The sequence below is a fragment of the Mesorhizobium sp. M0500 genome (assembly GCF_040321165.1).
In the GTDB taxonomy this organism is placed as follows: Bacteria; Pseudomonadota; Alphaproteobacteria; order Rhizobiales; family Rhizobiaceae; genus Mesorhizobium.
Map to the genome: position 1 here is coordinate 111257 of NZ_JAMYRB010000002.1, position 54235 is coordinate 165491.

General features: G+C 62.1%; 59 protein-coding genes, 1 tRNA gene and 1 pseudogene (2 of these 61 cut by a window edge). 24 read left to right on the plus strand and 37 right to left on the minus strand.

Features of this window, described 5'->3' with window-relative positions:
* The 4 genes from NKI70_RS04260 to NKI70_RS04275 form a co-directional block, all read left to right on the plus strand.
* Positions 1 to 816: the end of an NAD-dependent epimerase/dehydratase family protein gene (locus NKI70_RS04260; protein WP_352574856.1), read on the plus strand. The gene continues 1716 nt to the left of window position 1, outside the view; the window shows 816 of its 2532 coding nt (coding positions 1717–2532); the start codon falls outside the window, past its left edge; its stop codon occupies positions 814 to 816.
* 181 nt (positions 817 to 997) lie between these two features.
* Positions 998 to 2026, plus strand: coding sequence for an ABC transporter substrate-binding protein (locus NKI70_RS04265; protein ID WP_352570620.1), 1029 nt, complete (start codon positions 998 to 1000; stop codon positions 2024 to 2026).
* Between the two features lie 3 nt (positions 2027 to 2029).
* The gene (locus NKI70_RS04270) at positions 2030 to 4318 is read left to right on the plus strand and encodes an ABC transporter permease (protein ID WP_352574854.1); all 2289 of its coding nucleotides are present in this window, start codon (positions 2030 to 2032) and stop codon (positions 4316 to 4318) included.
* Positions 4318 to 5394: an ABC transporter ATP-binding protein gene (locus NKI70_RS04275; protein ID WP_352589796.1), complete on the plus strand. Its 1077-nt coding sequence runs from the start codon at positions 4318 to 4320 to the stop codon at positions 5392 to 5394. Before NKI70_RS04270 ends, NKI70_RS04275 begins: the two co-directional genes overlap by 1 nt.
* On the opposite strand, the gene NKI70_RS04280 is transcribed toward NKI70_RS04275, so the two are convergent.
* The 5 genes and pseudogenes from NKI70_RS04280 to betI all read right to left on the minus strand — a co-directional run bounded on the left by NKI70_RS04280 (position 5384) and on the right by betI (position 8944).
* Positions 5384 to 6178, minus strand: coding sequence for an inositol monophosphatase family protein (locus NKI70_RS04280; RefSeq protein WP_352570624.1), 795 nt, complete (start codon positions 6176 to 6178; stop codon positions 5384 to 5386). The genes NKI70_RS04275 and NKI70_RS04280 overlap by 11 nt on opposite strands.
* Positions 6179 to 6333: 155 nt before the next feature.
* Positions 6334 to 6480, minus strand: a complete 147-nt coding sequence (locus NKI70_RS04285; protein ID WP_502896713.1) for an SDR family oxidoreductase — start codon at positions 6478 to 6480, stop codon at positions 6334 to 6336.
* Positions 6481 to 6646: 166 nt separating this feature from the next.
* Positions 6647 to 6829: pseudogene (locus NKI70_RS04290) on the minus strand (aspartate aminotransferase family protein); the annotation flags it as partial.
* A 20-nt stretch (positions 6830 to 6849) separates the two neighbouring features.
* On the minus strand, positions 6850 to 8151 hold the full coding sequence (locus NKI70_RS04295) for a flavin monoamine oxidase family protein (protein WP_352589800.1): 1302 nt from the start codon (positions 8149 to 8151) through the stop codon (positions 6850 to 6852).
* 76 nt (positions 8152 to 8227) lie between these two features.
* The gene (gene betI, locus NKI70_RS04300) at positions 8228 to 8944 is read right to left on the minus strand and encodes a transcriptional regulator BetI (protein ID WP_352891294.1); all 717 of its coding nucleotides are present in this window, start codon (positions 8942 to 8944) and stop codon (positions 8228 to 8230) included.
* Positions 8945 to 9057: 113 nt separating this feature from the next.
* Between betI and NKI70_RS04305 the strand changes: the two genes are divergently transcribed.
* Together NKI70_RS04305 and NKI70_RS04310 are read left to right on the plus strand one after the other, a co-directional pair.
* Positions 9058 to 9273 carry a hypothetical protein gene (locus NKI70_RS04305; protein ID WP_352574940.1) on the plus strand — a complete coding sequence of 72 codons (216 nt, stop codon included), beginning with the start codon at positions 9058 to 9060 and terminating at the stop codon, positions 9271 to 9273.
* A 2-nt stretch (positions 9274 to 9275) separates the two neighbouring features.
* Positions 9276 to 9536: a hypothetical protein gene (locus NKI70_RS04310; protein ID WP_023678557.1), complete on the plus strand. Its 261-nt coding sequence runs from the start codon at positions 9276 to 9278 to the stop codon at positions 9534 to 9536.
* A gap of 42 nt (positions 9537 to 9578) precedes the next feature.
* On the opposite strand, the gene NKI70_RS04315 is transcribed toward NKI70_RS04310, so the two are convergent.
* The 4 genes from NKI70_RS04315 to NKI70_RS04330 form a co-directional block, all read right to left on the minus strand.
* Positions 9579 to 10637, minus strand: a complete 1059-nt coding sequence (locus NKI70_RS04315) for a dipeptidase (protein WP_023678556.1) — start codon at positions 10635 to 10637, stop codon at positions 9579 to 9581.
* Between the two features lie 185 nt (positions 10638 to 10822).
* Positions 10823 to 11122 (minus strand): GNAT family N-acetyltransferase, encoded by a 300-nt coding sequence (locus NKI70_RS04320; protein WP_023678555.1) that lies wholly within the window; start codon positions 11120 to 11122, stop codon positions 10823 to 10825.
* Positions 11115 to 11750, minus strand: a complete 636-nt coding sequence (locus NKI70_RS04325; protein ID WP_023678554.1) for an alpha/beta hydrolase — start codon at positions 11748 to 11750, stop codon at positions 11115 to 11117. The genes NKI70_RS04320 and NKI70_RS04325 overlap by 8 nt, the downstream gene beginning before the upstream one ends.
* Positions 11751 to 11760: 10 nt before the next feature.
* On the minus strand, positions 11761 to 12693 hold the full coding sequence (locus NKI70_RS04330) for a VOC family protein (protein WP_352574845.1): 933 nt from the start codon (positions 12691 to 12693) through the stop codon (positions 11761 to 11763).
* Between the two features lie 208 nt (positions 12694 to 12901).
* Here NKI70_RS04330 and NKI70_RS04335 point away from each other — a divergent pair, with 208 nt between their 5' ends.
* The gene (locus NKI70_RS04335; protein WP_352646711.1) at positions 12902 to 14494 is read left to right on the plus strand and encodes an alkaline phosphatase family protein; all 1593 of its coding nucleotides are present in this window, start codon (positions 12902 to 12904) and stop codon (positions 14492 to 14494) included.
* Positions 14495 to 14546: 52 nt separating this feature from the next.
* Here the strand turns inward: NKI70_RS04335 and NKI70_RS04340 are convergent, their stop codons facing one another.
* Entirely contained in the window at positions 14547 to 15935 is a 1389-nt protein-coding gene (locus tag NKI70_RS04340) for a PRC-barrel domain-containing protein (RefSeq protein ID WP_352574842.1), read from the minus strand.
* A gap of 253 nt (positions 15936 to 16188) precedes the next feature.
* Between NKI70_RS04340 and NKI70_RS04345 the strand changes: the two genes are divergently transcribed.
* The gene (locus tag NKI70_RS04345) at positions 16189 to 17109 is read left to right on the plus strand and encodes a diacylglycerol/lipid kinase family protein (RefSeq protein ID WP_352574840.1); all 921 of its coding nucleotides are present in this window, start codon (positions 16189 to 16191) and stop codon (positions 17107 to 17109) included.
* A gap of 58 nt (positions 17110 to 17167) precedes the next feature.
* On the opposite strand, the gene NKI70_RS04350 is transcribed toward NKI70_RS04345, so the two are convergent.
* Positions 17168 to 17341: a hypothetical protein gene (locus tag NKI70_RS04350; RefSeq protein ID WP_292659198.1), complete on the minus strand. Its 174-nt coding sequence runs from the start codon at positions 17339 to 17341 to the stop codon at positions 17168 to 17170.
* A 146-nt stretch (positions 17342 to 17487) separates the two neighbouring features.
* Here NKI70_RS04350 and NKI70_RS04355 point away from each other — a divergent pair, with 146 nt between their 5' ends.
* On the plus strand, positions 17488 to 19014 hold the full coding sequence (locus NKI70_RS04355) for a sensor histidine kinase (RefSeq protein WP_352571968.1): 1527 nt from the start codon (positions 17488 to 17490) through the stop codon (positions 19012 to 19014).
* A 55-nt stretch (positions 19015 to 19069) separates the two neighbouring features.
* Here NKI70_RS04355 and NKI70_RS04360 read toward each other — a convergent pair whose 3' ends face one another.
* Together NKI70_RS04360 and NKI70_RS04365 are read right to left on the minus strand one after the other, a co-directional pair.
* Positions 19070 to 19549, minus strand: coding sequence for a hypothetical protein (locus tag NKI70_RS04360; protein ID WP_352457967.1), 480 nt, complete (start codon positions 19547 to 19549; stop codon positions 19070 to 19072).
* A gap of 10 nt (positions 19550 to 19559) precedes the next feature.
* On the minus strand, positions 19560 to 19886 hold the full coding sequence (locus NKI70_RS04365) for an ElaB/YgaM/YqjD family protein (protein ID WP_023678546.1): 327 nt from the start codon (positions 19884 to 19886) through the stop codon (positions 19560 to 19562).
* Positions 19887 to 20047: 161 nt separating this feature from the next.
* Between NKI70_RS04365 and NKI70_RS04370 the strand changes: the two genes are divergently transcribed.
* Positions 20048 to 20494 carry a response regulator gene (locus tag NKI70_RS04370; RefSeq protein WP_352574839.1) on the plus strand — a complete coding sequence of 149 codons (447 nt, stop codon included), beginning with the start codon at positions 20048 to 20050 and terminating at the stop codon, positions 20492 to 20494.
* A gap of 29 nt (positions 20495 to 20523) precedes the next feature.
* Here NKI70_RS04370 and NKI70_RS04375 read toward each other — a convergent pair whose 3' ends face one another.
* The gene (locus tag NKI70_RS04375; protein ID WP_023678544.1) at positions 20524 to 21075 is read right to left on the minus strand and encodes a sigma-70 family RNA polymerase sigma factor; all 552 of its coding nucleotides are present in this window, start codon (positions 21073 to 21075) and stop codon (positions 20524 to 20526) included.
* Positions 21076 to 21078: 3 nt separating this feature from the next.
* Positions 21079 to 21282, minus strand: coding sequence for a NepR family anti-sigma factor (locus NKI70_RS04380; protein ID WP_023678543.1), 204 nt, complete (start codon positions 21280 to 21282; stop codon positions 21079 to 21081).
* A gap of 216 nt (positions 21283 to 21498) precedes the next feature.
* Between NKI70_RS04380 and NKI70_RS04385 the strand changes: the two genes are divergently transcribed.
* The 5 genes from NKI70_RS04385 to NKI70_RS04405 all read left to right on the plus strand — a co-directional run bounded on the left by NKI70_RS04385 (position 21499) and on the right by NKI70_RS04405 (position 24805).
* Positions 21499 to 22293, plus strand: a complete 795-nt coding sequence (locus NKI70_RS04385) for a response regulator (RefSeq protein WP_352574837.1) — start codon at positions 21499 to 21501, stop codon at positions 22291 to 22293.
* Positions 22294 to 22519: 226 nt separating this feature from the next.
* Positions 22520 to 22684: a DUF1328 domain-containing protein gene (locus NKI70_RS04390; RefSeq protein ID WP_023678541.1), complete on the plus strand. Its 165-nt coding sequence runs from the start codon at positions 22520 to 22522 to the stop codon at positions 22682 to 22684.
* A 191-nt stretch (positions 22685 to 22875) separates the two neighbouring features.
* Complete coding sequence (locus NKI70_RS04395) at positions 22876 to 23910, plus strand: sensor histidine kinase (RefSeq protein WP_352574835.1); 1035 nt, start codon at positions 22876 to 22878, stop codon at positions 23908 to 23910.
* Between the two features lie 132 nt (positions 23911 to 24042).
* A complete protein-coding gene (locus tag NKI70_RS04400; protein ID WP_352480855.1) occupies positions 24043 to 24213 on the plus strand; it encodes a hypothetical protein in 171 nt (56 codons plus the stop codon).
* A 346-nt stretch (positions 24214 to 24559) separates the two neighbouring features.
* Positions 24560 to 24805 carry a YMGG-like glycine zipper-containing protein gene (locus tag NKI70_RS04405; RefSeq protein ID WP_006328050.1) on the plus strand — a complete coding sequence of 82 codons (246 nt, stop codon included), beginning with the start codon at positions 24560 to 24562 and terminating at the stop codon, positions 24803 to 24805.
* A gap of 99 nt (positions 24806 to 24904) precedes the next feature.
* Here the strand turns inward: NKI70_RS04405 and NKI70_RS04410 are convergent, their stop codons facing one another.
* From NKI70_RS04410 to xylF, 4 genes are all read right to left on the minus strand, one after another.
* Positions 24905 to 26527, minus strand: coding sequence for a CHASE domain-containing protein (locus NKI70_RS04410; protein WP_352480856.1), 1623 nt, complete (start codon positions 26525 to 26527; stop codon positions 24905 to 24907).
* 129 nt (positions 26528 to 26656) lie between these two features.
* Entirely contained in the window at positions 26657 to 27451 is a 795-nt protein-coding gene (locus NKI70_RS04415) for an ATP-binding cassette domain-containing protein (protein ID WP_352480857.1), read from the minus strand.
* A 77-nt stretch (positions 27452 to 27528) separates the two neighbouring features.
* Positions 27529 to 28893: a sugar ABC transporter permease gene (locus NKI70_RS04420; protein ID WP_352574833.1), complete on the minus strand. Its 1365-nt coding sequence runs from the start codon at positions 28891 to 28893 to the stop codon at positions 27529 to 27531.
* Positions 28894 to 29035: 142 nt separating this feature from the next.
* Positions 29036 to 30076 (minus strand): D-xylose ABC transporter substrate-binding protein, encoded by a 1041-nt coding sequence (gene xylF / locus NKI70_RS04425; protein WP_352480859.1) that lies wholly within the window; start codon positions 30074 to 30076, stop codon positions 29036 to 29038.
* A 286-nt stretch (positions 30077 to 30362) separates the two neighbouring features.
* On the opposite strand from xylF, the gene NKI70_RS04430 reads away from it, so the two are divergent.
* Positions 30363 to 31607 (plus strand): ROK family protein, encoded by a 1245-nt coding sequence (locus tag NKI70_RS04430; RefSeq protein ID WP_352696820.1) that lies wholly within the window; start codon positions 30363 to 30365, stop codon positions 31605 to 31607.
* Between the two features lie 9 nt (positions 31608 to 31616).
* Here NKI70_RS04430 and phoB read toward each other — a convergent pair whose 3' ends face one another.
* From phoB to pstS, 6 genes are read right to left on the minus strand one after another with little or no spacing between them, the layout of a single operon-like run.
* A complete protein-coding gene (gene phoB, locus NKI70_RS04435) occupies positions 31617 to 32306 on the minus strand; it encodes a phosphate regulon transcriptional regulator PhoB (RefSeq protein WP_031212149.1) in 690 nt (229 codons plus the stop codon).
* A gap of 16 nt (positions 32307 to 32322) precedes the next feature.
* A complete protein-coding gene (gene phoU / locus NKI70_RS04440) occupies positions 32323 to 33030 on the minus strand; it encodes a phosphate signaling complex protein PhoU (RefSeq protein WP_023678534.1) in 708 nt (235 codons plus the stop codon).
* Positions 33031 to 33062: 32 nt separating this feature from the next.
* Entirely contained in the window at positions 33063 to 33866 is an 804-nt protein-coding gene (gene pstB / locus NKI70_RS04445; RefSeq protein ID WP_352451144.1) for a phosphate ABC transporter ATP-binding protein PstB, read from the minus strand.
* Positions 33863 to 34714: a phosphate ABC transporter permease PstA gene (gene pstA / locus NKI70_RS04450; RefSeq protein ID WP_023678532.1), complete on the minus strand. Its 852-nt coding sequence runs from the start codon at positions 34712 to 34714 to the stop codon at positions 33863 to 33865. Before pstA ends, pstB begins: the two co-directional genes overlap by 4 nt.
* Before the next feature lie 3 nt (positions 34715 to 34717).
* Complete coding sequence (gene pstC / locus NKI70_RS04455; RefSeq protein WP_352691628.1) at positions 34718 to 35707, minus strand: phosphate ABC transporter permease subunit PstC; 990 nt, start codon at positions 35705 to 35707, stop codon at positions 34718 to 34720.
* Between the two features lie 59 nt (positions 35708 to 35766).
* Positions 35767 to 36828 carry a phosphate ABC transporter substrate-binding protein PstS gene (pstS, locus tag NKI70_RS04460; protein ID WP_352451140.1) on the minus strand — a complete coding sequence of 354 codons (1062 nt, stop codon included), beginning with the start codon at positions 36826 to 36828 and terminating at the stop codon, positions 35767 to 35769.
* Positions 36829 to 37479: 651 nt separating this feature from the next.
* Here pstS and NKI70_RS04465 point away from each other — a divergent pair.
* Positions 37480 to 37833, plus strand: a complete 354-nt coding sequence (locus NKI70_RS04465; RefSeq protein ID WP_352457960.1) for a hypothetical protein — start codon at positions 37480 to 37482, stop codon at positions 37831 to 37833.
* 83 nt (positions 37834 to 37916) lie between these two features.
* On the opposite strand, the gene NKI70_RS04470 is transcribed toward NKI70_RS04465, so the two are convergent.
* A complete protein-coding gene (locus NKI70_RS04470; protein WP_352696821.1) occupies positions 37917 to 38888 on the minus strand; it encodes a DUF2865 domain-containing protein in 972 nt (323 codons plus the stop codon).
* Positions 38889 to 39222: 334 nt separating this feature from the next.
* On the opposite strand from NKI70_RS04470, the gene NKI70_RS04475 reads away from it, so the two are divergent.
* Positions 39223 to 39438 (plus strand): hypothetical protein, encoded by a 216-nt coding sequence (locus tag NKI70_RS04475; protein WP_023678527.1) that lies wholly within the window; start codon positions 39223 to 39225, stop codon positions 39436 to 39438.
* Between the two features lie 34 nt (positions 39439 to 39472).
* On the opposite strand, the gene tolA is transcribed toward NKI70_RS04475, so the two are convergent.
* The 4 genes from tolA to NKI70_RS04495 all read right to left on the minus strand — a co-directional run bounded on the left by tolA (position 39473) and on the right by NKI70_RS04495 (position 42568).
* Positions 39473 to 39856: a cell envelope integrity protein TolA gene (tolA, locus tag NKI70_RS04480; RefSeq protein WP_352641851.1), complete on the minus strand. Its 384-nt coding sequence runs from the start codon at positions 39854 to 39856 to the stop codon at positions 39473 to 39475.
* Between the two features lie 380 nt (positions 39857 to 40236).
* Positions 40237 to 41100 (minus strand): glutathione S-transferase family protein, encoded by an 864-nt coding sequence (locus NKI70_RS04485; RefSeq protein ID WP_352451135.1) that lies wholly within the window; start codon positions 41098 to 41100, stop codon positions 40237 to 40239.
* A gap of 27 nt (positions 41101 to 41127) precedes the next feature.
* The gene (locus tag NKI70_RS04490; RefSeq protein WP_352619700.1) at positions 41128 to 41709 is read right to left on the minus strand and encodes a VOC family protein; all 582 of its coding nucleotides are present in this window, start codon (positions 41707 to 41709) and stop codon (positions 41128 to 41130) included.
* A gap of 418 nt (positions 41710 to 42127) precedes the next feature.
* Complete coding sequence (locus NKI70_RS04495; RefSeq protein WP_023678521.1) at positions 42128 to 42568, minus strand: SRPBCC family protein; 441 nt, start codon at positions 42566 to 42568, stop codon at positions 42128 to 42130.
* A gap of 116 nt (positions 42569 to 42684) precedes the next feature.
* Here NKI70_RS04495 and NKI70_RS04500 point away from each other — a divergent pair, with 116 nt between their 5' ends.
* Positions 42685 to 43752 (plus strand): adenylate/guanylate cyclase domain-containing protein, encoded by a 1068-nt coding sequence (locus NKI70_RS04500; protein ID WP_031212146.1) that lies wholly within the window; start codon positions 42685 to 42687, stop codon positions 43750 to 43752.
* 512 nt (positions 43753 to 44264) lie between these two features.
* Here NKI70_RS04500 and NKI70_RS04505 read toward each other — a convergent pair.
* The 3 genes from NKI70_RS04505 to NKI70_RS04515 all read right to left on the minus strand — a co-directional run bounded on the left by NKI70_RS04505 (position 44265) and on the right by NKI70_RS04515 (position 45217).
* Positions 44265 to 44339: transfer RNA gene (locus NKI70_RS04505), tRNA-Glu, on the minus strand.
* A 90-nt stretch (positions 44340 to 44429) separates the two neighbouring features.
* Positions 44430 to 44837 (minus strand): VOC family protein, encoded by a 408-nt coding sequence (locus NKI70_RS04510; protein WP_352696823.1) that lies wholly within the window; start codon positions 44835 to 44837, stop codon positions 44430 to 44432.
* On the minus strand, positions 44834 to 45217 hold the full coding sequence (locus NKI70_RS04515; RefSeq protein WP_352634139.1) for a fimbrial protein: 384 nt from the start codon (positions 45215 to 45217) through the stop codon (positions 44834 to 44836). The genes NKI70_RS04510 and NKI70_RS04515 overlap by 4 nt, the downstream gene beginning before the upstream one ends.
* A gap of 26 nt (positions 45218 to 45243) precedes the next feature.
* Between NKI70_RS04515 and NKI70_RS04520 the strand changes: the two genes are divergently transcribed.
* The 3 genes from NKI70_RS04520 to NKI70_RS04530 all read left to right on the plus strand — a co-directional run bounded on the left by NKI70_RS04520 (position 45244) and on the right by NKI70_RS04530 (position 48339).
* Positions 45244 to 46284, plus strand: a complete 1041-nt coding sequence (locus NKI70_RS04520; RefSeq protein ID WP_352634141.1) for an RluA family pseudouridine synthase — start codon at positions 45244 to 45246, stop codon at positions 46282 to 46284.
* Between the two features lie 187 nt (positions 46285 to 46471).
* On the plus strand, positions 46472 to 47383 hold the full coding sequence (gene rpoH, locus NKI70_RS04525) for an RNA polymerase sigma factor RpoH (RefSeq protein ID WP_023678514.1): 912 nt from the start codon (positions 46472 to 46474) through the stop codon (positions 47381 to 47383).
* Between the two features lie 446 nt (positions 47384 to 47829).
* Complete coding sequence (locus NKI70_RS04530) at positions 47830 to 48339, plus strand: hypothetical protein (RefSeq protein WP_352634143.1); 510 nt, start codon at positions 47830 to 47832, stop codon at positions 48337 to 48339.
* Positions 48340 to 48521: 182 nt separating this feature from the next.
* Here NKI70_RS04530 and NKI70_RS04535 read toward each other — a convergent pair whose 3' ends face one another.
* The 4 genes from NKI70_RS04535 to NKI70_RS04550 form a co-directional block, all read right to left on the minus strand.
* Positions 48522 to 49394, minus strand: a complete 873-nt coding sequence (locus NKI70_RS04535) for an MBL fold metallo-hydrolase (RefSeq protein ID WP_352724336.1) — start codon at positions 49392 to 49394, stop codon at positions 48522 to 48524.
* Positions 49395 to 49544: 150 nt separating this feature from the next.
* Positions 49545 to 50204: a peroxiredoxin gene (locus tag NKI70_RS04540; RefSeq protein ID WP_023678511.1), complete on the minus strand. Its 660-nt coding sequence runs from the start codon at positions 50202 to 50204 to the stop codon at positions 49545 to 49547.
* A gap of 174 nt (positions 50205 to 50378) precedes the next feature.
* The gene (locus NKI70_RS04545) at positions 50379 to 50744 is read right to left on the minus strand and encodes a cell division protein ZapA (protein WP_023678510.1); all 366 of its coding nucleotides are present in this window, start codon (positions 50742 to 50744) and stop codon (positions 50379 to 50381) included.
* A gap of 4 nt (positions 50745 to 50748) precedes the next feature.
* Positions 50749 to 51021, minus strand: a complete 273-nt coding sequence (locus NKI70_RS04550) for a DUF4164 domain-containing protein (RefSeq protein ID WP_023678509.1) — start codon at positions 51019 to 51021, stop codon at positions 50749 to 50751.
* Between the two features lie 260 nt (positions 51022 to 51281).
* On the opposite strand from NKI70_RS04550, the gene tkt reads away from it, so the two are divergent.
* Entirely contained in the window at positions 51282 to 53273 is a 1992-nt protein-coding gene (tkt, locus tag NKI70_RS04555; protein ID WP_352724337.1) for a transketolase, read from the plus strand.
* A 158-nt stretch (positions 53274 to 53431) separates the two neighbouring features.
* Positions 53432 to 54235, plus strand: partial view of a type I glyceraldehyde-3-phosphate dehydrogenase gene (gap, locus tag NKI70_RS04560; protein ID WP_023678507.1) — the 5' portion only. The gene runs 207 nt beyond the window's last position; the window shows 804 of its 1011 coding nt (coding positions 1–804); its start codon is at positions 53432 to 53434; the stop codon falls past the right edge of the window.

A 54235-nucleotide genomic window follows, 5' to 3' on the forward strand; every position in this document is an offset into this window, starting at 1 on the left:
GAAACGCCGGCCGGCAATGGCAGCGAGGCGGTGGTCACCTCCTGGGTCTCCAAGGGCTTTCCGATCGCCGATGCCGGGCTGGGCGCCTTCGCCTATGCGCTGGATATCCTCGCCGGCGCGATCGGCGACCGCCGCCGCTGGCGCACCATGCCATGGATGGTGCTTTTGTTCGGCTTGCTGGTCGTCCCGCTCGGCGTGGTCAGCGTCGGCTTCATCATCATCCAGCCACCGCTCATCGGGGCGCTGTGCACGCTCTGCATCGTCCAGGCTGCCGTCACCGTCGTGCTCATCCCCTATTCGGTCGACGAGGTGCTGGCGAGCTGCCAGTATCTTTGGCGTGCCAAACAGGCGGGAGAGCCGTTCTGGCGCACATTCTGGTGCGGAGGAGCGGCACTTTCGGAAGACCAGACGCCGACGCCCGACCTCGACCGGCGGCTGTCGGCAGTGGCGCTGGACTTCGTCACCGGCGGTGTGAACTTCCCGTGGACCCTTGTCGCCAGCACGCTCGCCGGCGCCCTGCTGATGATCACGCCGCTCAGCTTCGGCACAAGCCCGCCGCTCTACTTCAGCGACCATGTCATCGGCTGCCTGGTCATCATGGTAGCCGTTACCGCGATGGCCGAGGTGGCGCGCGCCGTCCGCTTTCTGAACATCGCGCTTGGAGCCTGGATTGCCCTCTCTCCGTTCATCCTCGCCGGCGGTGCGGCCGCGAGCCTCGCCAATCTGGCGATCGGAGCCCTCCTGGTCGGGCTCAGCCTGCCGCGCGGCACGCGCAGCGCTGCGCATTATGGCGGCTGGGACCGGGCCATCGTCTGAGGATGTTCAGCAGCGCTGGACGATCGGCCAGGTGACTGCAAAGATTGATCCGCATCAACCTGTCGAACATATCGAGCGGGAAGTCGGCGAAAGGCGCAAAGGCGGCCGTACCCTTCCAACTTGAATTTTCCGCGTATCTGGGTTTCATAAGTCGGCAAATAACTTAGGGAGGAATTTCAACATGATAAAAAGGGCAATTCTCGGCGCCGGCATCCTCGCCGCCGGTATGTGGGCCGCGTCGTCATCGGCGTCCGCCGAAAGCCTGACCATGTATTGCGGCGTTGACGAGGTCTGGTGCCAGCAGACGGCGCGGGCGTTCGAGGAGAAGACCGGCATCACCGTCAATATGACCCGCAAGAGCGCTGGCGAAATCTATGCGCAATTGCGCGCCGAGGCCGCCAACCCAAAGGCAGACATCTGGTGGGGCGGCACCGGCGATCCGCATCTGCAGGCAGCCGAGGAGGGCCTGACAGTGGAATACAAATCGCCGCTGCTCAACCAGTTGCAGCCCTGGGCGATCAAGCAGGCGGAAACGTCCGGCTACCGCACGGTCGGCATCTATTCGGGTGCGCTGGGCTTCGGCTACAACAAGGATTTGCTGGCCAAGAACAATCTGCCCGAACCGAAATGCTGGGCCGATCTGATCAAGCCCGAATACAAGGGGCACATCCAGGTCGCCAACCCCAATTCCTCGGGGACCGCATACAATATGCTGGCGACCATCGTTCAGCTGTTTGGTGAGGACAAGGGTTTCGAATACATGAAAGCCCTGCACAAGAACGTCAACCAGTACACCAAGTCGGGTTCGGCGCCGATCAAGGCCGCCGGTCTCGGCGAGACCACCATCGGCATCGTCTTCATCCACGACGCCGTGTCGCAGGTCGTCGCAGGTTTCCCGATCGTTCCGGTCACCCCTTGCGAGGGAACCGGCTACGAGATCGGCTCGGAATCGATCATCAAGGGGGCGCGGAACCTGGAGGCTGCGAAAAAATTCTACGACTGGGCGCTCGAGGCCGACGTCCAGTCCATGGCGCAAAAGGCGGGGTCGTTCCAGGTTCCGTCGAACAAGGCGGCAAAAACCTCCGACAAGGCGCCCGACCTCTCCACCATCAAGCTGATCGACTACGACTTCAAGAAGTACGGCTCGAGCGAAGAGCGGAAGCGGCTGCTGAAAAAATGGGACGAGGAGGTCGCATCGCTGCCGCAATAGCAGATGCGCTTCCGCGAAACCCGCTGGCCGATTGAACCGGTCGCCGTCCTTTGGATGGCGGTCGGATGGCTGGGGTTTGCCGTGCTGCCCTGGTACGGCATCGAGGACGGGTTCTTCGGCTTTTCCTGGCTGTTCGACGGTTACCCGTCCGACAGCGAATTCGCGCCGGCACTGGTTCTGGCCCTCAAGGGCGAGAAACTGTGGCTGGCGCCGCTCGGCCTGCTGCTGGTGGTGCCGCTGCTTCTGTGGGGCCGCACCAAATCCGATCCGGTTTTCAGCCGGCTGCTGATCATTGTCGGCGCCGCCGGATTTGGCTGGCTGTTGTTCCAGGGCTTCGCCATCGGGCTGCGCGGTTGGCAGTTCGGCTGGCTCACCAGCCTGTTCGGCGAACTTGGCGACCGCCAATTCGGCATGGGCTACGGCGCCTTGCTGGTCAGCGGTGCCTTTCTGTTCCTTTTCACCCTGGGTGTTGCCGCGCGCGGCGCCGTCTCTGGCGACGTCTTCGTCGTCGGCTCGATCGGCTTTGTCGTCGCCATGGTTGCCATTTTCATCTTCATGCCGATCCTGATGATGCTGGCCAATGCCATGCAGACCGACGACGGCGGCTACTCGCCTGTCGCGTTCCTGGCCAAGCTGTTCAGTTCGCGGCTGTGGAGCCTGGCTTGTCTTGCCGGCGGCAGCCGCTGCGGCGTGGCCTGGAATTCGCTGCTGCTGGCCGTGCTCGTCGGCCTGCTGACCATGTTTCTGGGGCTGGTGTTCGCGCTGGTCGTGACCCGTACCGGTTTCCGCCACGGCAAGCTGCTCCGCGCCCTGACCGTGTTGCCGATCATCACGCCGGCTTTCGTCATCGGCCTTGCCATCATCTTGTTGTTCGGACTGTCAGGGGCAGTGACGCAGAGCGTGGCCGGTCTCTTCGGTTTCCAGCCGACACGCTGGGTATATGGACTTCCCGGCCTGCTCATTGCCCAGGTTCTCGCCTTCACGCCGATCGCCTTCCTGGTGCTGATGGGCGTCGTCGAAGGCGTCAGCCCGTCCATGGAAGAGGCCTCCCAGACGCTCCGAGCCAGCCGCTGGCAGACCTTTTGGACCGTATCCCTGCCGCTGATGCGGCCGGGCCTTGCCAACGCCTTTCTGCTCGGCTTCATCGAGAGCATGGCCGATTTCGGCAATCCGCTGGTGCTGAGCGGCAATTACGACGTGCTGTCGACAGAAATCTTCTTTGCCATTGTCGGCGCGCAGAACGATGCGGCACTTGCCGCGATCCTGGCGCTGGTGCTGCTGGCCTTCACGCTCGGCGCCTTTTATGCGCAGCGCTTCTGGATCGGCAGGCGCTCTTACACCACCGTCACCGGCAAGGGCGACGCCGGCGTCCATCCGCGCTTGCCTGCCGGGCTGACATACGCGCTCTATGTCATCGCCGGACTGTGGACGGCATTCACCGTACTGGTCTACACGGTGATCTTCTATGGCAGCTTCGTCAAGCTGTGGGGGGTCGACCAGAGCCTGACACTGGAGCACTACCGGAAGGCGTTCTCCGTCGGCTGGAACGAATTCGGCATCCACTGGTCGGGCTCGGCATGGAGCTCCTTCTGGACGACCATGGAGATCGCGCTGATATCGGCGCCTCTGACGGCCGGGATCGGGCTTCTGACCGCCTATCTTCTGGTCCGCCAGAATTTCCGCGGCAAGAACGCCTTCGAATTTGCGACCATGCTCTCGTTCGCGATTCCGGGAACCGTCATCGGCGTCAGCTACATTATTGCCTTCAACGTGCCGCCGATCGAGCTGACCGGGACCGGCATCATCCTCGTACTGTCGTTCATCTTCCGCAACATGCCGGTGGGCGTGCGCGCCGGCGTCGCCTCGATGTCGCAGATCGACCGTAGCCTGGATGAATCCTCACTGACGCTTGGCGCCAACTCGTGGCAGACCTTCAGGCGCGTCATCCTGCCTTTGCTGAGATCGGCAATGCTGGCGGCGCTCGTCTATTCCTTCGTGCGCGCCATGACCGCGATCAGCGCCGTCATCTTTCTGGTCAGCGCGCGCTACGATCTCTCGACCAGCTACATCGTTGGACGTGTCGAGAACAATGAATACGGCATCGCCATCGCCTATTCGACGGTGCTGATCGTCGTCATGCTGATGGTAATTGGCTTGATGCAGCTGCTTGTCGGCAGCCGCAATATCGGCCGGCGCGGCATCCAGCAGGGCGACGGCGGCTGGAGCGTGCGCACCAATGTCAGCCTGCCCGGAACGGCCGGCGGCCCGACCACAATAGCAGGAGCCGGGTGATGGCCGAAATTCGCAGCAACGCCGCCTCGGTAACCTTCGACCATGTCACCAAGACATATCCGGGCGCCAGCATGCCGGCGGTCGACGACATCTCGCTTGCGATCGAAGCCGGCAAGCTGGTGACGCTTCTCGGGCCCTCCGGCTGCGGCAAGACGACGACGCTGCGCATGATCGCCGGCCTTGAAATGCCGTCCAGCGGCCGCATTCTGATAGGCGGCAAAGATGTCACCCGCCTGCCCGCCACCGACCGCGACGTGTCCATGGTTTTCCAGTCCTATGCACTGTTTCCGCACATGACGGTGATGGAAAACGTCTCCTATGGCTTGCGCTTCTCCGGCCATGACAAGAAGGAGGCTGCGTCTCGGGCCCGTGCCGGGCTGGAATTGGTCGGCCTGACCGGTTTCGAGGCGCGTCTGCCAAGCGAGCTGTCGGGTGGCCAGCAGCAGCGCGTGGCGGTGGCGCGCGCGCTGGTGCTCGAACCGCAAGTGCTGCTGTTCGACGAGCCGCTGTCAAATCTCGACGCCAAGCTGCGCCGGCACGTGCGCGAGGAAATCAGGGAAATCCAGATCAAGCTTGGGCTGACGGTGGTCTATGTCACACACGACCAGGAAGAGGCGCTGGCGGTTTCGGATCGTATCATCGTCATGAACAAAGCGGTGATCGCACAGGACGGCACGCCACGCGAACTCTACGACGCACCGGCCAACGCTTTCGTCGCCGACTTCATCGGCGAAGCCAATATCCTCGATTGCGAGGTGGTTTCGGTAGAAGGTGATGAAGCTGCCGTCCGGCTGGGTTCGCTGGCCTTGAAACTGCCGGCGCGAGGCCAGCTGGTCGGCCCGGCGAAGCTGGCCGTCCGTCCGAGCCGCATCGAGATCGGCCCTGCCGGTGCACCACGGACGATCGCGGGCAGGCTGGAAAAGGTCACCTATATCGGTAGCCATCTCGAGCTTGTCATCGCCACGCCGCACGGCCAGGTGTTTGCAATATCGCACAACATCGATGCGCCGTTTCAGGCAGGCGACAGCGTCGGCATCGGCTTTCCGGAGCGCGGACCGGTTCTGATCAAAGCTTGAAGGATTGCACGCAGAGCTGGCGGACCTGGGCGAACACACCGCTGCCGGCGCAAATCACCAGCGCGCCGTTTTCCAGAACCGTCTTTGGGTCGGGCTTGACGATCGTGCCGCCGGCTTCTTCCACCAGCAGCATGCCTGCCAGGCAGTCCCAGGCGTTCATATGCTCTTCGACATAGCCGAGCAGCCTGCCGGCGGCCGCATAGGCGAGCATCAACGCGCCGGATGCGTTACGGAAAAACACGCCGCCTTTTGAAAACAGCAAGCCGATGAGCGTTGCGACGTTTTGCATTTCGGCGCGGTTGGAAAAGCCGGTGCCCAACGAGCCGTCGGTCAGGCTGGTGGCCGCGCTTGCCCTGATCGGCTTGCCGTTGAGAAAAGCGCCGCCGCCCTTGCGGCAATGGAACGTTTCGCCGGTAGAGGGCTCGTGGATGACACCCACGACAGTGTCGCCGTCCTTGGCGCAGGCGATGACCACGCACCAGGCCGGGATGCCCCGCACGAAGTTCGCGGTGCCGTCGATCGGATCTATCACCCAGACATGCCCGCTCGATCCGGTGACCGAGGCATGCTCCTCGCCGACAATTCCATCGGTCGGGTAGGCGGCTTTCATTGCCGCACGGATGAACAGCTCGACCTCGCGGTCAGCCTGCGAGACCATGTCCTGATGACCTTTGCTCTCGATGGCGAGGCTGTCGAGGTCGCGAAAATACTTCAGGCCGAGCGCGCCGGCGCGCCGCGCGAGATCGATGGCGAACTGTTCGCGCGTTGCTGTGTCGGGTGTCATGATATCCTTGGGATGGCGAATGTGATCTGAGGAAAATACCCCAGCCAGAGAAGCTTAGCGGTGAAGATAAGAGTGTGCAAATGACGAGCCCTGCCTTTTGCGGGGCGGGCCCGAGGCCGACCGATCTTCCATGCGCCCGACAGCGACAGTCACGCTCATACGGGTCCGGTCATGTCGCCGTCGACATAGATCATCTGGCCGGTCATGAAGCTCGACGCGTCGGAAACCAGGAAGATCGCGGCACCGCCCAGTTCATCGACCTCGCCCACGTTGCCAGCGGCCGACCAATGCCGCGGCTCAATCCGGAAATTAAGGCGGTTTTACCGGCGAGGCCGAACAGGCCCGATAGGTCATCAATGCTTTGTTTCCCCAGAGATGCGGCCAGAGACAGGCGATCGAGGCCCCTGCCGGACATCGTAGGCGCGGACGATCGTTGTCAGCAATGGCGAGATTGCCGGCGATAAACGCCTATCCCCGCCAGGCACCTTCGCGGCGCAGATCGTCCATCGTGCGCGAAATGCCTTCGCGCAGGATCGACACCATGTCGTCGATCTGGTCGCGCGTGATGATCAATGGCGGCGACATCACGCGCATGTTGATCAGTGGCCGGACCAGCAGGCCGAGCTCGTGGCAATGCGCGTCGATGCGCTCGGCACCTTGATCCGCCTCGCTTATGACCCCGAGGCTCTGCTGGCGATGGCAGACTGAATAATTCTTAGCGCAGCAATGCGGCCGGCGACGATGGCGCCCTCGACGTAGCCCGGAAATGATGGCGACAGCTCCGACGAGGCGAAATGGATCCGCGACGCGCCGGCGCGGATAATGCGTTCGGCATCGGTTGCCGTCGCATCGACGATCAGATCACTGTAACCGCCGCCGCTCCAGCGATCCCCAGTCCAGTCGCGATAACTGAGATCGATGATGCCGGCCGCCTCGATACCGAGCGCCTCTTCCAGCTTTGACGTCACCTTTGCGCGCAACGCCGCGTCGTCCAGATCCCGCCAGCGCTGCGCCAGCGGCCCGCCGATGAAGACGACAAGGGCTGCGTGATCCTCGTCCCTGCTGGCATCGCAGGCAAAAAGCCCGTGCGGGTCGCGCCACATCACCATGCCGCTCAAGCCCCTGTCGCGCCAGAAAGCCTTGGGGTAGCGCACCAGCATTTTGATCACCGCGCCGCTTTGCCAGACGCCGAGGGCTCTCTTCAGCACAGCCGGCAGCGGCGGCACGAAATCCACTCTCGAGGCCATCATCGGCGGTACGGCGACCAGTACCGCTCGTGCCTCGATCGCGCCGGCAGGCGAAACGACGCGAACCCCTCCCGGCCCGTGCTCAATGGCCTCGACAGCTGTATTCAGCCGCAGTCGATCGCCGAGATCCCGCGCAAGATCATCCGCTAGCGAATGCATGGTTTCGCCCACGAAATACTGCAGCTCCGACACCTCGTTGGTGATGCGGCGATCATTGTCGATCAAGTACCACAGCGGCAGCCTTTCCATTGCCAGGCACCACAGGCCCTCGATCATCGACCGAAAGGCGGCCTTCGCATCGTCGGGATCGGCCTGGCGATCGAGCCATGCCGCGACCGTCAAGCCGACAATGGTCGGGTCGGTCGGTGCGATCGCATTCATCCGCTCGCGCATTCGCATCGCGGTGCCGTTAGTGCGCCCGGCTTGCGCCTCGCTCATTCGCGGCTGCGTGACGAATTCGCCTGCGACATGGGTCTCGACCAATGTCTTGCCGCGCGCTCGCACCAGCGCCATTAATTCCGGCATGTCTTCGCACAGGAACTGGCCGCCGCTGTCGATCCGCTCGCCGAGCCCGTTCTGCACGGCTTCGACGCGGCCGCCGACACGGTCGCGGGCTTCGAGCAGCACGACATCGATGCCGGCGTGGTTCAATTCACGCGCGGCCGACAGGCCGGTGAAGCCGGCGCCGACGATGGCCACATCGGCTCGTTCAATCTTGAACTTCATTAGCCGGCCTTGCTCTTCTCGAATGTCAGGGGCCGGATCATTGTCTTCATTGCTGGTCCACCCTCTCTTTGATGGTTCACGCCGGCCTGCCACCGCGGGCTGCAGAGTTCGGATAGTGCTTGGGGAATGCCGCAGACAGGAACTCGTTCGCGGCCTGCAGCGCCGTCTCGCGTGTGGCGTCCTCGGTGCCCATCATCAAACGCAGCCACAGACCATCCAGCATGGCGCTGAGCGCCAGCGCCATGACTTGCGGCTCATAGGCATAGAAGCCGCTCTGCTTGAGCGCCGCGCAAAGATCGATGAAGATGTTCTGGTAGACGGCATCGCGTGCGCTGCTCAGCGCCTGATATTTCGGTCGCGATTTGGCCTCGCCCCAGAAGGCACACCAGGCAGCCAGCTTGCGCTTGTTGCAGATCGAGCGGTCGAAATCGGCCGCCACCAATGCCTGCAACTGGCAGGCGGGATCATCGCCGGCCTTTTGCAAGGCGCTGCGCCAATGCGCCGAATACTCGTCATACATGTATTGCAAGGTCGCGACGAGCAGCTTCTCCTTGCTCTCGAAATGGAAATTGACGATGCCGCGAGACAGGCCGGCGCCGTCGGCAACGTCGGCCATCGTCGTCTCCGAATAGCCGCGCTTGGCCAGTGAATCGATCGTCGCTTCGATCAATTGAAGCTGCCTGGTCTCTTTCGACGCCTTGCGGCCGCGCTTATCGGAATCGCTTTTTCGCGCCGGTTCGAGGAGGGCTTCGCGCGCCTCTGTTGTCTTCATCGGGGTGATGGTCTCCAGCATCGCCGGCTAGCCGATCGGCTTCGGCCGCGAAGATCAGTGGGACGGTGTTTGCCACTGTCAAGCACCTTCTGCACGGCTGCCCATATTCGAATGTTCTCGTCGAGATTGCATCCTTGGAGAAAACGACGTCGAAGGCACCGTCGGCGAAAGGCAGCGATCCCGGCGATGCAGACCAGATCAGCGCCGCCGAGCCCGCCTGCAGCGGACCTTGGGTCGAGATCTACGCCAGGCGCGAGCTGCAATATCAAAAGCTGCTGAGGCGTGCCAAACTGGCGCCGCGGCTGGTCATCAAACTCGACCGCCGCACCAGTCCGCCCGCGGATTTCTAAATATGGCCGACGACACCGACAGTCCCGAACTCGACACCGAAGCCGCCGAACAGTGGCAGCTGATCAACACGCCGCTCGGCGAAAAATGGTCGGGCCGCACCCGCTATGCCGCGGCCATGTTCTTCTACAAACGCGGCGAGATGAACGCCGAGACGCTCGAGGTCTACCGCATCTGCGCACGCCTGGATTCGACGGATCCGCTGCCGATCATCCGTGATCGCGGCATTGGCCAGGACTGGCTTAAACGCATGGGTTTCGAATAGTCCGCCCCCAAAACGCGTTCCGGTCAAGCCGGCATCACCCGCTTAGCCGATGGTCCTTTCCAGCATGCCTAGCCAGTTGCGATAGGCGATCTTCTCGATCAGCGCGCGCCCGAAGCCGCGTGCCGCGAATGCGTCGAGCAGTCTTGGCAGGCCGGCAACATCGCCTATCACGGCCGGGATCATGGCGCCGTCGAAATCCGAGCCTAGGCCGACGCCGTCTTCGCCCAGCGCCTGCAGCAGCGAATCGACATGGCGCACCATGACGTCGAGGCCGGTGTCGGCGTTCATCCTGCCGTCCTCGCGCAGGAACCCGGTGGCGAAGTTCAGCCCGACCATGCCGCCGGAGTCGCGGATCGCGCCGAGCTGCCATTCGGTGAGGTTGCGCGAATGGCCGCAGATCGCGTGCACGTTGGAATGGGTCGCGACCAGCGGTGCGTCGCTGATCTCGACGACGTCGCGGAAACCTTTTTCGTTGAGATGCGAAAGATCGATCATGATCTTCAGCTGGTTGCAGGCTTTCACCAGCGCCTTGCCGGCATCGGTCAGCCCCGCCCCTGTATCGGGCGATGACGGGAAACGGAACGGCACGCCGTGGCCGAAGGCATTGGGACGGCTCCAGACGATACCGAGCGAGCGCAGGCCGGCTGCGTGGAGAACGTCGAGCAGGGTGAGCTCAGGGTCGATCGCCTCGACCCCTTCGATATGGAAGACCGCCGCGATCGAGCCTTGCGCCATCGCCTTCCTCACATCGCCGGCGCTGCGGCATACAGTAAGTGCCGAAGCCCGCTCCAGCCTGAACAGGATCGAGGCCATCGCTACGGTGGAGTTGAGCGCATCGGCGCGCGGAATCTCGGGTGGCAAGGGCTCGCTGTCGCTCGGCGCCAGCGGCACCGCGCCGCGTTTGGATTTCTCGACAGGCGGCGGGAAGATCGCGAACATGCCGCCGGCAAACCCGCCTTTCTTCGCGCGCGGCAGGTCGATGTGGCCACCTGGCGTCCCCTCGACGAACAGCTTTTCGACGTCCGCATCCTTCGACTGGTAGAGCCGGAGCAGCGTGTCGTTGTGGCCGTCGAAGACGGGAACGAGATCGGATTCGGTCATGGAGGGCCATTCGGTTGAAGTGGTCGGGCCGCGGACGGCGAGCCGGTTGCTGGCAATACTTAGGCAAGGTTGGCGCTCTGCGCAAATCCCGCATGTTGCCGCTGTGTTTGTACGCCTCCAATGGCCAAAGGGGCACGCGGTAAAGCCGCGCACCCCTTCTCCTGTCATTCATCGAGGGGCTGTGCTTACCGCTTCAGCACGTCCGCCCATTCCGGATGGCGGCGGAATTGGGCATTGGCGAACGGGCAAAGCGGGATGATCGTCTTGCCCGCCGCACGTGCATCCTCGACGGCACGGGTGACCAGGCGAAGCCCCGCGCCCTGGCCGCGAAATGCATCCGGCACTTCGGTATGGTCGATGATGATCTGGTGCTCGCCGATCTTGGTGAAGGTCATCTCAGCCTCGGCGCCGCCCGGCCCACGCAGGAGGTAGCGGCCCTTCGAGCCGCGGTCCTCCATCTCGATCTCGGGCAATAGGTCAGACATGGCTTGCGGTCCTTTCATCCGGCGCAAGGGCGAACAACCGCCGCGCCGCCTCGATCTCGCTCGGCCGCACCTCATGGCCGCCGTCATGCCACTCGACTGTGACATCGGCGCCATCGGCGCGCAAATAGGCTTCAAGCCGCGCCGTCAAATCAGGCGGACAGATCGGGTCCCGCCTGCCGGCGGTGACCAGGATGCGGCTGCCGCCAAGGCTGCCCTTGACCTCCGGCTCGAACGGGATCAGCGGATGCATCAGCACCGTTGCGTCGAACAGCGACGGTTCGGCAAACAGCACCGAGGCCAGGATGTTGGCGCCGTTGGAGTAACCGAGGCCGAGCACCGAAGATGGCCTTGCCGTCTCGACATGTGCCTTGACGAAGCCGGCCATCTTGTCCGTCGCTCGCGTGATGTCGCCCATATCGTAAACGCCCTCGCCGGTCCGGCGGAAGAAGCGTGCGGCGCCTTGTTCCGAGACATCGCCGCGCGGAGCGACGATCGTCGCTTGCGGCGCGAGATCGCGTCCAAGCGACAGAAGCTGGGCCTCGTCGCCGCCGGTGCCATGGAAGACGAAGAGCAGCGGTCCATCAGGCGAACCGGGCAGCACTTTGTGAATATACGAATCCTTGCTCATGACCTTGCCCTCAGTCTTCCAGTTTCTGCAGATGCTGCTCGAGATAGGGCCGCAAATGCTGGTGTTGCGACGGCAGCTTCAGCGCCTCGCCAAGATGGGCGGTATCCTCGTCGCGGTCGAAGCCCGGCTCGTTGGTGGCGACTTCGAACAGCACGCCGCCCGGTGTGCGGAAATAGATCGCCCAGAAATAATCGCGGTCGATCACCGGCGTCACCTGATAACCTGTATCGAGCAGCGCCTTGCGCACTTCGATCTGCTTGGCGCGGTTCTCGACGGCGAAAGCGACATGGTGGACCGAGCCGGCGCCGAGATTGGCGAAGCCGGCCCCTGGCAGCGATTCGATATCGACGACGTCGGCGCCGTTGCCGTTCCTCACCGCCAGCCGCCTGACGTTGCCGGACTTGTCGACCTCCTCATAACCCATGAATTTCAGCAGCTCTTCGGTGGCGCCGCCATCTTTCAGCCTGAGCGACACCGAGTGAAAGCCGCGGATCGCCTCGTCGGTGGGAATGCCACCCTTGGCCCATGGCGCACGGTTGTCCGCTCTGTCCTCGACCAGCGCAAACCCGTCGCCGTCGGGACCGGCGAACGCAAGACGCTTCTCGCCAAACGTCTCCTCGCGGGACAGCCCAGTGACACCTTGCTCGGCAAACCGTTTCTCCCAATAACCGAGCGTGCCTTCGGGCACCGAGTAAGCGGTGGTACCGACTTCGCCGATTCCATGGCGGCCTTTGCCGATGTTCGGGAACGGGAAGTAGGTCATCACCGAGCCGGGCGTGCCGACCTCGTCGCCGTAATAGAGGTGGTAGACATCGGGTGCGTCGAAATTGACGGTTTTCTTGACCCGCCGCAGACCGAGCGTCCCGGTGAAGAATTCATTGTTCTGGCGCGCATCGCTGGCCATCGAGGTGACGTGATGCAGGCCCTTGACTTGGTCGAGCATGTTTCTGCTCCTTTCCTTGTGCCGGTGCGGCCCTTGCCGCTGTCCACGCAAATATGAGCATCCGCCTCCTGGCCGCAAAGGCGGCAAACACAGAATGGACTGTGCTGTTAAAGTGAACGACGAAGCAGGTTTTGTTCACCATTCGGCAAACTGGACCGGCTTGCATACTCGCCGAAATTGCGCTCCATGAGCGACGCATGTAGCCAGCATGAGGATACAGCGGTTGAGTGGAAAACGCCCCAATATTCTCCTGATCACCTGCGACCAGTGGCGGGGCGACTGCCTGTCAGCTGCTGGCCACAAGGTGGTAAGGACGCCGAATGCCGACGCGCTGGCTGCCGAGGGCGTTTTGTTCCAGAAGCACTATGGCGGCGCCGCACCTTGCTCGCCGGCGCGCGCCTGCCTCTACACCGGCCTCTACCAGATGAACAATCGTGTCTGCCGCAACGGCACGCCGCTCGACGCCCGCCACGGCAACATAGCCCTCTGGGCACGCGCCCTCGGCTATGATCCGACGCTGTTCGGTTATACCGACATGGCGCGCGACCCGCGCACGCTGGCGCCTGGCGACCCGCAGCTGAAAAGCTATGAAGGCGTGCTGCCCGGCTTCACCGTGCGCCAGCTTCTGCCCGAGCACCAGAAGCCCTGGCTGTCATGGCTCAAGGCGCGCGGCGTCGATGCCGGCGCCGGCTCCCCCGCCATTCACCGCCCGGCGGGCGAAATCCTGGAAAACGACGGCGCGATCAGCAACGGTCCGCCAATCTATTCGAAGGACGAGACGCCGTCGGCCTTCCTGGCCGGCGAATTCATCCGCTGGCTCGGCGAGCAGGAGCGCGATGCCCCGTGGTTCGCGCATCTTTCCTTCATCAGCCCCCACCCGCCCTTCATCGTGCCAGCGCCTTACAACGCCATGTACGATCCGGCCATTGGTCCAGCTTTTGACCGCGCCGAAAGCTGGCAGGCCGAAGCAGCAAGCCACCCTTATCTCGCCTATGAACTTGACCGGCAGGAACGGTCGAAATTCCGTCCCGGCTCGGAGGGCAAGGTGCGCGACTGGGGCGACGACAATTTTCGCCGCATCCGGGCGCTCTATTACGGCATGATCTCGGAGGTCGACGCGCAGCTTGGCCGGGTCTGGCAAGCGGTCAAGGCGGCCGATGCATGGGACGACACCGTCATCGTGCTGACCTCCGACCACGCCGAGATGATGGGCGATCATTTCATGCTGGGCAAGGGCGGTTTCTTCGACGGCAGCTTCCATATTCCGCTGATCATTCGCGATCCGCGCCACCGCAAGGCTGCCGGCAGCAGTGTCGACCGCTTCACCGAGGCGGTGGATTTGGCACCGACCTTGCTCGATCTCACTAGGCTCGAGCTCACTGGCGGCGAAGTGCTGCCGCATCTCGACGGCCGCTCGCTGGCGCCTTTCCTGGACGCGACGGAGCCAGACGATTGGCGCGACGCGGCGCATTGGGAGTTCGATTTCCGCTCGATCGCGGATGGTGATGCCGAACGGTATTTCGGCATCGGTTCACGCCAGTGCAATCTCGCCGTCATCCGCACGCAAAAGTTCAAATATGTGAATTTCGGCGGCGGCCTGCCGCCCTTGCTCTTCGACCTGGAGAAGGATGCGCGCGAGTTGACCAATGTCGCTGACGACCCAGCCTATCTGCTGGCACGGCTGGAATTTGCCGAGAAGTTGCTCGCCTGGCGGGCCGAGCATCTCGATCAGTCGCTGGCGCTCGCCGAATTGACGGACAATGGCGTTGCCGGCCATGTCGCCGGCTTCCCCTCGAGATAAGCAAAGCCCGCGCCGTTGCCGGCGCGGGGGTCTCTGTCGGCCTGTGCGCAGCTTAGCGCATGATCATGCGCTGTTTCTCGCGATTTTGCGCATAGCTGGCCTTGTCATAGGGGGCCTGCGCCTCAAGCTGCTCCTTGGTGAAGTTCGTGTAGAGATAGCGCTTGCCGTTCTTGTCGGTCATGAATTTCAGGTTGTCCATGCCGACCGCCACCTCCTTCTCGCCGATGCCAAGGAAGCCGCCGACGTCGATGATGACTGCGTCGACCTTCTTGTCGCCGCCCAGCACGATATCGCCGATCTCGCCGACGTTGACATCGTTGGCGCCGTAAACGGTTGTTCCAACCAGATCCTCGGCCCGGATTTCGCCCATCGGCATTTCGGTTAGCGTCGACTTGTCGATCGACCCGGTCTTGGTCTGGTCGGCCGTGGAATTAGCCGGAGGCGCCGCTGCCGGAGCATTTTGAGCCGTCTTACTGGCCTGGTCAGTGTTGTTGGTCGTCGCAGTGTTATCGGTCGTGGCAGTGTTGCTGGCCGTCACGGTAGGCGTGACGACGGCTGGCGCATTAGCCGCGGCATCGTTCGACGCTGTGGTCGCCGGGGCCGGATCATAGGGCTTGCGGTCGAAATCCGGCTGCGCCGTCAGCTCTTCCCTGGTGGTTTGGGCAACCAGCCAGCGATCGCCGTTCCTCTCGGCCCACTGCGCCTTGTCGAAGTCATAGGCGACGTTCTTTTCACCTATGCCGAGGAAGCCGCCGACACCGATGACCAGCGATTGCGCCTTGGCTTCCTTGTTGATGACGATGTCGTTTACGTCGCCGATGTTCTGGGCGTCGTCGCCGGTACCGTTGTAGACGGTCTCGCCGATGATATTGGTGGCAAGATTGCCTTCCGCGCGCTTCACGACCGGAGCGGGGTTGTTACCGGCCGGCGCCGCCGGGGCGTTCTGCGCCGTATCGGTGGAGGTCGACGGAGCGGCAGGAGCCGTAGCCGTGGTGTCTGTCGCTGCAGGCGCCGGATCATAGGGCTTGCGGTCGAAATCCGGATGACCCGTCAGCTCATCCTTCGTCGTTTGCGCTATCAGCCAGCGATCGCCATTTCTTTCGGCCCATTGCATCTTGCTGTAGTCGAAGGCGACGTTCTTGGTCCCAATGCCGAGGAACCCGCCGACGCCGATGACGATGGATTTTACCTGGCCGCGTTCGTCGAAGACGACATCGGTGACCTTGCCGATATTCTCTGCATTGTCGCCGGTGCCGTTATAAACCGACTCGCCGATGATATTGGTGACAAGGCTGCCCTCGGCGCGTTGCACCGGAGCGGCTGGAGCGGAATTCTCTACGGCGGGTGCTTGCGCCGGCGCCGGGGTCGTCGCCGATTGCGCAAATGCACCCGTCGCAATCAATGTTGCGACTGCTGTCGTGGTTAAAAGGGTGCGGATCATCTTAGTGTCTCCTCGTCGGTGATTTCGTGCACGCCGTGCCCGCATAGCGTCGCTGCGGGCGCAGCGTCTTCTGCATGTTCACAACGTTGTGACCACACTGTTGTTCCGAAAAAAGCCGTGGCGCACCCGGTGCCATGTCGAAGGTTCTCGGATTCGTCACGCTGGTCGAAAGGAACATTTTCTCGGCCGCCCCGTTCCACTCCCGGCTGGGACCCCGTCCCGGCCGGATAGGTGCTGGAAAAATGGAGCGGCCATGCGGTTTGCAGCGGTGCTGAACAAGGACGGCGGCACCCTGCGCACCATCGATCTTGAGGCCTTCGCCGGCCGGATCCGCGGTACGCTTGAGGCTGCTGGTCACTCGATCGATATCGACATCGCCGCCGGCAAGGATATCGTCGCCACGCTGGACGACATAGCTTCCAGGCGCGGCATCGACGTCGTGCTGGCGGGCGGCGGCGACGGCACCATCTCGGCCGCGGCAGCCCGTTTGATGAATGGGGAGAAGGCGCTTGCAATTCTGCCGGCTGGCACAATGAATCTTTTTGCGCGCGGCCTCGGCATTCCGCAGACCCTTGATGCGGCACTGAAATCGTTTGCCGACGGCGAGGTGATGGCGATTGACATTGCAACAGCCAACGGCCGGCCTTTCGTGCATCAATTCTCGATCGGCATGCACGCCAGGATGGTGCAACTGCGCCAGAAGATGGAATTCGGCTCGCGGTTGGGGAAGATGCGCGCCTCGGTGCGAGCCGCTTGGGCAACGATCAACAACCCGCCGGCCATGAACGTAACGCTGACGGTCGGTGAGGCCGAGATCAGAACGCGGATCACCGGCATCGGCATCACCAACAATCTGTTCGGCGAGGGCCACCTGCCCTATGCCGATAATCCGGCAGGCGGCGTGCTGGGCATCTATGTCACCGTGGCAAGGCGGCGCGGCGAGTTGATCAGGTTCCTCTTTGACGTCGCCCGTGGCAAATGGCGCGGTAACGAGCATGTCGAAATCCATCAGGCAAACCGCGCCGTTTTGACAATCCATTCGACGAACAGGAAAGTTCAGGCCGTCATGGACGGCGAACTGGTAAAGCTCGATCGCGAGACGACCGTCGAAATCCATCCGCGCGCGTTGAATGTTCTCGTCCCGGCGCGCGCCGCCGAGGCAAAGGTTGCCTGACGTGGGATGCGTGATGTGGGGTTGTGTGATGCAAACTGGCGCGAGCGATGGAGAGAACCTAGCCGCTGGGCGTGTTGCCCTGTTCGGTCTTCGGCGTCTCGATCATCCAGCCGTAGATTTCGGCGACGCCCCAGGCGATAAAAGCCAGCAACAGCGCGGCGATCAGGATACGAAGGACATGCCGACCCCGCCGCCCTTGACGGGCTTTGTTTTCAGGAATGGTTTTTGGCATTGTCTGGCTCCATATTTGGCGCCGGCAGGCGTAACTGGCGGGGCGTTGGCTGGTAACGGTCCCCCGCCGCGAAAGTTCCGGCTCTGCAAGGCGGCAGACGGGCCGGTTGGCCTGACCAATCAGCGGAGCCGGCCACCGGGGGCATAGTGGACGACAATAGCCAGAACACGCCGGGCCTGCCGGCCGATATTCGCCGTGTGGTGGGCGCCGCGGACCGTCTTGCCGTGCTGCACGGCCTCGACACGCTGGACGGGGCTGCCGACCCTGATTTCGATCGTATCGGCGGTCTTGCCGCTTCGGCGATGCAAACGTCTGTCGCACTGATCACGCTGGTCGATGCCGAGCGGCAGTGGTTCAAGTCCTGTATCGGCCTCGACGAGACCGAAACCGCAACCGAGACATCGTTCTGCGCCTATACCATCGCAGCCGGCAACGTGCCGATGGTGGTGGCCGACGCGGCGGCGGATCCGCGGTTCAAAGCCAATCCGCTGGTCACCGGCGAGCATCATATCCGCTTTTACGCAGGCGTGCCTATCGTAATCGACGGCGCGCTGATCGGCACGCTGTGCGTGCTCGACCGGAAGCCGCACGCACGTCCCTCCTCTGTCCAGCTCGACCAGCTGTCGGCGCTGGCCGGCCTTGCCGCCAGCCTGTTCACGCTGAAGGATGCAACCCGCAGTGCGGCGATTGCCAAGGCAGCACTGGTTCGAGAGGAAAAGCGGCGCGCCATCGCGCTCGACGCGGCTTCGCTTGCCAGCTGGGCATGGGATATCCGCAGCGATATGATCGACTGCGATGTCCTGCTGTCCGAATTGTTCAACCTGCCGAAGTCGAACAGGCTGAGGGCGCGCGACATCCTGACCGCCATCGACCCGCGCGACGTTCACCAGACCGAAACACGCTTTCGCGACGCGTTGACCGGCAGCGACGATTATTTTGGCGAATACCGTGTCAAAGGCCTCGATCCGCCGCGATGGATCGCAACGCGCGGCCGCGTCATAGAGCGCGACGGCGAGGGCAAGCCAACGCTGATCTTCGGCGTCAACTACGATATTACCGAACGCAAGCTTGGCGACGAACGTCAACGGCTGTTGCTGCGCGAGCTCAATCACCGCGTCAAGAACACTTTGGCAACCGTACAGGCGCTGGCGACGCAGACCGTTCGCCATGCCCGCCAGCCAAGCGAATTCCTCGAAGCCTTCAGCGCCAGGCTGCAGGCACTGGGCGTTGCGCACAGCCTGCTGTCGGACCGCGAGTGGCGCGGCATCGGCATCCGCGAGCTGGTGGAGATCGAGCTAAAGCCGTTCCAAGCCGCCGGACAATCGCGCATGGCGATCTCCGGCGCCGATGTCCTGCTGTCACCCGACCAGGCAGTCGGGCTCGGGCTGATCCTGCATGAACTGGCAAGCAACGCACTGCAATACGGGTCGCTCTCGGTTTCCTCCGGAAAGGTCGATCTCGATTGGAGGGTACAAGGCAGGAAGGGCGCACGGCGTCTGTTGCTGGCCTGGCGTGAAAGCGGCGGCCCGCGGGTTGCGCCGCCCAAACGCCATGGCTTCGGCTCGATCCTGATCCGCCGCAGCCTGGCCAAGGTCATTTCCAGCGAGGTGACCCATGAATTCCGGCCGGAAGGCGTGGTCGCCGAAATATCGATTCCGCTCGAAGATTTGTGACGCCAGCATTTTGCGACCGGCGCCAGAATCGTTTGCCCCGAACTATCCCTCCGAACTATTCCCGTTTGCCGATATCCGGATCATCGGAGCCGCGCTTCACGTTCTCGCGGTAGATAGCGTAGGCAGCGAGTGCTATCGCCGGGCCGAGAATCGCGCCCAGTCCGGCCTTCCCCGGGCCACCTTTGCCCTTGAGCAGCGCCGGCAGCACGGCGAGTACCGCAGTGATGCCGATAGCCTTCATGTCGGCGTTGCGTCGCTTCGCCCGGCGCCTGGCGCGCGAGCCGGCCGACATCCGGTAGACGAGCAGGATGAGACCGGCGATTGCCAGAAAGCCGATCCCGAAGCTCAGGGAAGCTGCCATCGGCCCATAGCGGGCCGCCGTCCAGATATAGGCCGCCCCGACGAGGAAGCCGAGGCCGCACAGCGCCGCGAGCGCTGCGATCGAATAGACAATCGCAGCGACGCGTGCGCGTTGCACCGCCGCAATGGTTTCGCCCGAGGCGAGGCCCGAGATCAGCGATGCAAGCATTCCCATGCGTGCAGAACTAACGGCGCGCGAGAAGAGCGAAGAGGAATCCGACGCCTGCGGCGATCGCCAGCGAAGTCACCGGTTTTTCGCGCATATGCGCTATCATCTGCGCCTCGATGTCCCTGGCGTTGCTGCGCAGGCTGTCGAAGGCTGCCTCGCCCTGGGTTCGCAACTGCTCGACGCTTTCGGCGGCGGCTCGCCGTGCTGCCCCGTAGCCATGTTCGCCAGTTTTGGCCAACAGCTTGGTAAGTTGGTCGATGTCGGCCTTCAATTGTGCGATGTCGGCCTCAATATCGGAATTCGTGCGGGCTTCGTTCGCGGCCTTTCCTGCGGCAGTCGCCATTGCTTCACTCTCCATGCTTTTGCTCGGTCGAAACGCCCGACAGACCCCAAGGTTCCGGCACGAACCTCTTCTGACCCTATCTCCGGCAGCGCGCGTTGCAAATGCCTTGCACGGGCCGAGGCCGACGCATCCGCGCCGGCACATCTTTTTTAAATGACAGCATGCCAAATACCGATCATGACTTCCCCCGTTTCACGTTAGAGACGCATTTAAGGAGATATTGCTGCGTGCGCGCATCACTTGACGGTTTGCGGATTCTTATCCTGGAAGATGAGTTCCTGATTGCCATGGATATCGAGCAGCTTTGCCGCGACTACGGCGCGCTCAATGTGGTCATCGCCCGTGAGCTGACTGAGATCGAACAGCAAGACGTTGCGGCGCAGTTCGATGTGGCCATCGTCGACCTCATGCTGAGCGGCGTTTCGACGCTCCAATTTGCTTCGCGGCTGCGTGAAGCGGGCATCCCGTTCGTCTTCGCCTCGGGCTATTCGGATACGGACGAGATCAAGGAATCCTTTCCCGGCGTCAGACTGGTCACCAAGCCCTATTCGGGAGACGATCTCGTCGAGGCAGTGGCGGCGGCCTGCAGGCGAACGCCTCTCCGCTGAGGCGCGGAGCGGTTCGAAGACGCCGCGCTTCACGCAGCCGTCGACCCGGTTACCTGAGCCGAAATTGCGTCCGGGCCATACTCGTCTTCACCGGAGATCTTCAGAATTTCCTGCAGCCGTGTGCGGGCGCGGCTGACGCGGCTCTTGATCGTTCCGACGGCGCAGCCGCAGATCTCGGCCGCTTCCTCGTAGGAGAAGCCCGACGCGCCGATGAGGATAATGGCTTCGCGCTGGTCTTCTGGCAGCAACTCGAGCGCGCCGCGAAAGTCTTCGAGGTCAAGCTGGCCGTGCTGGGCCGGGTGAACGGCAAGCCTGGCCGTCATGACGCCATCGCTGTCCTGCACCTCGCGGCCGCGCTTGCGCATCTGCGAATAGAATTCGTTGCGCAAGATCGTGAACAGCCATGCCTTCAGGTTGGTGCCGGGCTGGAAGCTTTCATGCTTGTCCCAGGCCTTGACCAATGTTTCCTGCACCAGGTCGTCGGCCTTGTCGGCGTTTTGCGTCAGCGACACGGCAAAAGCCCGCAGGCTCGGGATCGAGCCGAGCAAGTCGGTCTTGAAGCCCTGGGAGACGGCCGCCATGCCTCAGTCCTTCTTTTGTACAGGTTCGGCCTTTTCCAACTGGCTGAGCAGTTGGGCGAAGCGATCCGGCACATTGTCGGAGACCAGCTCGTCATAGTATTGTTTGAGTTTGCGGCCGATTTCCGAGTTCGGCCCAAGCGGGTCGCGGGAAGCAGCCCGGCGCCCGTTGCCAACGCCACCCATGGTAGCTTTCGTCATGTTCTTCATTTCGCCCTTTTGTCCCAGCCTTAAGCCGCCCTTCAACACATAACGCAATGCAAGCGGCAGCCTCGTCTGGTTGCCCAACCCGCCCCTAAACGCCAGCCCATATATTTAGTTCCGCATGATCGGAACTTTTTCGCAGAACCCGCGTTTTCAACTTTGGGCTTGCGAACCGTTTTTAGCTGTAACATGCAATCACGTCATATGAGGGAGACGTCCAATATGAGCCTATCAGCAACCATCGCTCCGCACCTGCCGTTCCTGCGCCGCTTCTCGCGCGCAGTATCCGGATCGCAGGAGAGCGGCGACGCGCTGGTCGCCGCAATGCTCGAAGCCATCATTGCCGATGTCGACATCTTTCCGAACGCATCGGACGACCGCATCGCGCTCTACAAGGTCTTTGCCAAGCTCTTCACCTCAGTGGCCATTCGCGTTCCGCAGGAGCATGCCCAGTCGGCATGGGAACAGCGTGCCGCGGCCAATCTGAATGCAATTGCGCCTCGCCCCCGCCAAGCCTTTCTGCTGGTGGCGGTCGAAGGCTTCAGCGAAGACGAGGCGGCGGAGATTCTCGACGTCGACGAACAGGAATTCTCCGAACTCCTCGCGCAGGCGAGCAACGAGATCTCCCGTCAGGTGGCAACCGACGTGCTGATCATCGAGGATGAGCCGCTGATCGCCATGGATATCGAGGAAATGGTCGAAAGCCTCGGCCACCGCGTCGTCGGAACGGCGCGCACCCACGCCGAGGCGGTGGCGATGTTCGGCAAGGCGCGGCCAAAGATGGTGCTTGCCGATATCCAGCTTGCCGACGGAAGTTCGGGCATAGCGGCCGTCAATGAGATCCTGTCGTCGACCTCGGTACCGGTGATCTTCATCACCGCCTTTCCCGAGCGCCTGCTCACCGGCGAGCGGCCGGAACCGGCTTTCCTGGTTACCAAGCCGTTCAATCCGGACATGGTCAAGGCTCTTATCAGCCAGGCCCTGTTCTTTGACCGGCACGCGAAAGCCGCGGCATGAAACAGCGGACGGCCGAACTGCGGCCGCCGAGACAGCCGCTCTCTCGGATCAGATGGGCGTGACGCCGGCTCAATTCACTGGCAACCAACTGGGGCAACCAACTGGACCTTTCCATACACCGCGGCAATTCGGGCCCTGAAGATTTTCAGCATCGTCTTTTTCGGAAAATGGTGGAACAAACGGAGGCGAATCACGTTTTCACCGCAGCATTGGAAGGAGATCGATCATGCTTTACTGGGCGCTCGTATTTCTCGTCGTGGCGATTATCGCCGGTGCGCTTGGTTTCGGCGGCATCGCTGGCACCTCGGCCGGCATAGCGCAGATATTGTTCTTCATCTTTCTCGCCTTCCTGATCATATCGCTTATTGCCGGCCTGATCAGACGAGCGTGAATGCCAAGCGGCCATTCAAGCGAACACTGGAAGCCGCACCCCTCAAACGGTTTCCAGCCACCGCCGGGCAGTGTCCTCCAACGGGATGCCGCTCGGCGGACCGCTTTTTAAGGCTTGATACGAACCTCCTCCTTTTGGAACCCATTTTTCCGCGAACCGTTCAGCCCGACATGGGTTGAGCAAATTGACCGATGCGTTCCAGAGTCGGAAAAATGAAAGACCGCGGCCAGAGTGATGAGATCATCGCTTTGCATCCCGCCGAAAGCGGGATGCAGCTTGGCCGGGCCCTTCTCCATGCACTGCACAATGCCGGGATTTCCGTCCTGTACCAGGATCGCGAGATGAAGACGGTGTGGGCGCGCAACATGCGCGCGCCCTGGACTTCCGATGCCTCCGACAACACCGGCATCTTGCCGCCGGCGCAGGCAGAGCGTATCGGCGCCGCCAAGCACGACGTCATCGTCTCCGGCAATCCTCAACATCTTGAACTCAGCGTGCCGGCCGATGACGGCGCCCGCTGGTTTCAGGTGTGGATAGACGCCGACCGCAGCGAGACCGGCGCGGTGCAGGGCGTCGTGACCACCATGGTCGAAACAACCGAGCAGAAACGCCGGGAGCAGACGTTGAAGGCGCTGCTGCGCGAAGTCAGTCATCGCTCCAAGAACCTTTTGGCCATCATCCAGAGTATCGCCACCCAGACGGGCCGTTATTCCGGCAGCATTGACGATTTCCTGACGCGCTTCCGCGGCCGATTGCAGTCGCTGGCCTCCTCGCAGGATTTGGTTACGTCATCCAACTGGCGGGGAGCGGCGCTGCGCGAGCTGGTTTCCGGTCAGGTCGGCAGGTACGGCGCGGATCCCTTGCACAGCCTACGCTTCCGCGGCGCAAATCCATATCTCAACCCCAATGCCGCCTTGCACATCGGCTTGGCCATGCATGAGCTCGCCGTCAATTCGGTCAGCTATGGCGCACTGTCGCGCAGCGACGGTTTCGTCGAGGTGACGGCCGATCTGACGGCAGCTTCCGCTGGCGAGCCTGCGCTGTCGCTGACATGGGCCGAAGTGATCGGAGCCAACGACAATCAGCGCAGTGAGAAGCGTTTTGGCAGCGTCGCGCTCGAACGCGTCGTGCCCACTTCATTGAATGGAACGGCGACACTTGAGATCACCGGGAACCGCCTCGAATACCGCCTTGTCGTTCCTCACGGCAATTTCGAGACGGATTAACGAGCGGCGGTCGCCGCGCGAAGGCTTGCTGCGCATCGCCATCTTTAACCGACTGTTCACCATAAAGTCCGATCCTGTGCGAACGTGCCGATCCACCGGATTGAGTTTGGCACAAAATGAAGGGAATGGGCCTTGACGGCTGCCGACTTGAACAGACTGGAACAGGCCGCTCGCGTCTCGATGGGCGGTTTTCAGGATCCCGACGCGTCCGCAGCGCCCGCGCCTCGTGCTTCGCCCCTCCGCTTCGCCGCTATCGCGCTTATGGCCGCGATCGTCCTGACCGCCGCGTCCCAACTGATCTGAATCGAACTCGCCTCTGCTTGATCGCTTTGAAACCACTGCCCGAGTGCTCGGCCGTGCCCGTTCGCGGTCACCGACCTGCCGGGCCAGGCCCAACATGTCGTCGCCAGATGCCTTGCCGTCGATCCGGTGCTCGAGGACGACTATGACAGGATCGTCTGGAACGTGCGTCCCAGCGGCACGCTCGATGCGTCCTTGGAGATTTCCGGGTTCGTGGTAGCATCGAACGGCGCACGCCCCGAAAAAGACTATCTTAATCAACAATGAAATCGTGCGGGCAAAGGCCGTACTTTCATGCTAAATGGCGGCTGGAGCTTATTAAAGTGAGGACAAAAGTGAGGATGACTCCATGCGGAAGATGATTATTGCCATGGTTGCCGTGGTTGCGGTCAGCGGCTGCACCACCACGGAAGAGAACGTGGGTATCGGCACTGTGGGCGGCGCGCTCATTGGTGGCGCTGTCGGCGGCGGCAAGGGCGCTTTGATCGGCGCCGGCGCTGGTGCGATTGGCGGTCTGCTCGTTCGCCGTCTGCAAAATGGCTACTGCCAATACAGAGATCGTCACGGCCGGATTTACACAGCTCGCTGCAACTAGTTTCGAGCTCCAGGCGAACAGCAAACGCGGAGGCAGGCCACCTGTCTCCGCGTTTGCCCTTTTAGAGCGCTGTTGCGACGCGGCCCACGAGACGGCGTTTCAGGCCGGCAGCGGAACCTTGATTTCCACGTTCAAGCCATCTTCGCGAAAATCGCGCCTGATTGTGCCACGCAATTCGCGCGTGACGTTGAGATCGATCAGTCTGGTGCCAAAACCGCTCTTTGCCGGTGTCTCGAGCTTCTTCTGACCGGCCTCGCGCCAGTTGAGAGCCAATGTCCGGGTGCCGCTACGGGCGTCGAGCGACCAGTCGACCTTCAGCGCACCGACTGAATTGCCGGCTTCGCCATGCTTCAGCGCATTCGTCGCCAGTTCGTGAAAGACGAGGCCGAGTGCCTGCGTCGTCTTTTCATCGAGAAGAACCTGCGGTCCCGACAGCAGCCCTTCAGGAAGCTCGCTGCCGAACACCTGGCCTAGCTCGATGCGCAGCAGGTCGCCGAGATCGGCTTTCTGCCAGCGTGAGCGCGTCAGCATGTCCTGGGAAGCCGCCATCGCCTGCAGCCGGGCCGAGAAAGAAGCCGAGAATTCCTGGACGTCGGTGGTGTGCGATGCTGTCTGGCGCGCGATTGCCAGCACCCGCGTGATCGAGTTCTTGATGCGATGCTTCATCTCCTGCAGCATCAGGTCTTTTTCCAGCAGGCTCTTTTCGGTCGTTTCGTGAAGCAGCGAGACCGCCTCATAGGCCCGCTCCTGATAGCGGGCCACCAGCGCGATGGCGCCCGCAAGCAGCAGTCCGAACAATCCGAGCATCACCGGGATGGCGCGCGAGGAAGGTTGCGAGAAAGCACTTGTCGGCCTGAACAGGACGACCCACGGCCGGCCGGCGACGGTGATCTTGCGGGTGACCAGCAGCCTGTCGCCGAGGCTCGAAACAGGCGGCGTTTCCGATTGGAACAGCAGGTTGTCGCTGTCCACCGTGCCGTCATAGATCTCGGTGTTGACCGGCAGCAATGGTGCCCGGCTGAGCGCAGCCTGGAACAGATCACGGGCGCGGAAGGCCGCATAAAGGAAGCCGGCAGTCGAGGATCTCGTCGCGTTCACGGCGTCCGGCGCGGTTTCGACATTGAGCCGGACGAAGACGAGGAACCCGGTAAAGGTCTGCGCGGCACCCGTATCCTTGCCGAACTGCACGAGCCCGCTGGCGTGCTGCTGGTCGTCGGTCATCGCCTTTTCGATCGCCTCGCGCCGCGCCGGCCCGGTGAACATGTCGTAGCCGATGCTGGATTTGTTGGACGGATCCAGCGGTTCGAACAGCACGATGGGCGTACGCCACGGTAAGTTCGTGTCGGGATAGATCGGATGGCTTGCGCCGTGATCGTGCAGGATGTCGCGCTCGACCGCCGCCTCGTTGCCAGTTTTCGCCAGGCGAAGGAAACCGATGCCGCGCAGGCCGGCGAAATTATTCTCGATGTCGAGCGCGTTGAAGAAGGCCTTGAACTCGCCCTGCGAGATACCGCCATTGCGTGCGTCGAACAGCGCCCGGGTCGAACGCAGCAGCGACAGGTCCAGGTCGATGCGGCTTTCGATCCGGTTAAGCGCGTCGTCTGCCGTCGCCTCGAATTTAATGCGGGCCGCCTCCTGGGTGGCAAAATAGGCAAAACCCGCCATCGTCAGGCTGATCAGCGCGACGGCGATAAAAGCGACGGTCGGAAAAAGCTTCTTCAATTGCTGATACGTCCCGTGGACGGTTCGGCATCTTTATGGGCAAGTCCTGACGCCAACACAATGGCGAGGCCAATGCATGGTGACGGCTGGCACATTTTGGCGGCTTGTGATTAGCCGGCTAATTCTCGTTCATGCGGCGATCTTCAGCGCGCCCGGCCCCGGAATGGCGCCGGGTGGGCACTTGCCGAGGATGATCATGCCGAGCACCTCGTCCTGGGTGACGTCGGTTGTGCGCGTCGTTCCGACAACCCGACCGTTCTTCATGACGCAGACACGGTCGGCAAGCTCGAACACGTCGTGAATATCATGGCTGATCAGGAAGATGCCGATGCCGTCGGACTTGAGCTGCCTGACCAGTTCGCCGACCTGCGCCGTCTCTTGCGGCCCGAGTGCCGCCGTCGGCTCGTCCATGATCAGGATGCGAGCATTGAACAGGATGGCGCGGGCGATCGCCACCGACTGCCGCTGGCCGCCCGAAAGCTTTACCACCGGCTCCTTGAAGCGTTGGAAACGCGGATTGAGCCTGCCCATCACCTTGCGCGCCTCGGCCTCCATGGCGACGTCGTCGAGCGTACCCCAGCCGGTCATCAGCTCGCGGCCGAGAAACAGGTTGGCGGCCGCATCGACATTGTCGGCCAGCGCCAGCGTCTGGTAGATCGTCTCGATGCCGTACTTCTTGGCGTCGCGGGGATTGGAGATCGAAGCTTCCTCGCCGTTGACGAAAATCTGGCCCGCATCGCGCTTGTAGGCGCCGGACAGGATTTTTATCAACGTCGATTTGCCGGCACCGTTGTGACCGAGCAAAGCCATCACCTCGCCCGGGAAAAGGTCGACAGAGGCATCGTCGACGGCGCGAATGCCGCCGAAAGCGATGGAGATGTTGCGCATGTCGATCAGCGGCGTGGGAGCGGTTTTGTCTGCCATGCTCGTCCTTCCTCCCTATAGATCCTGCTTGAGCATCAAGTTGTACGAAAACCGGTTTCCACCTTGCGGGATCATGCTCAGACCCGTTTGCGATAGACGGTATCGAGCCACACCGCGACCACCAGCACGGCTCCGACAACGATGCTCTGCAGCGGCGAATCGATGCCGAGCAGCACCATACCGGACTGCAGCGACTGCATCAAAAGCGCGCCGAGCATGGCGCCGAGCACTGTGCCGGAGCCGCCGGCGAGCGACGTGCCGCCGATCACCGCCGCCGCGATGACCAGGAGCTCGTCCAGCGTGCCCAGCGCATTGGTCGACGAGTTCTGCCTGGCTGACGAGATCGCTGCGGCGATCGTCGCCAGCACGCCCATGATCATGAACACCTTCATGGTCACCCAGCGCGTGTTGATACCGGCAAGGTTGGCTGCTTCCGGATTGCCGCCGATGGCGAAGACATAGCGGCCGAAACGGGTACGCTTGGCGATGAAGGTCATGATCAGCCCTACGGCTACAGCCATCAGCACGGGTATGGCGATGCCATGGGCGATGAACAGCCCGCCTTCGGGAACGGTTATATTGTTGGCCGCCGCATATCTGTTCACGATGCCGACCGGCCAAGGATAGGAATTGGCAAGCCATATGGCGCCCATGATGACAAGGCAAGTGACGGCCCCGAGGAACGTCTCGGCCCAGATCGGGCGTAACGGGAAGCGGAACCGCTTGCGCTGCACCCGCCCGTTGAGCAGCATGAACACAACCGCCAGGCACGCGACAATTCCGACGATCCAGCTCCATCGCGCACCGATCGAACCCGTCGGTCCGCCGCCCATCAGCTGGAAAGTGGCATCCAGCGGCGCAATCGTCTGCCCACTGGCGACCCACCATGCGGCACCCCGCCAGACCAGAAGGCCGCCCAGCGTCACGATGAAGGCCGGCACCTCGAGATAAGCGATGATGTATCCCTGGAACGCTCCGATCAGAAGGCCAAGCGCGAGGCCGATGGCCAGCGCCAGGATCCAGATCCAGGGGTTGCCTAATTGCAGACCGACCATTCGCACCAGGAAATGCACCTGCGCAAAACCCATGACCACGCCGATCAGGCCTTCGGCGGAGCCGACCGACAGGTCGATATTGCGCATGACGATAACCAGCACCATTCCGGCGGCCATTATGGCCACGGCCGAAGTCTGCACCGACAGGTTCCAGAGATTGCGTGGCGTCAGGAAGGTCCGGCTGTCGAAGTCGAACGGATTGACGCCGAGCCGTACGCTAGAAATGACATGCAGGCCGACCCAGATGACCAGCAGCGCGCCGACCATGCCGAGCATGCGCGTGTCGAGTTCGGTTGCCTTGAGAAATCGGGCAACAATGCCGAGTTCGGATTCCCGTGCCCGGTCTGTCGTGCTGTCGACCGGCGTGTTGGACGTCGTGTCGGTCATGATGTTTCTCCCGCCGGGTTGCCGTCTGCCGCGGATGCCGGAAGCAGCCTAGAAGTTATCCGCCGGAAGCGGAAAAACAACTCTTGTTGGAAAAACGCCGCGGCGAGCGGCCGCGGCGTTCGGACTTTTCGGAAACGTCGGCTCAGTTGCAGACTGCAACAGTGCCAGCCGTCACCCCGGCGCAGACCTCTTCTTTCTTGATCCAGCCGGCGTCGATGACGACGTTGAGGTTGTCCTTGGTGATGGCGACCGGGGTCAGGAACAACGACTTGACGGTATTGCCGCCGGGCGTGGTGAAATCCTTCACGCCGGCAATGTCGGTCATCTGCTTGCCGTCGGCCAGTTGCGAGGCGATCTCGGCGGCATTCTTGCCGAGCTCGCGCGCATCCTTCCACACCGACACGGTCTGTGTGCCGAGCGCGATGCGGTTCAGCGCGGCGTGGTCGCCGTCCTGGCCCGAAACCGGAACCGATCCGGCCAGCCCTTGCGCCGTCAGCGCGGCGACGACGCCGCCGGCAGTGCCGTCATTAGCGGCGACCACGGCATCGACCTTGTTGTCGTTGGCGGTCAGGAACTGTTCCATGTTCTTCTGAGCGTTGGCCGGCAGCCAGCCGTCCGTATAGGCCTCGCCGACATTCTTGATCTTGCCGCCGTCAATGGCCTCCTTCAGCACCTCCATCGAACCGGCAAACAGGAAATCGGCATTCGGATCGGAACCCGAACCCTTGATGAAGACGTAGTTGCCTTCCGGCTTCACCTTGAAGACTTCGCGGGCCTGCATGCGGCCGACTTCCTTGTTGTCGAAGGTCAGATAGAACACGTCCTTGTTCTCGATCAGCCGGTCATAGCCGACGACCGGGATGCCTTCGTCCAGTGCCTTCTGCACGGCCGGCCCGATGGCCGAGGCGTCCTGCGCCAGGATGATCAGTGCGCTGGCGCCCTGCGAGATCAGGCTCTCGACGTCGGTGAGCTGCTTGCCGGGGTTGGACTGTGCGTCGGCGGAAATATACTTGTCGCCTGCGGCCTCAATGGCCGCCTTCATTGCGGCCTCGTCGGTCTTCCAGCGCTCTTCCTGGAAGTTCGACCAGGAAACGCCGATGACCTTGTCTTTAGCCTGCGCCACCGACGCCAGCGCCAGCGTCATGGCGACACCCGCCAGAATGGCGGTCGTGAATTTCTTCATCATATCCTCCCTGCGCCGCGTACGGCGTGACCAATTGGCTCAAAGACCAGCTTAGAAGCTCTAATTTTTTCGAGCCTCGAAAAAATACTGGCCCGATCTCCGGCTGCTGTCAACATCGATTCTGATGGATTTTGATGACTCTGCGAGTTTTTTCGAGCGTCGGAATAAACGATGACAGCGCCACCTGCATCTGACACTATTTGCCTGCGTCCGACACTATTTGTCGGACATTACCGACGGCTTCCGGTTCATGAGCGGCCGCGGCAACCGGGAGGAAAGCAAAACAATGTCGGTCGGAATCCGCCATGACGATTTGCGCCGGCGCAACCGGGCGATGGTGATCTCGGCGGTGCGCCGGGCCGGCCAGCCATCGCGTACTGAGATCGCAGCTACTACCGGCCTCAGTCATTCGACCATATCGGCGATCTCTTCCGACCTGATACGGGAAGGCATCCTCGCCGAGAGCAAGGCAAGTGAGCCCGTTTCGTTGAAACGCGGTCGTCCGCAGGTCGGCCTCGCCCTCAACCCGGAAGCGGCGGCGGTGCTGACCGTGGTGTTGTCGCTGAATTTCCTGTCGGCCGCCATTATCGACTATACGGGACAGGTGGTCGCCGAGGAACAGCGCCGGCTGGACACGCTGACCATGCCGCGCGACGAGCTGATCCGTGAATGCATGGCCATCGTCCGGCGCCGGCTGCAGGATCCAGACCTTGACGTCCGCAGTGTCGCCCGCATCGCCCTGGCGATTCAGGGCATTACCGACTCCCCTGCACGCGCCATGCTGTGGTCGCCGATCACGCCGCAGACCGACATCGCCTTTGCCGACATGCTGGAGGACGAATTCGGCATCCCGGCAACGGTGGAGAACGACTGCAACATGATGGCGGTGGCTTTGCGCTGGCGCAATCCGGATCGCTATCGCGACGACTTCATCGCCATCCTGCTTTCGCATGGCATCGGCATGGGGCTGGTGCTGAAGGGCGAACTGTTCACCGGGACGCATTCCTCGGGTGGCGAATTTGGCCACATGATCCATCGTCCGGGCGGCGCGCTCTGCCGTTGCGGGCGGCGCGGCTGCATCGAGGCCTATGCCGGCAACTACGCCATCTGGCGCAACGCCAGGCAGATGAGCGAAGAAAGCGAACCGATCGCCGACGTCAGCGACGCCGACATGCGAGCACTGGCGGCCCGGGCGCGCGAGAAAGATGGGCCGGAACGCGAGGCCTACCGCAAGGCCGGCGAAGCGCTGGGTTTCGGTCTCGGCTCGCTGTTCGCGCTGATCGATCCGGCACCGGTCGCGATGGTCGGCGCCAGTGCCGCCGCCTTCGATCTGATCGAGCCGGCCATGCGGAAGGCAATCGCCCAGACCGCCGGCGGCCAGCATTCAGGCTCGATCTCCTTCGATACAGAGCCGAACGAATTGCCGCTGATCCGCGAAGGCTGCGCGATGCGGGCGTTAAGCTTCGTCGACCAGGAGATTTTCGCGCCGGGCGCGCAAATGAGGCCCAGCGTCAGAAAGAACGTAGCCTGACCAGGCGGGTCAATCTTCCCTGATCGCATAGCCGGCACCGCGGATGGTGCGGATGACATCCGGCATCCGGCCGTTGTTGACGGCTTTGCGCAGCCGCCCGACATGCACGTCGACGGTGCGTTCGTCGATGTAGATTGTCTCGCCCCAGACATTATCGAGTAACTGGCTGCGCGAGAAGACACGGCCCGGATGCCGCATCATGAACTCGAGCAGCCGGAATTCGGTCGGCCCGAGCCTGATTTCGCTCTTCTTGCGATAGACCCTGTGCGATTCGCGATCGAGCACGATGTCGCCTACCTTCAGCACGCTGGACAGCACTTCCGGCTTGGCGCGCCGCAGCAGCGCCTTGACCCTGGCCATGAATTCCGGTGTCGAAAACGGTTTGACCAGATAGTCGTCGGCGCCGGTCGAAAGACCGCGCACCCGGTCGCTCTCCTCGCCGCGCGCGGTCAGCATGATGATCGGCAGCCGCTCGGTTTCGGGGCGCACCCGCAACCGACGACAGAGCTCGATGCCGGAAACCGCTGGTATCATCCAGTCGAGCACCAAAAGGTCGGGCACATTCTCCTGCAAACGGATCTCGGCTTCGTCGCCGCGTGTCACCACCTCGACCTGGTAGCCTTCGGATTCGAGATTGTAGCGGAGCAGCACACCCAACGGCTCCTCGTCCTCCACCACCATTATGCGTGGTGCGATCATCGGCTGGGCACCCCCATCATGTCACCGGTGCGGACATTGTCGTTTCGTCCTGCTTCGGACGATTGACCGGCAATTGCTCGCCGGTCAGCACATAATACGCATTTTCGGCGATGTTGGTGACATGGTCGCCGATCCGCTCCAGATTCTTGGCGCAGAACAGCAGGTGCGTGCAAGCGGTGATGTTGCGCGGATCTTCCATCATGTAGGTCAAGAGCTCGCGGAACACGGACGTGTATTTGACGTCGATGCGCTCGTCGGCGGCACGCAGCTTGGCCAACGCGGCCGCATCGCCTGCAGCATATTCCTCGATGACACCCTGCACCTGGATGAGAACCAGCTGCGCCATCGCGTCGATGGAATGCGACAGGTCCCGCGGCGTGGCGCTGAGGCCGACCGCACTCACGCGCTTGGCGATATTCTTGGCAAGATCGCCGATGCGTTCGAGGTCGCCCGCCATGCGGATCGCTCCGACCACATGGCGAAGATCGTGGGCCATCGGCTGGCGTTTGGCGATCAGGGTTATGGCGCGGTCGTCCAGTTCGCGTTGACGCGCATCCATGATGGCGTCGTCGGAAACGACGCGTTGCGCCAGCACGTTGTCGGAATTCAACAGGGCCTTGGTCGCCCCGCCGACCATCGAACCGGCGAGGTCGGCCATGTCGCGGATCAGCTTGCTGATCTGCTCGAGATCCTCGTCGAAAGAAGCGACTGTGTGTTCGCCCATGGTCCTGTCCTCATATGCATGATCGGAACGGCTCAGCCGAAGCGGCCAGTGATGTAGTCCTGCGTGCGCTTCTCGCGGGGCGACGTGAAGATCTTCTCGGTCCGGTCGAACTCGACCAGTTCACCCAGATACATGAAGGCGGTCTGGCGCGACACGCGCGCCGCCTGCTGCATGTTGTGGGTGACGATGACGATCGTGTAGTCGGCTTGCAATTCGTCGATCAGTTCCTCGATCTTGGCAGTCGACAGCGGGTCGAGGGCCGAAGCCGGTTCGTCGAGCAGAATGACTTCCGGCTTCACGGCCACGGTGCGGGCGATACAGAGCCGCTGCTGCTGGCCGCCAGATAGGCTCAAGCCGCTGGCGTTGAGCTTGTCCTTGACCTCGCTCCACAGCGCGGCGCGCTTCAACGCCTGTTCGACGCGGCCGTCCATCTCGGACTTGCCGAGGTTCTCGTAGAGCCTGACGCCGAAGGCGATGTTCTCGTAGATCGACATCGGGAACGGCGTCGGCTTCTGGAACACCATGCCGATCTTGGTCCTGAGGAGGTTGAGATCCTGCGACCGGTCGAGAATGTTCTTGCCGTCGAGCAGCACCTGGCCCTCGGCCGTCTGTTTTGGGTAGAGCTCATAGATGCGGTTGAACACACGCAGCAGCGTCGATTTCCCGCAGCCCGAAGGGCCGATGAAGGCCGTGACACTGCGCTCAGGCAGCGACAGGCTGATGTCCTTCAGCGCCTTGCTCTGGCCGTAGTAGAAGTTGAGATTCTTGACCTCGATCTTCGTCTTCTCGGCGACCGTTTCGGCCATCGTCATGTCTGGGGACAACATCTGTGTCATCTGTCCTCTCTGCGTCCGGTAAGGCTGCGGGCGAGGATGCTCAAGCCCAGAACCGTCAGGGTGATTATGAGTGCGCCGGTCCACGCCAGTTGCTGCCATTCCTCGTAAGGGCTGAGAGCGAACTGGAAGATGGTCACCGGCAGGCTGGCCATCGGCGCGTTGATATTGCTGCTCCAGAACTGGTTGTTGAGCGCGGTGAAGAGCAGCGGCGCCGTCTCGCCGGAAATGCGTGCTATCGCCAGCAATATGCCGGTGACGATGCCGGACAATGCGGCGCGGTAGGCGACCGAACGGATCACCACCCAGCGTGGCGCGCCGATCGCGGCACCGGCTTCACGCAACGCGTTCGGCACCAGGTTGAGCATGTCTTCAGTGGTGCGCACGACCACCGGAATGACCAGGATGGCAAGCGCAACGGCGCCGGCAATGGCCGAGAAATGTCCCATTGGCCGCACCATCAGCTCATAGACAAACAAGCCGATGATGATCGACGGCGCCGACAACAGGATGTCGTTGATGAAGCGGACGACGGTGGTGATGCGCGAAAAGCGTCCATACTCGGCCATGTAGGTTCCCGCCAGCACGCCGATCGGCGTGCCGACGACAACGGCGATGATCGTCATCAGCAGGCTGCCCGCGATGGCATTGAGCAGGCCGCCGGCCTCGCCCGGTGGTGGCGTCATCTCGGTGAAGACCGCGAGCGAAAGCCCGGCTGTGCCCTTATAGACCAGTGCGCCGAGAATGAGCGCCAGCCAGGCAAGCCCGATGCCGGCGGCGACGACGCAAAGCGCCATCATCACCGAATTCCTGGCTTTGCGGCGGCTGTGGAGCGATGAGGATGTCGACATCGGTCAGGCTCCCGTACGGGCGTCGATCCGCATCAGCATATAGCGGGCGGCGGCAAGGATCAGGAAGGTGATGGCGAAGAGGATCAGGCCGAGCGCCACCAGCGAGGAGGTGTAGAGGTCGCCGTCGGCCTCGGTGAATTCATTGGCGATGGTCGCCGAGATCGTGGTGCCCGGTGCGAACAGGGAGGCACTGATGCGATGCGCGTTGCCGATGACGAAGGTCACTGCCATGGTTTCGCCGAGTGCCCGGCCGAGGCCAAGCATGACGCCGCCCATGATGCCGATGCGGGTATAGGGAATGACCACGCGCCGGGTCACTTCCCAGGTCGTGCAACCGATGCCGTAGGCCGATTCCTTCAGCACCGCCGGCACCGTATCGAAGACGTCTTTGGTGATCGAGGTGATGAAGGGCAGCACCATGATGGCAAGGATCAGCGCCGAGGTCAGAAGGCCGATGCCGTAAGGAGGGCCAGCGAAAAGGCTGGATAGTCCCGGCACGCCGTGGAAGACGTTGATGATGAAGGGCTGTATCGCCGTCTGCAGGAACGGCGCGAACACGAACAGGCCCCAGATGCCGTAGATGATCGAAGGAATGCCGGCCAACAGCTCGACCGCTATGCCGATCGGGCGCCTGAGCGGGCGCGGGCAGAGCTCGGTGAGAAAGACTGCAATGCCGATGCCGATCGGAACCGCGATCAGTATGGCGATGGCCGCCGTGACCAGGGTGCCGTAGATCGGCGCCAGTGCGCCAAATTTTTCAGTGACCGGATTCCAGCTTTCAGTCGTCAGGAAGGAGAAACCGAAGGACGACAGCGCCTGCCACGAGCCGGCAAACAGCGAGATCGCGACACCGCCGAGGATGACCAGCACAAGAATTGCGGAAGCGCGGGTGAGTCCGCGGAATATGGCATCTGTGAGCGCGAAGCGCCGCACCGTAGCTTCCCTGGCCCGGGCTGCTGCAGATGATGGCATGGCATCGGAAGCGATGGTCATTGGGTCCTCGCGATTAAAGGCAACAGGGAGGGCGCCATCGACGCCCTCCCTGGAGGAGATTACATAGCCGAGTAGAGCGGCTTGCCGTCGTCGCCGACGACTTCCTTGGCCCACATGGCCTTGACGCTCTCAACCACCTTGTCGGGCATCGGAACGTAGTCTAGCTCGCCGGCCATCTCGTCGCCCTTGTCGTATGCCCAGGCGAAGAATTTGAGCGCTTCGCCGGTGGTCGCGGCATCATCCGGCTTCTTGTAGAGCAGGATCCACGTTGCCGCCGTCATTGGCCAGGACTCGGCGCCCGGCTCGTTGGCGAGGATGACGCCATAGCCCGGCTGCGAGCTCCAGTCGGCATTGGCCGCTGCCGCCGAGAACGCCGCCGCGGCGGGCTCGACCTTCTTGCCGTCCTTGTTGATCATATCGGTGTGGGTGAGCTTGTTCTGCTTGGCGTAGGCATATTCGACATAACCGATCGCGCCGCCGGTCTGGGAGACGTTGTTGGCAACGCCCTCATTGCCCTTGGCGCCGATGCCGACCGGCCATTCCACGGCCTTGTCGACGCCGACCTTTTCTTTCCAGTCCGCGCTGACGTCGCCGAGGTAATAGGTGAAGTTGAACGTCGTGCCCGAACCATCGGAACGGTGAACGACCGCGATCGCCTGCGAAGGCAGCTTGACGTCGGGATTAAGCTTCTTGATCGCTTCGTCATCCCAGCTCGTGATCTTGCCGAGGAAGATGTCGGCCAGCGTCGGGCCGTCGAGAACCAACTCGCCCGGCTTGATGCCTTCGAGATTGACGACGGGAACGATGCCGCCCATCACCATCGGGAACTGAGCCAGTCCGGTCGCTTCAAGCTCGTCGCCCTTGAGCGGCGCATCCGAAGCGCCGAAGGTAACGGTCTTGGCTTTGATCTGCTTGATGCCGCCGCCGGAACCGATCGACTGGTAGTTAAGGCCAACGCCGGTGTCTTTCTTGTAGGTGTCGGCCCACTTCGCATAGATCGGGTAGGGGAAGGTGGCGCCGGCGCCGGAGATGTCCGCGGCGAGCGCGGCGGACAGGGTGAGGGTGGTCGTCGCCGCAGCCATTGCAATCGCAACGGCCGCCGAGCGGATGAAATGTCTCATGTGGCCTGCTCCTGTTCGGAATATGGTCTCTCGGCGCCATTCCTCCGGCGCCCGCTGAGGCCAATAGTCCCCGATTATTACAGTCGCATGACAGTTTCATGTCGCTCCGGTAACGTCGCCCAGCCGGAGTAAGAAGGAGCGGCCGCGGGCTTTGTCGGAATGGCCGCGGTTTGCCGCTGGAATCAGCAGCTTGCGTGAATTCCGGCCGGCATCGTCTGCTCGGCGATCGTAGCCACCGGCTTTAAAAGAAAAAAGCCGGACGGGAGCGCGTTGCATGCAGCCAGAACGTGTCATGGCCGCGCCATCGCCGAAACAGGTCCGTTGGGGTAAATCTGACCCTGTTTCTTGCCGGCGGTCGCTGCTCCCGCCCGTAACTGGAGGAGCGGAACTTCGAATATCCCATTGTCGCCACTGAGCGCGGCTTTGGTATGGTGCGATCGCACCATGGCCTTACGCTGGAAGCGTTGACGAATCGCAAGGTTCTAACTCGCGCTGGACCTCCATCCGCGCCCGACCCGGCGCTCGATCTTCGAGCACCGCCTTCGACTGGAAGTGCGACGACTCTACTTCACGGTATCTACTCCCTTCGCCCTATTCCGCCGGTTGTCGGTTAGGCCGAAGCAGCGTTATAAGCTTGCAGGGGTATTGCTGATGTCTCGACGGATTCTGCCTGTCTTCCTGTGCCTGGCGCTGCCTCTGGGAAGCGGCTGCGCGCGCAGCTATGACGGCACCGTCATCATTCCCAAGCCGCTCGATGTTCGCCGTTTCTGGGACAGGCCTTCGCCGCAGGCGCAAGCCGAACAGTCGCAACTGGAGACCGACGTCTTTCCAGTGGCGCCGCAAACGCCGAAAAGGCCGGCGGTGCGCAGGAGCGCGGCTTCCGTTGCAGCGCCTCGGAGGAGGGTCACGAACAACCCGCCCATGCTGTCGCCGGAGCCGACGAAGCCGCTAACTTGCAAGAATGTCAGCGAGCCCGGCAAACGGGCCCGCATGGTCTGCGAATAACCAGCCGACGTCGGTCGATGCGCACGGCTCCAGGCCTTGAAGCGGCTATCCGGCCAGCCGTCTCGGAACATCGCCCGCCTTGGTCAGTCCGCCGGGAAGAAGGCCGGCCCGACCACTCTCACCGGCCGCGCGCCGATCGCTCTTTCGATCGACTGATGCTGGGCAGCCCCTTGCACTTCGGCAGCCTGCGTTTTTGCCTCTGCCGGAGCGGCACCGGCGGTTTCGATCCCGGATTCAGGAATTTCCGCGACGATGCCAAAATCCGGCTTTGACGTCGGCAACGGTATGATGGCGTTGGTCATGTTGGCCGGTGTCACGGTTCGTGCCCTGAGCTCGGCGACGCGCCGGTAATAGCGCTTGACGTCGCAGGCCTTGAAGTTCGAGTCGTCGCGGTACCGGAACGCGGCAGGTAGCTCCACATAGGGTTTTCCCGACTCGAGCGCGACCATCTCCTCGGTCTCGCGAGTGGCGTCGCTCAGCGTATAGAGGTCGACGCCGGCATCGTCGCAGATGTAGCGACACTGATCGACCGTTTCCTTCAGATCGTCGCTCTTGGCGAACTGCGATTTTGGCGCGGGGAAGAAATATCCGTCCGACAAGCGAACGCAAAACAGCATCCGATTGCCGCCAATTGTTGTGCCTGCGGACTGGGCCTTGGGTGCCGTGCGTTGCTGCGCCGGCTGTTTCTTGGCAGCGGGGGCGGCGCAGCCCAGCGCGACAAACCTGGCCTTCAATCCGGACGTGTCCCTGCTCGAATTCGACAGTCTGGCGATCTGCCGTTGCACCTCCGCCTTGCTGCTGACCAGGTCGGCGCAGGGATTGAAGAAGAAGCCGGCCGTTTTCGCCGTGCATCTGCGTTGTCTCTCAAGCTTTTGAATCGCGGCGAGTTGCCGGCGCAGTTGGGCAAGCTCGGGGCTGGTCCCGCCGCTGCGCCCCGCCGAAAGCAATTGGCTCCTGATGGCACCGCAGCTATCCGCGTAGGAGAAGGATGTGCCGAGCGCAACGGCTATTGCCGACACCAGCATCAGAATCGTGAGGGGCCAGAAGCGTGTCATTGGAACGACCATTATCCTTGTTGCACCGAGAACAGGATTTCTTTGTCGACTATGGATAAGTACTAGGTAAATCAGTTTTTCCTAATTGAAGTAGATCAAACCGCCACCAGAGACTTTTAGCTCTAGTGTATTAGATCCACTCGTGTAAATTCAATATTACATTTTTATTTCAAGATTGAGACGAACCGGCAGCAACGCCGGCGGACGCCCGCCACGGCGAAGTTTGATGCGCGCGGCGGGTTCGGCATCGCGATCAATCTGGCGTTACCGGCCGGCCGTTGCTGAAACCTTAGCCCTGGGATCGGCGTTGAGCGGCCAAAGGAGGAGACCGCAAATGTCGATCCACTTCACTGTCGCGGACCTCACCAGGAATCTGTTCCATTCACTTGGGTTGGACCATGAACGCGCACCGAGGCCACTCGACCACGAGCAGAGGCTTTTGCTGGAGTGCTATCTCGCCGGCCAGATACCGGAATCGGCCTGGAGCGACTATGTCTTCGAGATGCCGGAACTGGCGCGACATGTCGAGGCGAGACGAAGGCGCCACTAGATCCCGAAAAGTGGAATCCGGTTTTTGGAAAAGATCAAGGCGAAGCCTTCACTCGCGGTGCAACCTGTTCTTGTTTGGGCGAGTTGAATTGCAGAGTGAACACCTTGCCCGGGATGCCTTGAGCCAGCGCCGGTGAAAAGCTCAACGGCAGGCAATGGTCCACGGCCGCGACCGCCGCGTCGACAAAAGCTTGGCGCGTCTTCTCCTCGCCGGCGACGCGGATGGCGGTCGGCTTGGGCCGGCCGATCAGCGTGCCATCGCGCCTGAAGCTGAAGCTCAGGGTGACGGTGGAATTCCCGGCATTCGCCGGAGGGGTCCAGCACGCCTGGATGGCAGCCCCGACCTCGGGCATGGTGTTGAGCGTCGCTGCATTCGATTGACCGGTTGCGCCCACCAGCATGGCGCCTGCAATCACCATCATTCCAGCAATGCTTTTCATGGCAGGGCCTCTGTCCTTGAACCGCCCTCGAGGACGGGACGAACTTCGATGGTAGGGCCGACAGCGGCGATGACAAGATGGCGGCGACGCGTTTCATCAGCCATGCAGGCGTCGTGAAACGCCGTCTGGCGCAACTTCGACAGGGGCTGAAATAAGCAAAAGGCCGGCGCGCAGCCGACCTTTGCTTTCCATCCGCGCCAGTACATCCGTGGTCGCGGGCTGGAGGTGGATTCAGTAGAAAGGGTTTAGGTTAACGAAACCTTAAGCTCCCCACATCGTGCAAACAGGGGAGATTAAGAAAATCCCCAGTTCATTACCGGCTCCTGCAGACGTGCGGACGACCGCTATTGGCTTGTGCCTCAGGCGTTGGCCTGCGACCGCACATAGGCGATATAGCCGCGCACGTCGGCGGCCGGGTCGGCATAGGCCTTGCCGAGCTTCTTCTCGATCGCCGCCATATAGTCTTTTGCCCATTGGGGCAGCGCGTAGTCGATGACGGCGAGGAACTCGAGCGTCGCCGCCAAACGGATGTCGGCGATCGACGGGTTCTTGCCGCCGATGAACGGCTTGCCGTTCCTGAAGAAGCTGTGAAACACCTCCAGCGGCTCGGCTATCGCTTCTATAGCGGCCTTCTGGGCTTCCGACTTCTTGTCGGGATGAGCGTCGCTGTGGCCGACCTCGCCGGCATATTGCGGGAAATTCAGTACAGGATATGTGGCGCGCGCCACATAGGGGTAGAGCGTGCCGATCAGGTAGAACATGGCGCTGTCGATCATTGCCCGCTTGGCCGGCGCCTTGGGATATAATTTCTCCAGCCCGTGCTTGTTGGCGAGATACTGCATGATGGCGCAGCTTTCCCACAAGACACCTCTCGGCAGGCCCTTGTCCTCGATCATCGGCGTAAGATGGGCCGGGTTTCGCGCCATATATTCGGGCGAGCGCGTGAGGCCCCAAACGTCGGTTTCGGAATGATCGAGCCCGGCGGCGCGTGCAAACACCCGAACGCTCATATTGTTGACGCTGGGCTTCAGCATGCTGAGCGTGAGCGCCGGCTTTTTCGCAGGCTTCGCCTTGGCCTTCGCGGGCTTTTTGCCGGAGACCTTCGTCGCCGGCTTTGCCACTTTCGCCGCTGACTTGGCGGCGGCTTTGGCCGCCGGCTTCGCTCCTGGTTTGGCTGCCTTGGCGGCGGGCTTTTTCGCACTCTTCGTTGCTGTCTTTGCCATTATGTCCTCCCTTTGTTTGGCGTGTCGTCAGTATGGATTTTTCGGTGCGCGATCCTCCGACAAGGTTGCGCGCAAGTGCTCGACAAGCGCCTGGATCGCATCGGCAAGGTGCACTTCGGCGATGTTGTAATCGCCGCGCGCGACGCGGATCTTGTGCGCCTGCATCAGCACGTCGGCATGGGTGAAGCCCGCCGGCGGCTCGAAACGGTAGGAGGCGAGCTCGATTAGCAGGCCGAGCGGATCCTCGAAGTAGATCGAATCCATGAAACCGCGATCCTTGACGCCGCTGTGCTTGATTTCACGCTCGTTGAGCCGGGCGACCGCCTGCAAGAAGGTGACGCGCGACACCGCGAAAGCGATGTGATGGACGCAGCCCGTATCGGTCGGCGTGCGCCGCTTGACCGGCGTGCGGCTCTCGTCGGTGAAGACGGTGATCAGCCGGCCGTCGCCCGGATCGAAATAGAGATGGCTTTCGCTTGGCTTGTCGAGGTTGGGCTGCTCGAAGATGAAAGGCATGCCGAGCACGCCCTCCCAGAAATCGATCGAGGTCTGACGTCCGGCGCCGACCAGCGTGATGTGATGGACGCCTTGCGATTGTAGTTTTTGCATCTGACTCCTCCCGGCCACGCCGTCTTGCCGCCGAACGGAAGTTCGGATGCCCAGTCGCGCTTGGATCGGCGCCCGGCATGTGACCGCCCCCGGCCTCGCTCGCCTGCGCTCCGCATTCCGCATCCTGCAGGAGTGCGGCCGGAGCTTTGATGAACGGATGCTAATTCAATCCGAGACGTTGCGCCAGAAGCGCTGAGTTTCAAGAACTCCACGCAGGCGCCAAGAGCGGCACCGGGATCGCGGACGCCTTCGCCGAGCTCGCTGAAACGATCCGTCGCCGGCAGCTGTAATGGTGCGGCGGCCCGCAGGTCGCTGGGTTTCCCGAGCGGCCGGTTTGGCGACGGCAGGTCAAAGGGGCCTCGTTGACGCATGCCGCGCCTGGTTCGGATTACGGGCATCCGTGGCCCTTAGATGAAAATCACATATTCTTCATCGGCACATCGGGATCGACATGTCCCCCATCGGCAGTGATCTTCAGCCTTGAGAGGTAGTGCTCCCATCCCCTTCGGTGGCTGTCACGCTCCTTTGCGTTCGGCAGTCCGCTGTGCGTGAAGCGGATCAGTGTCCCCGCATCCCTCGCGATCAGGTCGATCTCGACATGGCTGGAGCCGGGCGGCACTGTCTCGTTGTCTTCCCAGCCAAAACTGTAGGCAAGACGGTGGACCGGGATCACCTCGGTGAACTCACCGCGCGCCATATGGCGACCACCGACATTGACGAGGAACAGACCGCCCGGCGATGCATCCAAATTCGCTTCGGTCCCGATCCATCGCACGATCTGGTCCGGATCCGTCAAAAGCGCGAACACGGTCGCTTGTGGCGCGGCGACCTCAATTTCTGTGTAAACCGATTCCGCCATCGCTCACTCCAGGTCACATCCGCATCGAATGCCGTGCATGATTGAAGCGAATATGGGGAGTTGCAAGAAGATGTTCGAGGCGTAAGCATAAGCCGGAGCCGAGTGACCTTCTACCGATGCTTCTCGCAAAGTCGCTTTCATTCCTTCTGGACGACGCCGCGCATATTGGCGACGGTGGGCGACTTCTATTGCAGCTCTCAACGCATTTGCTGGAAGACGGCTTGCCGATCATCGCCGGCGCGCTGGCGCAGGATGCTCCCGACCCAATCATTTCACGCCGTATCTGGCTCTGGCGAGCGTCTGGGGGTGAAGTGGTCGAGGGTTTGGGGATAGGCGCCGACCGCCAGAATGCCGATCCCCGGCTCGTGCTGCGGGAGTGGCTTGGCACGACGCGGGCGATCGTGTTCGACGAGCGAGCGGGCGGTGTCGCACCGACTTTGGTGTGGGCGTTCGATCATACTCCGGATGAGGCGCAGTCAGAGCTGCTGCGGCAAATCTCCCGGTTTGCTGCGGCTCCGATGACCGCACTCGCAGAACGGTCCGCGAAACGCGCATTGCTCGAAGCATATTTGGGAAAGCGCAGTGCAGCACATGTGCTCAACGGTCATTCTCGTCGATTAAAGGGAGAGACGATACGGGCTGCGCTTCTGTGCGCGGACCTTCGAGGTTTCACCGATCTATCCGAGGTTCATGATGCAGACGAGATCGTATTGGTACTTGATGCCTGGTTCGATTGCGTCGCCGGCGCGGTGCACGCATTTGGTGGTGAGGTTCTCAAGTTTATAGGTGATGGCGTCCTCGCGATTTTCCCGATTGGCGAGCGCGATGCAAATGCCGCATGTGACGCTGCGGTACGCGCCGTGAAGGCCACGCGCGCCGGGATAGATCATCTCAACCAAACTCGGCGCCGCAATGGCGGCCCTGAGCTCGGATATGGCATTGGCCTGCATGTCGGCGAGATACTCTGGGGGAATATCGGCACTGCCGGCAGGTTGGACTTCACCGCGATCGGCAAGGCTGTAAATCTTGTCAGCCGCATCGAAGGGCTGTGCAAGCCGTTGGGACGGACGGTGCTCGCGTCGACAGTGTTCGAGGCAGAAACTACCGAGCGGATGATCGCCATGGGCAGTCATCCGCTCGGAGGAATAGCAGGCGCGCAAACACTTTTCGGCTTGCCGGAATAGATCGAATGGTTGAGCCCCGCCGTGGATGTGTCGTTCGCAGCATATCTTGGTATCGTGCGAAGCCATGACCGAGAGAAATTCGAACGGCAAAGAAGCTACGATACTGCAACTAAAGTATGGCGCGTTTAGAGCCCAGCCATGCGCGTCGCGCGCAGCTTCGCTGGCCGGTGCTAAGGGCCTTCCCGGCATCCACCCTTCGAGGGAGAGGCGCCTTCGCCGAGCTCGCCAAAACGATCCGCCGCCGGCAGCTGTAGCTCAGGTCGGCTCCAGGCAGTGCCGACCAGCGTGATGGACGCCTTGCGATTGTAGTTTCTGTATCTGGCTCCTCCCCGCGTGGCATCGACTGCCCTGTTCAGCGCGACGTTCTGCGCGCCGCTAACGCTGTGCCTCAAGACCCACGATGCAATGCTAATGCAATCGGCTCCGCTGCGCCAGAAGCGGCAATGAGCCAAACCCGCCGCGACTCAAGGCGATGGATCGGATTGATGGTTTGCCGAGAGCTTGGAGAGACTTGGTACGCCCAAGGGGAATCGAACCCCTGTTCCCGCCGTGAGAGGGCGGTGTCCTGACCGCTAGACGATGGGCGCGTTCAAGAACCGGCGATATAGGCTGACGGCTGGGAAAAAGCAACTAGGCTTACGGCTGCCGATCGCGCCGGTGAAATATCCGCTGCAAGCCTAGCGTTTTGGCTCGATCAGGTCCCAGAGATTTCCATAGAGATCGGCGAAAACCGCCACAGTGCCATAGGTCTCGTGCCGGGGCGCCTCGCGGAATTCGACGCCCTTTTCGAGCATCAACGCATGGTCACGGGCAAAATCGTCGGTTTCGAGGAACAAAAAGACCCGCCCGCCGGTCTGGTTGCCGACGGCGTGCCTTTGCGCATCGCCGGATGCTTCGGCGAGAAGCAGCCGCGCGCCCTGCCCTTTGCGCGGCGTGATCGTGACCCAGCGTTTGCCGCCGCCGAGATCGACATCTTCGGTGAGGACAAAACCCAGTTGGTCGACATACCACGAGATCGCCTCGTCATAATTTGCGACGACAAGCGCGACCGTGGCAATGCTGCGGTGTTCGGCAAAACCGGTCATTTGTTCCTGATCGAAAAACGCCCGACGATGCGGCGCTCGGTGATGTCATAAACGAAGATGGCGCGGCTGCCGTCGGGCAGCTCGGCGTCGATCGACAGGTGATTGCCGGAGAGCGATTGGCTGATCACCCTGGCGCCGACCGGCAGCACGATGTCGCCGTTGACCGTTTCGCCGATCGGCACCTGGATGTCGCTGCTTAGCGGAGGGGCGGTAGGCGGCGCGTTGCGCGCTTTGTAGACAAGTGCTGCGATCACCACCATAAGGGCGAGGAACAGCAGGCCGAGATTGATGGCGACGAAGCGGACGAGCTTCCTCCGCACCTTTTCGACCTCGGGGTCGAGCGGCTTTTCCTCGTCTTCGTCGGCAAGCGGCCGGGCCATGGCAGCAGATTCCGGAACTGTTTTCGATGAGCGCTCATAACGAAGAGGTCAGACAATTAATAGGGGCCGGACCGATCGTCCTGGAGGCGGGCGCTGATGCGGCCGGCCAGCGGCTCGACCAATGGCTGGCGGCCAGGCTCGGCCCCGACATGTCGCGCAGCCGGGTACAGATGCTGATAAAGCAGGGCGCCGTCAGGATCGGCGGCAGGCAGGTCGACGAAACGAAGCGCAAGATGGCACAAGGTGACAGCGTGTCGGTCGACATGCCGGAGCCGGAACCGGCGGAGCCGCAAGGCGAAGATATTGCGCTGGACGTCCTCTACGAGGACAGCGAGCTGATCGTCATCAACAAGCCGGCCGGGCTGGTCGTGCATCCCGGCGCCGGCAACTGGACCGGCACGCTGGTCAACGCGCTGATCCATCATTGCGGTGATAGCCTGTCGGGCATCGGCGGGGTGAGACGGCCGGGCATCGTCCACCGCCTCGACAAGGAGACCAGTGGCGTCATGGTCGTCGCCAAGACCGATCGCGCCCACAAGGCGTTGTCGGAGGCCTTTGCCGACCACGGCCTGACCGGCGATCTCGAGCGCGCGTATCTGGCGTTGGTCTGGGGCATACCGGCAAGGCCGACCGGGACGGTCGACGCGCCGCTCGGCCGCGCCGCCGACCGGGTACGCCGCGCCGTGGTGCCGCAAGGCCGCGACGATGCCCGCCACGCCGTCACGCATTTCACCGTTGTCGAGCGCTTTGGCGAGCAGCAGCAGGAATTCGCCACGGCGAGCCTGGTCGAATGCCGGCTGGAAACCGGTCGCACTCACCAGATACGCGTCCACATGGCCCATATCGGCCATCCGGTGATTGGCGACCCCGAATACGGCCAGGCTTTCCGCACCAAGGCCAATCGGTTGCCCGAGCCGCTAAGAAGCAAGGTAAAAGCGTTTCCGCGACAAGCTTTGCACGCCCGCCTCCTTGCATTTCGGCATCCGGATACCCATCTAACGATGAGGTTCGAAGCACCGATACCGTGGGACATGGAGGAACTCGTCGACGGCTTCCGCAAGCTCTGAACCAACCACCTGAAAACCTGACCGGCGCTGTTCACTTCAACGTGACACACTGTTTCGTGTTGAACAAATGCCTGTCTTTCTGGTTTTGTTCCTATATATGTCGGTTGGCGCGAATGTGCCTTTGGCATTCGCGCCACATGCCCGCCGCGTTTCGGGGGCATCACTCCAATAGAGAGGGGGCGCTATCATGGCCCAGTCATTACCCAGTATCGTTTCCGGCGAAGGCGGTCTCAGCCGCTACCTGGAAGAAATCCGCCGCTTTCCGATGCTTCAGCCGCAGGAAGAGTACATGCTCGCCAAGCGCTATGCCGAGCATGAGGACACCACGGCTGCGCACAAGCTCGTCACCAGCCACCTTCGGCTCGTCGCCAAGATCGCCATGGGCTATCGCGGCTATGGCCTGCCGATCGGTGAGGTGATCTCGGAAGGCAATGTCGGCCTGATGCAGGCCGTCAAGAAATTCGAACCGGAGCGCGGTTTCCGTCTCGCCACCTATGCGATGTGGTGGATCAAGGCCTCTATCCAGGAATACATCCTGCGCTCGTGGAGCCTGGTCAAGATGGGCACCACCGCCAACCAGAAGCGCCTGTTCTTCAACCTGCGCAAGGTGAAGGGCAAGATCCAGGCGCTCGACGAAGGCGATTTGAAGCCCGACCAGATCACCGAGATTGCCACCCGGCTGAACGTCTCGGAAGCGGAAGTCGTGTCGATGAACCGCCGTCTGTCGGGCGACGCCTCGCTCAATGCGCCCATCCGGGCCAGTGAAGGCGAGTCCGGCGAATGGCAGGACTGGCTGGTCGACGACCACGAAAGCCAGGAAGAGATGCTGATCGAGCAGGACGAGCTGGAAAACCGGCGCGGCATGCTGTCGGGCGCTCTTGCCGTGCTCAACGACCGCGAACGCCGCATCTTCGAGGCGCGCCGCCTCGCCGATGAGCCGTTGACGCTTGAAGAGCTGTCGGCCGAGTTCGATATCAGCCGCGAGCGCGTGCGCCAGATCGAGGTGCGCGCCTTCGAGAAGGTGCAGGACGCGGTCAAGGCCGCGGCCAAGCGCCAGACGCAGGCGCTGCGCACCATCGAGGCGCAGCCGGCGGCGTAAGACCTTCCGGTAGAAACAAATAACGGCGGCGTCAGGTAACTGGCGCCGCCGTTTTTTCTAAAGCGCGTCGCGTTCGGCCGGCCTTGTGCGACGCGCTTTAGATTCTTGTTTTTATGCATGTCGTTATCGCAAAACCGCTGCACACTTTTGCGCGACATGCATTAGCGGGTTGCCGGTTCCGCGGCGCCTTCGCGGATGTCCGATCCGCCGCCATAACTGCTCAGTAGCCTTGCCATGGCGTCTCCAGACGATCGCATCGATAGCGGCATTACCGCAATTTTCCCCAAGCCCTGAAAACCGCAAGACTGCAAGCTGTGGCGGCAATGTTGCGGCGCCGACCGCGGCATTCCACAACCCGGCGCTCGCGGCAGGCGGCGCGACAACGAGCCGCCGGGGCTGCGCCGGGCAGTTGAGCTCGTCTATTGAAAACGAAAGGCAGTGTGACGATGACGATTTCTCCGTTTCTGGCCGCTCTCGGATCCGACGGTCCGCCAGCCGATCGAGCGAAAGACATGGCCCTGTATGGATGGCTAATTGGAAGCTGGGAAATGGACTCGGTCCACTACCTCGACGACGGCACAATCCAGAAATGGGATGGCGAATGCCATTTTGGCTGGGTGCTCGAAGGCCGCGCGATTCAGGACGTTTGGATCAGGCCCAAGCGCCCTGCTCCGTCCGCGATGTATGGCACAACCTTGCGCATCTTCGACCCTGGGATCGATGGCTGGCATATCATATGGAACGACCCGCTCAACCGGGATCACTCGCGCCAGATCGGGCGGGCCGAGGGTGAGGACATTGTCCAGCTCGGCAATGACTCGCGCGGTCTGCAAACTCGGTGGCGTTTCACCGAGATCACTGCCAACAGCTTCCATTGGATCGGCGAGGAAAGATCTTCCGAGAGCGATCCTTGGCAAATCACGTATGAACATTTAGCCCGCCGAACAAAACCCTGACGCTGGACTGGCTGGCGTCTGCGCTGCTCCTCATCGGGCTGCCGCCACCGTCTTCCCGCATGGACCTCTCGGATTCAAACATCGCAAAAATCGAATCAGGATCAATAGCTTGGATGACCCTCGCAGAACGATGAGGGCGGCGCCGAGTCTGAATGGCATTGTAGTGCCAGCGACCCATCTCCTCACAGGCAATCGAGCGGAAATTTCAGATAGCGCCGCCCGTTGGATTCCGGTTCCGGCAGGCGTCCGCCATTCATGTTCACCTGCAGCGCGTGCAGGATCAGCCGCGGCATCGGCAAGGTCCTGTCGCGGGCCTGGCGGAGCGCGACGAAGTCGGCTTCCGCCTTGCAGCCGGCAACATGGATGTTGCCGGCTTTCTGCTCCGCGACCGTGCTTTCCCAGCGCGCTTCGCGACCGCCCGGCTGGTAGTCGTGACCGACGAACAGACGTGTCTCGTCCGGCAGCGCCAGGATGTCCTCGATCGAGTGCCAGAGCCGCTCGGCACTGCCGCCGGGAAAGTCTGTCCTGGCGGTGCCGCTGTCCGGCATGAACAGCGTGTCGTGGATGAAGGCGGCGTCGCCAATGACGTAAGTGATCGAGGCCAGTGTGTGGCCCGGCGAGAACAGCACTCTTGCCGGAAGGCCGCCGACCGAAAAAGTTGCGCCGTCGGCGAACAGCCTGTCCCATTGCGAACCGTCGGCGGGGAATTCCGGCCAGTTGTAGATCACCTTCCACAATTTCTGGACGTCGATGACCTTTTCGCCGATCGCCGTCGGCGCTCCGGTTCTCCCCCTCAGATAATGGGCGGCGGAGAAATGATCGGCATGCGGATGCGTGTCGAGGATCCACTCGACCTCCAGCCCGCTTTCCCTGACGAAGTCGAGCAGGGCGTCGGCGTTCTTCGTTGCCGTTGCACCGGACCTTTCGTCGAAGTCGAGCACCGGATCGATGATGGCGCATCGGCGCGTCGCCATGTCGGCGACCACATACTGGACGGACCCGCTCGGCTTGTCATAGAAGCCGGTGACCTGCGACCTGGCCGATAATGCGTCCAATCCAGCCTCCTTCGCCCCTCACCACGGCAGGAAGGATTTTCTCTGCCACGGCAAATTAAAGGCATGGTTGTCCGTCAACCAGGCATCGTCAAGCACCCCATGCTCACACGGCCAGGAAAACCGAAAACTCTCTGTGCCGCCTCTGCCTGCTCAGGCGGAAGGCTGCTTGGTTTTCCTGAGATATGGCAGGATCGTCTCATAGGCGCCGAAGCGCTTGATGGCATCCTCATTCGAGACGGCAGCGGTGATGATGACGTCCTCGCCCTGCTTCCAGTTCGCCGGCGTCGCCACCTGGTGCTTGGCGGTCAGCTGCATGGAATCGATGGCGCGCAGGATTTCGTCGAAGTTGCGGCCGGTCGTCATCGGATAGGTGAGAACCAGCTTGATCTTCTTGTCGGGCCCGATGACGTAAACCGAACGCACCGTGGCATTGTCGGCGGGCGTGCGGCCTTCCGAGCTCTCGCCGGCACCCGCCGGCAGCATCTCGTAAAGCTTGGCGACCTTGAGATCCTTGTCGCCGATCAGCGGGTAGTTCACCGAATGACCGGTCGCGGTCTTGATGTCGTTCTGCCACTTTTCATGGCTTTGGACGGGATCGACCGAGATGCCGATGATCTTGACGTTGCGCTTCCTGAACTCGCCTTCGAGCCCGGCCATTGTGCCGAGTTCGGTCGTGCAAACCGGCGTAAAGTTCTTCGGATGGCTGAACAATACTGCCCAGCCGTCGCCGATCCATTCATGGAAGCTGATCGGTCCTTGCGTGGTCTCAGCGGTGAAGTCCGGTGCGATATCGTTGATACGAAGGCTCATGGCGTGTCCCTACCCTGTGAGTGCAGATCGCAGCCGGCGTTGACCGGCGCTGCTTTTGCCTTTCTATCACTCCGGCGTCATCCTTCAAATGCCTGTTGCGCCGGCATCAAGCCCGGCGGCGAAATATTTTCATTGCTTCTCGGCAAATGCCGCAGGAATTTTCGCTGCGCTGGCTCAGGCCTTGTTCACTGCCAGCGTCGTCGCCAGGTCTTCCATGCGCTGGGCCAGCGCGCCGAGCGCCCCGGTCAGCGCGGAATCGTTCTTGTCGGCCTTGGTCAGTGCGTCGTCGCGCGTCTTGCGCAGCGTCAGCACTTCGCTTTCCATGCCCTTGACCCGCTTTTGCAGTTCCGAAAGCTCGTCCATGACCATGATGCCGGCCATCACGGTCAGCCGCTGGTCGCCAATCTCGCCAAAAGAATCCTTCAGATGCGAAACATAGCGGTCGAAGCGCTCGGCAAGATCGATCAGATGCTCTTCCTGGCCCTCGTCGCAGGCCATCCGATACTGCTTGCCGTCGATGGAAACCGTGACTTGTGCCATTAGCCTACCTGTCCAGTACCGCGCGGATGGTTTCCATGGCTGTCACCAGCCTTCGCGACACTTCTTTGTTGGCATCTTCCAGCCGTTCGGCGCGAGCTTCGGAATTGTCGAGCTCCTGCGCCAGCCGCGAGCGGTCGGCGTTCATCCGCTGCACTTCGGCCTCGGCTTCCGAATAGTCCCGCTCATGCTCGAGCTTGGCCGCGACGGCGTTTTCCAGCCCGTCGATGGCCTTACCCAGCCTGGCAATGACTTCCTTGAGGGTCGTTTCCCCGGTCATGGCTTTCGTCCTGCGCCCTGCCCATCACCGAATCATCCACGTTCAGAACGCGTTATCCCTGAAACATTACGCGTCGTGTGAACCGCACGTCAATAAAGCTGTCGCGACTGTCCCCTGCTAACGCTAATGTAAGTCGCGCATGGCCATCACAAGACCGGCAAAAGCACACCGATTTGTTGACTAAAAGGCCGCGCCTGCTATGTGTCGCGCACCCTTTTCAAGGGCTTTCCCAAGGCCCAAACCCCCATTTTGGAGGAAGCATGACTTCGCGCGAACAACATGACCGGATGGCCAATGCGATCCGTTTTCTCGCCATGGACGCTGTGGAGAAGGCAAACTCCGGCCATCCCGGATTGCCCATGGGCTGCGCCGACATCGCCACGGTGCTGTTCACCCGCTTTCTCAAATACGATCCGAAGAACCCGCATTGGCCGGACCGCGATCGCTTTATCCTGTCGGCCGGCCACGGCTCGATGCTGCTTTACTCGCTGCTCTATCTGACCGGCTACGAAGACATCACCATCGACCAGATCAAGCAGTTCCGCCAATTGGGGTCGAGGACCGCGGGCCACCCGGAATACGGCCATGCCGCCGGCATCGAGACGACGACAGGCCCACTCGGCCAGGGTCTTGCCAATTCGGTCGGCTTCGCACTCGGCGAGCGCATCATGAATGCCGCTTTCGGCAATGATCTCGTCGACCACTACACCTATGTGCTGGCCGGCGACGGCTGCCTGATGGAAGGCGTATCCCAGGAAGCCATCGCGCTTGCCGGACATCTGAAGCTGAACAAGCTGATCGTCTTCTGGGACAACAACAACATCTCGATCGATGGCCCGGTGTCGCTGGCCGACAACACCGACCAGGTCGCCCGCTTCCAGGCGTCCGGCTGGAATGCCAGCCATATCGACGGCCAGGACCCGGAAGCGATCGCCTATGCCATCGAAGCGGCCCGCCACTCCGACAAGCCGACGATGATTGCCTGCAAGACGACGATCGGCTTCGGCGCGCCGACCAAGGCCGGCACCAACAAGGCGCACGGCTCGCCGCTCGGCGCCGAGGAAATCGCCGGCGCCAGAAAATTCTTCGGCTGGGATTCGCCGCCCTTCGAGGTCCCGGCCGACAGCCTCGACGCATGGCGTACCGCCGGGCGGACCAGCGTCAAGGCGCGCACCGACTGGGAGAGCCACCTTGCCAAGGCTGATGCCCAATTGCGCGCAGAGTTCGAACGCCGCATCAGTGGCACGCTGCCGGCCAACTTCGACGCCGTCATTGGCGATTACAAGAAAAAGCTCGCCGCCGACAAGCCGAAGGTCGCCACCCGTAAGTCGTCGGAAATGGCGCTGGAGGTCATAAACGGCGCCGTGCCCGAAACCATCGGCGGCTCGGCCGATTTGACCGGCTCCAACAACACCAAGACCAGCCAGACCAAGAACATCACCGCCGACGATTACGGCCAGCGCTACGTTCATTACGGCGTTCGCGAGCACGGCATGGCGGCCGCGCTCAACGGGCTGACATTGCATGGCGGCATTATCGCCTATGGCGGCACTTTCATGTGCTTTTCCGATTATGCCCGTCCGGCGATGCGGCTTGCTTCGCTGATGGGCATCCGCTCGATCTTCGTCATGACCCATGATTCCATCGGCCTTGGCGAAGACGGCCCGACCCATCAGCCGGTCGAGCATCTGGCAGCACTTCGCGCCATTCCGAACCACAATGTCTTCCGCCCGGCCGACGCGGTGGAAACCGCGGAATGCTGGCAGTTGGCCATTGAGTCGGAAAAGACGCCTTCGACATTGGCGCTGACCCGGCAGAACCTGCCGACGGTACGCAACGACTTCGTTGCGGAAAACCTCTCCAGCCGCGGCGCCTATGAACTTGCCGCCGCCAGTGGCGAGGCGGCGGTGACGATCTTCGCTTCGGGCTCCGAGGTCGAGATCGCGCTGGCCGCCCGCGAGGCCTTGGAAAAGCACGGCCACGCGACCCGCGTCGTCTCGGTGCCGTGCTTCGAATTGTTCGACAAGCAGAGCGCCGACTATCGCAGCAGGACGATCGGCAATGCGCCGCTCAAGATTGCCATCGAAGCCGGCATCCGTCAGGGCTGGGATCACTTCATCGGCACCGACGGCATCTTTGTCGGCATGACCGGCTTCGGCGCCTCCGGCACCATCGAACAGCTCTACCCGCATTTCGGCATCACAGCCGAGGCAACGGTGAAGGCGGCGGAAGCCCGTCTGCATGGCAAATGAAAGTGAGCCCCGCCCGGCAAAGGCTGGCATAGCGGTTTTGCCGGGCGGTGGAGCACTAATCGATTTAAATCCACGCCTCGGCGGCTGGATTCTTTGCCCGTCCGCCGTTATGAAGCTGCGGACTTGATCTTCGGCCTCCAACTCCCAGGGAGAGAACAATGACCGTCAGAGTTGCCATCAACGGATTCGGCCGCATCGGCCGCAACATCCTGCGCGCCATCCATGAATCCGGCCGCAAGGATATCGACGTCGTCGCGGTCAACGATCTCGGCCCGGTCGAGACCAACGCCCATCTGCTGCGCTTCGACAGCGTGCATGGCCGCTTTCCGCATGAGGTGACGGTTGACGGCGACCAGATCATCGTCGGCAAGGAAAAATTCAAGGTCACCGCGATCAAGGATCCGACGCAACTGCCCTGGAAGGAGCTTGGCATCGACATCGCGCTCGAATGCACCGGCATCTTCACCGCCCGCGACAAGGCCGTCGCCCATCTGACCGCCGGTGCCAAGCGCGTTCTCGTCTCCGCTCCGGCAGAGGGCGCCGATCTCACCGTCGTCTATGGCATCAATCACGACAAGCTGACCAAGGACCACATCGTCATCTCGAACGCCTCCTGCACCACCAACTGCCTGGCGCCGCTGGCGGCCGTGCTGAATGAGGCGGTCGGCATCGAAAAGGGCATGATGACGACGATCCATTCCTACACCGGCGACCAGCCGACGCTGGACACCATGCACAAGGACCTCTACCGCGCCCGCGCCGCCGCGCTGTCGCAGATTCCGACCTCGACCGGTGCTGCCAAGGCCATCGGCCTGGTACTGCCCGAACTCAAGGGCAAGCTCGACGGCATCTCCATCCGCGTGCCGACCCCGAACGTCTCGCTCGTCGATTTCAAGTTCATCGCCAAGCGGCCGACCACCGTCCAGGAGATCAATGACGCGGTGATCGCCGCCTCGAACGGC

What these genes read in the sequence shown, in the direction of transcription:
- NKI70_RS04465 (WP_352457960.1), top strand. Translation starts at nt 37,480, where the DNA reads ATGTCTCGACGGATTCTGCCTGTCTTCCTGTGCCTGGCGCTGCCTCTG.
- rpoH (WP_023678514.1), top strand. Translation starts at nt 46,472, where the DNA reads ATGGCCCAGTCATTACCCAGTATCGTTTCCGGCGAAGGCGGTCTCAGC.
- NKI70_RS04270 (WP_352574854.1), top strand. Translation starts at nt 2,030, where the DNA reads ATGCGCTTCCGCGAAACCCGCTGGCCGATTGAACCGGTCGCCGTCCTT.
- NKI70_RS04365 (WP_023678546.1), bottom strand. Translation starts at nt 19,886, where the DNA reads ATGGCGACTGCCGCAGGAAAGGCCGCGAACGAAGCCCGCACGAATTCC.
- NKI70_RS04310 (WP_023678557.1), top strand. Translation starts at nt 9,276, where the DNA reads ATGGCCGACGACACCGACAGTCCCGAACTCGACACCGAAGCCGCCGAA.
- NKI70_RS04265 (WP_352570620.1), top strand. Translation starts at nt 998, where the DNA reads ATGATAAAAAGGGCAATTCTCGGCGCCGGCATCCTCGCCGCCGGTATG.
- NKI70_RS04490 (WP_352619700.1), bottom strand. Translation starts at nt 41,709, where the DNA reads ATGCAAAAACTACAATCGCAAGGCGTCCATCACATCACGCTGGTCGGC.
- NKI70_RS04495 (WP_023678521.1), bottom strand. Translation starts at nt 42,568, where the DNA reads ATGGCGGAATCGGTTTACACAGAAATTGAGGTCGCCGCGCCACAAGCG.
- NKI70_RS04430 (WP_352696820.1), top strand. Translation starts at nt 30,363, where the DNA reads ATGTCGGTCGGAATCCGCCATGACGATTTGCGCCGGCGCAACCGGGCG.
- NKI70_RS04320 (WP_023678555.1), bottom strand. Translation starts at nt 11,122, where the DNA reads ATGTCTGACCTATTGCCCGAGATCGAGATGGAGGACCGCGGCTCGAAG.
- NKI70_RS04415 (WP_352480857.1), bottom strand. Translation starts at nt 27,451, where the DNA reads ATGGCAGACAAAACCGCTCCCACGCCGCTGATCGACATGCGCAACATC.
- pstC (WP_352691628.1), bottom strand. Translation starts at nt 35,707, where the DNA reads ATGACCATCGCTTCCGATGCCATGCCATCATCTGCAGCAGCCCGGGCC.
- NKI70_RS04280 (WP_352570624.1), bottom strand. Translation starts at nt 6,178, where the DNA reads ATGACACCCGACACAGCAACGCGCGAACAGTTCGCCATCGATCTCGCG.
- NKI70_RS04405 (WP_006328050.1), top strand. Translation starts at nt 24,560, where the DNA reads ATGCGGAAGATGATTATTGCCATGGTTGCCGTGGTTGCGGTCAGCGGC.
- pstS (WP_352451140.1), bottom strand. Translation starts at nt 36,828, where the DNA reads ATGAGACATTTCATCCGCTCGGCGGCCGTTGCGATTGCAATGGCTGCG.
- NKI70_RS04540 (WP_023678511.1), bottom strand. Translation starts at nt 50,204, where the DNA reads ATGAGCCTTCGTATCAACGATATCGCACCGGACTTCACCGCTGAGACC.
- NKI70_RS04515 (WP_352634139.1), bottom strand. Translation starts at nt 45,217, where the DNA reads ATGGCCCGGCCGCTTGCCGACGAAGACGAGGAAAAGCCGCTCGACCCC.
- tolA (WP_352641851.1), bottom strand. Translation starts at nt 39,856, where the DNA reads ATGGTGATTGCAGGCGCCATGCTGGTGGGCGCAACCGGTCAATCGAAT.
- NKI70_RS04350 (WP_292659198.1), bottom strand. Translation starts at nt 17,341, where the DNA reads ATGCCAAAAACCATTCCTGAAAACAAAGCCCGTCAAGGGCGGCGGGGT.
- NKI70_RS04550 (WP_023678509.1), bottom strand. Translation starts at nt 51,021, where the DNA reads ATGACCGGGGAAACGACCCTCAAGGAAGTCATTGCCAGGCTGGGTAAG.
- tkt (WP_352724337.1), top strand. Translation starts at nt 51,282, where the DNA reads ATGACTTCGCGCGAACAACATGACCGGATGGCCAATGCGATCCGTTTT.
- NKI70_RS04375 (WP_023678544.1), bottom strand. Translation starts at nt 21,075, where the DNA reads ATGGCGGCCGTCTCCCAGGGCTTCAAGACCGACTTGCTCGGCTCGATC.
- pstB (WP_352451144.1), bottom strand. Translation starts at nt 33,866, where the DNA reads ATGACACAGATGTTGTCCCCAGACATGACGATGGCCGAAACGGTCGCC.
- NKI70_RS04520 (WP_352634141.1), top strand. Translation starts at nt 45,244, where the DNA reads ATGAGCGCTCATAACGAAGAGGTCAGACAATTAATAGGGGCCGGACCG.
- NKI70_RS04340 (WP_352574842.1), bottom strand. Translation starts at nt 15,935, where the DNA reads ATGATCCGCACCCTTTTAACCACGACAGCAGTCGCAACATTGATTGCG.
- NKI70_RS04500 (WP_031212146.1), top strand. Translation starts at nt 42,685, where the DNA reads ATGCTTCTCGCAAAGTCGCTTTCATTCCTTCTGGACGACGCCGCGCAT.
- phoB (WP_031212149.1), bottom strand. Translation starts at nt 32,306, where the DNA reads ATGATCGCACCACGCATAATGGTGGTGGAGGACGAGGAGCCGTTGGGT.
- NKI70_RS04395 (WP_352574835.1), top strand. Translation starts at nt 22,876, where the DNA reads ATGCGTTCCAGAGTCGGAAAAATGAAAGACCGCGGCCAGAGTGATGAG.
- NKI70_RS04330 (WP_352574845.1), bottom strand. Translation starts at nt 12,693, where the DNA reads ATGCTCGACCAAGTCAAGGGCCTGCATCACGTCACCTCGATGGCCAGC.
- NKI70_RS04335 (WP_352646711.1), top strand. Translation starts at nt 12,902, where the DNA reads ATGAGGATACAGCGGTTGAGTGGAAAACGCCCCAATATTCTCCTGATC.
- NKI70_RS04315 (WP_023678556.1), bottom strand. Translation starts at nt 10,637, where the DNA reads ATGACCGAATCCGATCTCGTTCCCGTCTTCGACGGCCACAACGACACG.
- NKI70_RS04470 (WP_352696821.1), bottom strand. Translation starts at nt 38,888, where the DNA reads ATGACACGCTTCTGGCCCCTCACGATTCTGATGCTGGTGTCGGCAATA.
- NKI70_RS04390 (WP_023678541.1), top strand. Translation starts at nt 22,520, where the DNA reads ATGCTTTACTGGGCGCTCGTATTTCTCGTCGTGGCGATTATCGCCGGT.
- NKI70_RS04380 (WP_023678543.1), bottom strand. Translation starts at nt 21,282, where the DNA reads ATGAAGAACATGACGAAAGCTACCATGGGTGGCGTTGGCAACGGGCGC.
- NKI70_RS04475 (WP_023678527.1), top strand. Translation starts at nt 39,223, where the DNA reads ATGTCGATCCACTTCACTGTCGCGGACCTCACCAGGAATCTGTTCCAT.
- NKI70_RS04530 (WP_352634143.1), top strand. Translation starts at nt 47,830, where the DNA reads ATGACGATTTCTCCGTTTCTGGCCGCTCTCGGATCCGACGGTCCGCCA.
- NKI70_RS04370 (WP_352574839.1), top strand. Translation starts at nt 20,048, where the DNA reads ATGCCAAATACCGATCATGACTTCCCCCGTTTCACGTTAGAGACGCAT.
- NKI70_RS04385 (WP_352574837.1), top strand. Translation starts at nt 21,499, where the DNA reads ATGAGCCTATCAGCAACCATCGCTCCGCACCTGCCGTTCCTGCGCCGC.
- pstA (WP_023678532.1), bottom strand. Translation starts at nt 34,714, where the DNA reads ATGTCGACATCCTCATCGCTCCACAGCCGCCGCAAAGCCAGGAATTCG.
- NKI70_RS04345 (WP_352574840.1), top strand. Translation starts at nt 16,189, where the DNA reads ATGCGGTTTGCAGCGGTGCTGAACAAGGACGGCGGCACCCTGCGCACC.
- NKI70_RS04485 (WP_352451135.1), bottom strand. Translation starts at nt 41,100, where the DNA reads ATGGCAAAGACAGCAACGAAGAGTGCGAAAAAGCCCGCCGCCAAGGCA.
- xylF (WP_352480859.1), bottom strand. Translation starts at nt 30,076, where the DNA reads ATGAAGAAATTCACGACCGCCATTCTGGCGGGTGTCGCCATGACGCTG.
- betI (WP_352891294.1), bottom strand. Translation starts at nt 8,944, where the DNA reads ATGCTGGAGACCATCACCCCGATGAAGACAACAGAGGCGCGCGAAGCC.
- NKI70_RS04545 (WP_023678510.1), bottom strand. Translation starts at nt 50,744, where the DNA reads ATGGCACAAGTCACGGTTTCCATCGACGGCAAGCAGTATCGGATGGCC.
- NKI70_RS04420 (WP_352574833.1), bottom strand. Translation starts at nt 28,893, where the DNA reads ATGACCGACACGACGTCCAACACGCCGGTCGACAGCACGACAGACCGG.
- NKI70_RS04325 (WP_023678554.1), bottom strand. Translation starts at nt 11,750, where the DNA reads ATGAGCAAGGATTCGTATATTCACAAAGTGCTGCCCGGTTCGCCTGAT.
- NKI70_RS04275 (WP_352589796.1), top strand. Translation starts at nt 4,318, where the DNA reads ATGGCCGAAATTCGCAGCAACGCCGCCTCGGTAACCTTCGACCATGTC.
- phoU (WP_023678534.1), bottom strand. Translation starts at nt 33,030, where the DNA reads ATGGGCGAACACACAGTCGCTTCTTTCGACGAGGATCTCGAGCAGATC.
- NKI70_RS04360 (WP_352457967.1), bottom strand. Translation starts at nt 19,549, where the DNA reads ATGGGAATGCTTGCATCGCTGATCTCGGGCCTCGCCTCGGGCGAAACC.
- NKI70_RS04510 (WP_352696823.1), bottom strand. Translation starts at nt 44,837, where the DNA reads ATGACCGGTTTTGCCGAACACCGCAGCATTGCCACGGTCGCGCTTGTC.
- NKI70_RS04295 (WP_352589800.1), bottom strand. Translation starts at nt 8,151, where the DNA reads ATGAAGTTCAAGATTGAACGAGCCGATGTGGCCATCGTCGGCGCCGGC.